Here is a 55,732-nt window from a genome sequence, read left to right on the forward strand (position 1 = left end):
CGTCCACCATATCACAAATATGTCATATCCTGTCCGTACATGCAAGCACTACTCTAAACGCAATCTTTTATCATGACCATTTAGATAATATTTACCTGCAAATATCATTTGATCTAATGACGTTTTCCCCAAACAAAACTCTATTGCCATTTGTCTCAATGACATTCCTCTTACATTCTTTTCTACAAATAAGCCCACTGCTGCCTTAGCTGAATTACAGATTGTATTGCTATCCGAAACTTCTTTAATAAGCTTTCTAACCTGTTCTGCTTCAAAATCTGAAATGACACAGATAACTACATTTTTATTATTAGATTGCCTGTCATCATTAGATCTGATCAACCAATAAATTTGATTTACACCAAGGTCATCTGGTGCATTTCCACTTTTCATACGACAAGTTTGAATATATGCACCATATTGTTTTAGCCAATCTTCTATTGTGAATTTAGACCAGTCCATTACTTTGTTTTTAGCGATAGCATTCATCAATCAAACCTCTCGTACATCAATATTAAAAACCGTTTTCATTAAATGTTTTTTATTGCGATAGCTCGCTAACTTTCTCGTTGCTGCTGACTTCACATCTTCGACAATGTATTCACCTTGGGTGTTGTAGTAAGTGAAATCTGCAAAATAACGTAATGCAGGTTTTGCCCTTTTCTCTCCCTCAAGTTTGGTTTTGGGTGCGAGTTCGAATTTAGTGTGATGTTCTAAACCGAAGATTTCGCCCCTTTGTTGCATTGCTTTAAGCTCGATGTACCGCTTGAGTTCTTTCTTGCTGTCGAATGTCATTCCATCTAGTTCAATCTTCTGAGCGTTGAACTTGTTACGTCCCGCTTTAGCTTTAGCCTCTTGCGGGAATAATGCTCTGTAACGCTCAAGGCTCATTGATGTCATGCATTCACCCGCGCATCAGCCCATTTGCACTCAACAATTGATAAACCATCGTGTTGAAAGCGTGACCATAATCGGTCACCTAGATCAATTTGCAGTTGCTTCAATGTGAAATTTGAAATCAGCATCGTAGGTTTTTTACAGTCGTATCGCTTAGTCAAAACCTTGTGAATGATTTCTAAACGCTTATCACGGTCATGCAATCCATATTCATCAAGAATCAACAAATCGTATTGGCAAATCTCATAAATCACAGACTCTTCAGATTGGTCTTTCGTGTCCTTGTCCCATGCATTCATCACTCGTTGAGCTAATTCCTCACTTGTGATGTAGCGGACAAACAAACCGTTTTTGAGTAGAGTTTTAGCAGTTGCACATGCAAGATGTGTCTTACCTGTACCAGTTGAACCGACCAAAATAAAATTTGATTTTTTCCCTGCCAGTAAAGCTTGTGCATACTCGATGCATTGACTAAGTGTGTTGGCTTGCCCTTGTGTTTTAGTCACGTAATTCGTAAAAGCTGATTCACTATGACGTTCAGGAATCATTGCGCCTTCCAAATGTTTTTGGCGAACCATACGATCAACACGTGCCTGTTCACCCAATTTTGATTTATTTAAATCAGCTACAGCACACTCTGGGCAAATATGATGAGGTCCTGCTTTGACCATGTTGATTTGGTGAATTTCACAAATTTGATCCACGAAGTTAAAACCGTTTTCAAGATTGACTAATGCGTTCATCGTAAGCCCTCTGGAATTACTACAGTTCCGTGGAATGGACGATCATCAGACGATGGCTCACCCTCCCATGCTTGATTGACGTTTAAACCTGTTGGTTTGTTTTTATCAGCAGGCTTCGACCGTGTGCCAGTCTTAGGCTTGTCATTGGTGTTATCACGCTTAATCCAAGCGATGTATTTCGAGAACACCTGGTTTTCAAGTAATCGACCTGATCTGATTTGTGGTGCGTAGTGTGGCAAGAACGTAACCATGGTTTGGTCAAATTCTTCTTGAGTGGTTGTTTGTAAAAATGCTCTTTGACGCCAAGCATTGATTTGATCAAGTGTTGGTTTCCAGAGATTCAAGTCGGCTTCGAGCGAGTTCTCACTCGTGCTTTTTGAGTGTGTATTATTATCTAATCTATTCTTATCTATTCTATTCTTATCTATTGCGATCCCCTGACGATTCGTGTCGCTATCGCCCCCCGATTCGCTAGGCGATCCCGACTCTACAATTTTGGCGATCTTCTTGGTTAACGCTTTGGATTGCGGTGCGATACTTTTTAATCGGTAAACTGCATCGCGTAGCTGACTTTCTAACTCAGAAGTATCTATCTGAATACTCCATCGTTTTGCATTACCTTGTGCGCCTGATATAGCATTTGCAAGCTTTTCAATCCAAGCTTCTAATGCTTTCTCAGCTACAACATGATGGTACAAACGGCCATCACCACCATCAACCCATCCACGTAAAGCGTGCTCTTTTACTTTTTTCCACTTGCTACCCATACCTGATAAATGTGCAAGCATCTTGTCGTTGTTTGGAATGCTTGCAGCAGGTATTTGCGACCAGCTTTTCAACCAGAGTGTCAAGCTTGCAACTTTTTCTGAATCGTCACCAAGAATCCATGTTTCAGAATTCAAAAGACGATCAATATCGAGTGGCATAAATGGAAAATTTGAAACATCACATTCGATTGGTGTCAGTGAAATTTTTTGATTGCTCATGCCACCCCCTGATATATTTTTTCATGGGCGAAGTTCGCACGAACCAATGCTTCTGAAAGCTGTGGGCAAACAGAATTACCCACCATACGTGTTTGTTCTGTCTTAGTGAGCTTTACTGTATTGCCACGCTCATCTATGCCATAACTAAAGATGTAGTTATCAGGAAAGCCTTGTGCTTTGAACAATTCATGTGGTTGCAACATACGAAAGCCAATATCTGCAATTTCATACTGTTGTCCTTCAATCGTGACAAGACCAAAACGATCACGTGTAGGAATAGTACGCAACGGATTATCAATGCTGTTGCCGTCTCGCTCATTACCATAGAAAGCTGTAAGAAATGCATGAACATCAGCAGAGTGACTTTTACCTTGGTTGCCTGATTTAACTAGTTGGCTAGCTACTACGCTATGATGATCTTTTGAAGTAATTGTATGAATAGGATTAGATAATTCACTACCAACAACTCCTGTATAATTTTTGGCTAAAAAGGCTGATACAAGTGCATGATGACCACCTTTGACAGTTGTTATAGTGCGTAGTGGCTCATTGGCTGGCATGCAACGTGGACTTGATGCATTTGCACATTCAGTCAATACAGGTGCAACCAAAGAAAATCTATTTTCAGTAGATACAGGAATTAGAAAAGGATCTTGATTATTAACCACATAACGCATTGTCCCTGTTGCAATACGACGCAAGGTAGTGTCAGCAAGTGGTTTTGATCGAGTAAAAATGCTAGGACAAGATAGAGTCCAATCAATACATTCCGCTGCGGTGCGCCAAGCTTTTAATTTACCTTTTAAAACAGCATCTGATTTTGGATCAGCATGCGTTTGTTTTGGCCATACGATTGGCAAACCATCTCTACGTGCTATTAAAAAGAAACGTTTTCTAGTTGTTGGAGAACCGTAATCACATGCACGCAATTCACGCCATTCAACTTGATAACCTTGATAACGAAGTGCTTTAACAAAACTACGAAACGTTTCACCTCGATGTTTAGGGCATGGTTTCCCATCCTCACCAAGTCTTCCCCAAGTTTTAAACTCTTCCACATTCTCAAGCATGATAACTCTTGGGCGTGTTAAATCAGCCCAACGAAGTGCAATCCAAGCAAGCCCTCGTATTCTTTTTTCAACAGGCTTAGAGCCTTTGGCTTTTGAAAAATGTTTACAGTCAGGTGACAACCAAACCAATCCGACAGGCTGATTTTGAGTTACTTCTATTGGATCTACATCCCAAACAGATTCACAATAATGCTTAGTATCAGGATGGTTTGCCCGATGCATAGCCAATGCTTTAGGATCATGATTAATAGCTACATCCACAGGACGACCAAAAGCAGCTTCAAGCCCTGTACTGGTACCACCACCTGCAAAGTTATCAATGATCAATTCATTAGGTAATAGTACTAAATTCACGACACTTCCCCTTGTGCTTTCAATGCACGTGAAAGATGCACAGCTTCATCGCTTTCAATCACTTTGCAGTGACCTGAAATACGATTTTCAAGATAAGTGTCATCGCCCATATCAATACCTACTAAACAGTGATTACACTGTTCTTCTTTAAACTCAGGGCATTTGCCCTTGCACTTATGTTCTGTTAAATTATTCATGTGATTTAATCTTCCTGGTTAATGAACAACTAAGCCTGATCTTCTACATCAGGCTTTTTCTTTGCTTAAATTCCCTTGAATCCCTTCAAATCCCTCTTGAAAGCTCACTTCTGTAGACAAGTCCCGCATCAAAGCGCCTAATCCCAAGCGCTCGAACGATTTTGCTTGTAAATTAAGGACATGCCACTCACCTGCTATTTCTTTTTCAAGAAGATATGCAAGATATTGAGCAAGGTCTTTTCCCTTAATTTCAGCGAGAACTTTTGCACGTTCATGGTTCTCAGGAGACAAACGCACATGCGTAGATTTTTTTTCAAGGCTCATACTTTTGTCCCTTTAGGCACTAATTGCTTGTAAATCGGCTTTTAATTTGCCTTTGGTTTTAACCTGTAAAACGGCTTGAGTTGTCAATGGGATTCCTTGGTGCTCCCATTTCCAAAGAGTCACAGTCGAATATCCAATTTTTTTAGATAACTCTTTCCGATTTTTACAGTCGTGATAATTCATCAAATCACTAATCTTCATGGTTACACCGAATTAACTATAGTTAATAAAGCAAATTTATCACCTGTTAACCATAGTTTCAATACCACGTATTAACATTAGTTAATGTTTTTGGAATATTTGTTATGTCTTTACATGCTCGCATTAAGCAAAAACTTGAAGAAAAAAATCTAAGAGCAGCGGATTTAGCTAGGGCTACTAAAAAGTCGCCTGTAGCCGTAAAAAAGTGGGTGGATGGTGTTAGTGTTCCAACCGCAGACAACCTAAAAGTAATAGCTAGATTCTTAGGTGTTAGTGATGATTGGTTATTGTATGGCGGCAAATACGAACAAAAACTTGATAACAATATTGCTCCAGTTAGTTCGAAACTAATCCCAGTATTATCTTGGGTGCAGGCAGGTACAATGACATCAGTTGAGGCTATAGATCCTAAAAATATAAATGAATGGTTGCCACCATTGAGTGCAGATGATCCAGACGGCTGTTTTTATTTAAGAGTCGTTGGTGTTAGCAATGCTCCTACTTATGTTGATGGAGATTACATTCTTGTTAATCCAAGCTTTCAGGTGTGTGATTTAATTTCTGAAGACCTTGTGGTCGTGCGTAGTAATTCGGATGCGACGTTCAAGAAACTTGTGATCGAAAGCGACGATAGAAAATATTTACAAGCGCTTAACCCTAATTTTCAACCAAACATAATTGAATTTGAAGAAGGTATGGAACTCGTGGGTTTGGTGATTGATGCATTTAGACCACTAGGTGGTTCACGCCCTAAAAGAGTTAGAAAAAGTTAATAAAACTGTGAACCCGACACAGTCATGACAACAGATCGGGCGGAGAATAAGATGGCTTTTTATACGGTAACTTACGACTTAAATAAAAAGAAAGATTATGAAAAGTTTGCGGAAGGCATTAGAAAGGTTTCTACTAATCGTTGTATAAAATGCACATTATCCCAATATGTGATTCAGTCAAGCTTAACTGCACCACAGATACGAATTACTTTACAAGGTTATTCAGACAATGATGATTCTATACTTGTTTTGAAGTTAGATATTAGGGATTGGTCGTGTATAAATTTGCCTGATATTGTTCCTGATTGGCTGCAAAAAGCTACTAATGTTGGGAACTAGGCATCTCCCCAATAACACCTATTCCATTATCAAATTTAGATTGTTCATTTAAAATGTGATCTAAATTAGCTTGATTTGACTCAACCTTAGTGTCTTCAGCTAATGTTACTCGACAGCCCATTATACTGACATGAGTACCTTTTGGGATTATCGCAATTTCTTTTATGGTGTCCATAAAAAACTCCTCTTAGCCCATCCTTGTGATGGGTTTTCTTATGGCTATTAAAACATAAATCATAGTTAACGAAAAGATTAACATTAGTTAACTTTCCTCTTGACTAGTTAATTAACCATAGTTAATATTTTATTCACCAACAACAAAACTGAAAATGTTAGGTGAATGCTATGCCAGCTAAAAACACTTCATTCAGTCAAACGCTTTCAAATCTTCAACGTGGTAGCACAATTGAAGAACTGGACGAACTTTTGACTGAAGCGCTTCAAGCAACACAAGACACAGGTAAACAAAGCACAATCACCGTGAAGCTAACCATTAAACCAAACGGTAATGGTGTCTATAAAATCATTGATGATGTGAAGTCTACGCTTCCTAAATTCGATAAAGAACCTACTGTTCTGTTCACTGACCGTGATCAACAACTTGTACGTGAAGATCCACGCCAACAAAAATTGCAGTTAGAACATATTGATTCAGCTCCAACTGAACTAAAACAGATTCCGACTGATAACTCAAAACCAGTAATTAAACAATTAAGTTAATTCATTAGCTTAGAGAGTTTTTGTTTTTAAAAATTTATCATTCTTAAATAGGTTATTAAAAAATGAGCGAAGCTAATAATTCAAGTGAATGCCAAAATGCTTACACACTTGGTCAAACTTCATTGCAGCACACTAAGGAATTACCATTCATTGTGATTCCTGAAAATGGTCGTGTTCATACATTTGAAGAAGTGCTGGAACGTCCTTTACAGCTTGAGCAATCTGTAAAACTAGATACAGCAAAAGACTTCATTAAATACGTTGACCGTTTTGCAGATCGCGACTCAATCATCTTTGTTAATGTGCTTGGTGGTCGTTTAAAAGCCGTACTTGATTACCATGAAGTTGAAGATAAATCTGATGATGGTGTTGTAGCAACTCCACGCCACGGAAAGCATGTAGCAAATTTTGTTGTAGAAAAAACTTCTGAGTTTAAAAAGATTGAAGCCAATTCAGGTGAAAAATTCACTCAGACTCAGTTCGCGTTGTTCCTTGAAGATGTAATGCCTTACATCAATCAACCAGCTGCTGCTGAACTATATGAAATAGTTCAAACCCTCAATGCCAAAACCAACGTTGATTTTAAATCAGGAATTCGTACTGACAACGGTCAGGTTCAACTTCAATACAACGAAACTATCGAAGCACGTGCAGGCACAGCAGGCAATCTGACTATCCCTGAACAAATCGTTTTCGGTATTCAAGTACATCGTGGTGGTGAGCACTATGCCCTTCCTGCCCGTTTCCGATATCGCATCAAAGATGGTGCTATCACGTTCTGGTATGACTTAGATCAGCTTGAAAAAGCGATTGAGAAATCAATGGAAGATACTGTTGATTACATCCGTAACGGTAAAACCATCTTAAAAGATGACCTAAAAGTTGAGTTACCAGGTGTGCCTGAATACGTAACGATCTTGGAAGGTTCAGTCTAATTTTTCTAAATTTTAAGCATAAGAAAGCCCCGAAATTTTGGTCAAGGACGGGGCTAACTAAGGTTATTAACTTAAAAGCTAACGGGGTCATTATGGAACAAGAGATTGTAGTTAGTCAATTCACTGACAGTAAAAGGATTAAGAAAATCAACATTAGTAATTTTAACTGGATTAAGAACCATCCAGCCTTGGATGTTGGTGTCTTGATTATCGGTGGATTTTTTGTACTTGCAGTAAGCATGGGAATTGCGCTTGCTTCTGTGCGTTTTGCTGAAACAAATTTTGAACCCGAACCAGTTTCTATCGTCTCACCAACTTACAAAGTTACTGATTTGGATTTGGGTCGTTATAACGATTGCACACTAGATTGCACAGCAATTATTTGGACTGACGATGAACAGTTTTCAATTGAAGTGGTGTTTGATTACAACAGTATAAAAAATGGAAATGGTTATGTTTCATGGCGTGAAATCGACATCATGCGCTTGGAACCTAAAACGATCCATGACAAGGATGGCTTCGTAATTAACGCCTACATTGACCGCTATGAGATAGCAAATATCAACAATGCTCTCATAAAAGCAATTGATGAAAAGTTGGGAGGATGAACAGTGAGTAATATCAATCTTCATGACCAATTTGCAATGGCTGCCATGCAAGGATTTATTGCGGATGGCGCAAAAGATAGAGAGCTGATTGCAGAAATGTCTTACAAACAGGCTGATGCAATGGTTACAGAGCGTGAAAAAGGATCAGTTGAGAGCGTTGATTTAGCTAAAAAGAGTTTAGTTGAAGCTATTAATCGCAAGCATCCAGGATTAGATCCAAATGTTAATACTTCTTTGAACCATCTGATTTTTCAGCTTGAAACTGGCTTACTATTTTAAGGGATCAATTATCATGAATACACAAGTTAAACATGAACAATTCCTAGAAAACCGCAAAAAAGGTATCGGTGGTTCAGATGTCGCAGCGATTTTAGGTTTCAGCCCTTATAAGTCTCCGTACCAGTTATGGTTGGATAAAACTGGTCGCAGCGAGAAGAAAGCACAAAATGAATCTGCTCACTTTGGTCATCTTCTTGAAGATGTGGTTGCAAAAGAGTTTTCTCGACGTGCAGGGCTAAAAGTACAGCGAGTTACTCAGCAATTATTTCTTGAAGATCATCCTTGGGCCATAGGCAATATTGACAGAGCTGTCATTAATCCTGAAATCTCTGGAAATGTACGTTTTAAAGATGGTGCTCTAACTACCGATCAACTGCTTGAATGTAAAACTGCAAGTGAGTACATGAGCAAATTGTTCGGTGAAGAAGGATCAGATCAAGTTCCAGATTATTACCTTACACAGTGTCTTTGGTATTTGATGATTACTGGATGTCAAATCATTCACTTAGCTGTGCTAATTGGTGGAAATAAGTTTCGCATGTATCGCATTGAGCGTGATGAAGATTTAATTCAATCCATTTTCGAGCAAGTTAAATCGTTTTGGTTTAACCATGTGATTGCAGATGTACCGCCTGACCCGACTTGTTTTGATGATGTTTTGCATCGCTGGTCGAAGCATGTAGTGGGTAAACAGGTTGAAGCAAACTTCGAACAAATCAAATTAGGTGAAGAGCTTGTCACTGTTCAAAATCGCCAAAAGGCTGATAAAGCACGTGAAGATGAAATCAAATTAAAAATTGTATCTACGATGCAAGACGCTGAAATGATGATTAGCCAAGGCAAAACCTTATTCACCTACAAAGAACAATCTTCTACACGTATTGATAGCACGTTGTTGAAAAAAGAAGAACCCAAATTATTCGAGAAATACTGCAAAACATCTAGCACACGTGTTTTTCGTATTTCGACCAAATTTAAAGAAACTATTTAAGGAATTTTATCATGAATACAGTAGCTCAAATCCATCAAAATCTCGAAAGCCAACAATCCGTAATGTCAGCACTAGACATTATGATGAATGAAACAGTTATGGTTCGTATTGAGAACATGGCTGCTCGAATGGCTACAAGTAAGATTACAACACCTAAACATTTACAAGGAAATGAAGGTGATTGTATGGCAATTATCATGCAAGCAATGCAATGGGGAATGAACCCATACGCAGTAGCTCAAAAAACTCACTTAGTGAATGGCACACTTGGCTACGAAGCTCAGTTAGTAAATGCTGTAATTACTGCCCGCGCTCCTGTTAAAGAGAGACTGCATTTTGAATGGTATGGTGATTGGTCTAAGGTAAACGGTAAGGAAGATAAATCACCTAATCTAGGTGTACGAGTATCAGCAACCTTGCGCGGTGAGACAGATGCACGTGTTATTGACATTAGCATGGCTCAAGTCGGCCCTGTAAGAAATTCTCCACTTTGGGCTGCTGACCCACGCCAGCAAATTGCCTATTTAGCAACAAAACGTTGGGCACGCTTATATTGTCCAGATGTGATTCTAGGTGTTTATACACCCGATGAAGTTATTGAACGTGAAGAACTTGATGTTACCCCTATTCAATCAACAGTAAAAAAACATCAAGGTGCAAAAGGTTTGAAGGAACAAATGGCTGAACGTACACAAACCAAAGAAACAGTTATTGATATGGCACCCGATTTTGATGTGAATGGTTTGATTAATCAAATTAATGAAGCTGCGAATCTAGATGACCTAAAAGCCCTAGCTCAGACTTTCCCTACAAATTTAGGTGAACCAGCAGAAACTGATATTAAAACTGCATACAAGAATAAGAAATTCTTTCTGCAGTTAATTGATGATTTAGAAATGGCAACTTCAATTGAAGCTATCAACTCGATCATGGAAAAGCAATTTGAGCCAAATACATCATTCTTGACTGATACGCAGATCGATGCTGTCAGCAATCTTTTTGAGCGTAAAACGGCTGAATTAACCGAATAACCTCCCTACTTTCTTCTATTAATTTTTATACAAGCGCCTTTCTTTTTAAGGGTGCTTAGGGAAATTCATTCATGAATCCTACTATTGAACAAAAAGAAGCCATTCAAATGGCTACAAATGGTACATCTTGCAAGGTTACTGCATACGCTGGTGCTGGTAAAACTTCTACGCTCAAATTGATTGGAAATGCTAAAAGCTATCAGTCAGGTATGTACCTGGCATTTAATAAAGCTATCGCAACAGAAGCTCAATCAAAATTCAATCGTAACGTTCAATGTAAGACGTTTCACAGCTTGGCTTACAACTCTGTACCTCGTTGGTTTACTGCTAAATTAAAAAATCGTCGTTTGATTTCTAACCAAATTGCATCAAGACATGACCTCGAATCATACCAAGTGCCAGTGGCTTTGATTAAACAGCGCGGTGAAGATGATACAAAACGTCTTTTCAGCTCAAAACGAATGGCGACAGCATTAATCAATTCAATTGGATATTTCTGCCGTTCAAATTACAACGAGATTCAATTGTCTCAAGTTTATGCAGCCCTGCCTGATTGGATGGATGACACTTATCGCGCTGAACTAGCAAATATATTACTGCCTAAGGCTCATGATTACTGGATGGATATTTTAAATCCCCATGGTGTGAACCGTTTAGAACATGACCATTATTTGAAGTATTGGGCATTAAGCAAACCAGTTATCAACACAGATTTTATTCTGTTTGATGAAGCGCAAGATGCTGATCCAATCATGTTGAATGTTCTGAATAATCAGCGTGCTCAGGTCATTTATGTAGGAGACCGTCACCAACAAATCTATGCGTTTCGTGGTGCTGTAAATGCGATGCAGTCATTAGATATTGCTGAAACTCGTTTGAGTCAATCATTCCGTTTTGGTCAAGAAATTGCGGATCTTGCAAACAACATTTTATTTAACGTGCTTGATGAGAATATCCCTTTACGTGGATTTGATCAGATCGACTCAAGCGTGTGTGAAATTCACGACAACATTGCAGATGCTTTTATCTTCCGCACTAATTCAGCTGCTCTTTCTCATATGGTTGAGTTAATAAAGTTAGGGCGTGAGCCAAGACTCGAAGTGGATACAGGAACTTTGATCAAAAACATCGAAGATGCTAAGAAAATTAAAGAAGGTATTCGAGTCAATGATGGTAGTGCTTTTGAGGGATTTAGTTCTTGGGAAGAAGTACTCGAATACACACATGAAGTTTCTAATAGTGATCTGAAACCACTTGTTAGTTTAATTGAGAAAGTTGGAGAAAATGCTCTGATTGAAGCATTGTTCAAAAGTAACTCAAATGACTATGACTGTGTCATCACAACGGCCCACAAATCAAAAGGACTTGAATTCAATAAAGTCAAATTGGGTGGTGATTTCTTTTACAAAGAATCCATGTCTGAAGGTGAAAAACCTTTAACAGATGATGAAGCTCGTCTTCTTTATGTAGCTGCAACTCGTGCAAAAAAGCAATTGGATATCACTGCATTAAACCCTCTTTTCAAAATTATCAATTCAGGAGCTAAAGCAAATGCATAAATCGACAATCGTTTCCATAGAGCAGATCAAAGATGTACTAGAGTCAGAAACTTCAAATGTTCATTCTAAAGTAATGGCCCTGTTAGAAAAGCCTTTACTGGAACAAACATTGATTAAAACACGTGGTAATCAAACCAAGGCTGCGGAATTGTTGGGCATCAATCGCGGCACCTTGCGCCAACGATTGAAAGCACACAATTTATTTAATGCTTAAGAAAATTTAATTAGCAATGTCCTACTGAAGCAATCGTATTGTTGACCCATGTGATTGCTTCAAGAGGACATTGCGACAAAAGGTGGAATATGGGCATTATGCAAAAATATATTATTGTAGTTGAATCAGAAAAACCGCCTAAGGTTCATTTACAAGACATCATCCCTCAAGTAGGTAAAGTGTTAGAACTTAAATCAGAAGAATTACCACATCGAGTTGATACTAAATGGGTAATGGAACGCTATGAGATGGCGCGAACCACGGTGATTGAATTTTTGAAACCCTTCAATAAAGGTTCAGGTGGTAAATACTCTTATGATCCACATGAGATTATCCCGCTACTGGATAATCGCCATAAATCAAAACGTGGGGCTAGACGCAAAAATTAAAAGGGCTTAATGCCCTTTTTTATCAGTTATCATATCAATAATTACAAGGTGTAAATCACGACAAAGATCAATCTTATAATCAACGATCTTGTTTGAAGCATGTCTAGTTTCAATATATTCATGCAACTTTTCTAAATATTCTAAATTATCACCATTGTGATTATTACTTAAACTTATCCCAAGAAGTATTTCACGTAAACCATCCAGCATCACTCTAGGTGATTCTATTTCCTTATAGTTGTTTAAGTCGAATTCAATATAAATTCTAAGATAAAAATCCAATTCGTCTTGGAAATTCTCAATTAAAAGACGAAAATTACTGACTTTATCTAATACTTCATAAAAAACACTGGGATCATTAAATTTATGTTTTTTGTCATAAACAATATCTTCTAATTCAGTATACTTATCTTCTAATTGGATCAACAGACTGTTAAATCTATCTTTTAATCTTTCAAGTAATTCCGTTCTATATTGTGCTCGCCAATCATTGAACAGTTTAATTGCCACAACTCCAGCGAAAAAAGTTGCTGCAGCTGACAAAAAGTCAGCATCAATTTTAAACATTTCTTTCGCGGCAAAAGAAAAAATAAAACACCCAATTAAAATAATCATTCCAATTGACAATAACTCAAATATATTTATTTTTTTCATTAAAAATGCCCCAATTGATGGGGCATATATTAAGCAGCATTTAGCATCTTTGCAATCTCAGAAGCACTAGGATTATAGTAAGTATTGACGAGCATATTAATAGTTCTATGACCCGTTACTTTTGCAAGTATTTCTACAGGTAACTTTTGTATATTAACAAGTCTAGTGATTGCTTCGTGTCTTGTGTCATGGAACGTAAGGACGCCATTTAAGCCCACCTTAATTAAATTTCGTTGCCACGCTAAACGGAATGAATTGCTATTGTGGGGAATTAATTTCCCTTCTCTATCGTTCAACAGATCCAGTAATTTTCTAGCTTTAGTAGTTAATGGAACATCACGTGAATAACCGTTTTTCGTTTCAGGTAAATGAACATAATCACCATGATCATGTGATGATTCCATACCAAGAATTTCACCCTTCCTCATAGCTGTTTCTAAAGCAAATAAGAAACACCAGGCAACATGTTGAGCGGGTGTGTGTGGAACCATTGTTTCTTTATAATTGTCTAATCCTTTAATAATTTTTTGAATTTGTTCTTCTGAAATGCGTTGATTACGTGAAGGTGGTGCAGTCGGTTTCTTAATAACTCTTACTGGATTTTCTTTCAAAATAAACAATTCATTAATAGCATATGTGAAAACTGAAGAACATAAACTCAATTCTCTGCTAACAGTGCTAGGCTTGGCTACTTTTAATCTTCTTTCACGTACAGCGACCATATCTTGTGGTGTGATATCGAATATTGATTTCTCAACAAGATCGCCATAGTAATGATTTAAAGATTTAATGTGGCTTTTTATGTATGAACCACCTTTTTTAAATGCACCAACATTTTCATAGTATTTATTGAATAGATCTTTAAGTGTGATATCAGGACGCTCGAGCTTTCTTAAATGAACTTGATACTCTAATTCTAATTCAATTAATCTTTTGACAGCCCATGCAGTACACTCTTCAGGTGTATCACGAGTTGCTGCATCACGGAAGGTTTTATATTTGACTTGGATACGCCATGCGTTTCCACGTTTGACAGGCTTTTGCATAATGACCTCTGAATATTGGTGCCATACATGGGCGCCACTAGTCAGAATCATAAAAAACTCTTCATAATGGCGCCCAATTTCGAGAGCCACACTAGTTTGCACACGTGCAAAATGGCGCCCGAAGAGCGAATATAAAGGAGTTTTTATGCCTTTTTTGAACTTTTTAAACGTTCAAATTTGACCCGAAGAGCAATAAAAACAAGGTGTAAATCTTAAAAATTTAACCTTAAAATATTGATTTAACTCAATATTAATCTTGGTAGGTATATCCAGACTCGAACTGGAGACCTCTACGATGTCAACGTAGCGCTCTAACCAACTGAGCTATACACCTAGAATGAACAGCATAATATTCATTTTTTATAAGCTTCACAAGTTTTTTTGAACCTGTTTTAGTGTAATCGCACAGTCTTTAAGCAAACGCTTAAAGAGCATGAGATTATTTTCATCCTTTTGCTCCTTAAAAATAATTTTTTGATATAACACAATAAGTTGTTCAAATGATTGATGACCATTAGCCTGTTCAGATAAACGATGCATCCACATCTGAAATGTCTCAGAATGTCTTTTTCGCAAGTGAATGGGCAACTTTTTCTGAAACTTTTGTATTTCACGGTCGTAAGACGTTTGTTTGGATCTTTGCACCCACCAATAATAAGCCGCATACAAAATTAGAATTGATCCAAATCCTCCGATTAAAATAATCACATAGGCATAACTTGAATTTAATCCTAAACGTGATAACCAATTTTTTTGCTTTTCTACGTCATATCCAACGACTTTACTCTGCCATTGATAACTTAAATAATCACTCCAAATTCGCATGTTTTTTAGCATTTTAAACTGCTGTAAACGCCAAGCTTCTGATTGCTGATCACCCCAAACTGTTTCGTCTTGGGCTAAATAATTTTGCATGCCTGTGTCAATTCTTTGCGGCGCAATCATCGCTGTTGGATCAATTCTTTGCCATTTACCATTTAGATAAACTTCACTCCATGCATGTGCATCTAATTGTCTTACTTCCCAACTCTGATTATCAGGTGCTAGTTGCCCCCCTTGATAACCTGTTACCACACGGGCAGGAATACCTGCATAACGCATTAACATTACAAAACTAGATGCATAGTGCTCACAAAACCCTTTACGACTTGAAAATAAAAACTGGTCTATGCGGTTTCCACCCAAAGTTCCAGGAGTTAATGTGTATACAAAACCATTTTTGCGATACCAAGCTAAGACACTTCGGATATATTGGTTCGGTTGATGTTGGCTCTGATTCAATAATGTTTCTGCGAGTTTCTGTGCTTTTGGATCTAATCCTTCAATATACCGAGTGTTTATTTCTATTTGTATTGGATTCAAAACTTCTGATTGGGCAGATATTCTGCCTAACCACAACATTTGTATTGGTTGATTTCGCTTTATCAATTTTGATGGGCGAATACTATCATCCTGATAAACCTGTAAATATCGTTCTTGAGGAACTGAATATTCAAGTCCCATGATCCAATTGGATTGTTCATCAGCTGATAAATATTGGTATTTAACTTGTTTTTGAGTAGCGTAATTCACTCGCTTCAAACTTTGATTTGAATAATGACTGGTCCACGTTGAACCATCATACATATCCAATACCAATGCTCTCCAATATAAATCATTTCGACTCGGCAACTGATTCATATTTGCCACAATACGAAATGCTAGAGCTGATGATTGCGACAGCTCCGCAATATCACCTGGTGACATACGATCACTAATCCCTGTCGTCGCGCGATCTTGTTGAATTGGAATTGCCCACAATGGGGGTAACCGCGGGAAGAAAATAAATAATAAAATAAAAAATGGGGTCGCTACTGCTACAAATTTAAATATCTGCTTTAAATCACGTCTGAACTGGTTTGATGCTGATTTTTGCTGAAAAAGTGCGGTTTGAATGCGATATAACCCAACCATACACATGATAAATACAGAAAATACGATTAGCGCCATCCAGAATGCTTGACTATGCAATAACAGACTAGCACTGACAAATAATGCGAAGTTAAATACAACCAATAGATCTCGAGTATTTTTAACTTCCATTGTCTTTGCAATTAAACAGGTACAAAGAAATGCAACTCCTGCTTCCACACCAAATAAGCTTCGGTATTGTAAAAAGATCAAGGCAATAGAAACTATCGTAAATGGAACAAGGATCCAATTCGAAAACGCCGTGATTTGGTTCTTTAAGTATCGCCAAACCAAAACCAACAATACGACAGCCCATAGACCACTCAAAGTAAATGGAATAAACGGGATTTGTCCAATTAGTATTAAGACTAGCGCAACTAAAATACAGAAATAAATTTTTTTATTCATCATCAAGCCTGCGCCAGCAAAAGTTTAGCCTTGATTAACTGTGATTGACCTTGTCCACTTTCTAATCGTGCATGAGGCAATATCACAGCATAGTCATCTCCCAATAGTTCGCATTGCTCAATTAAACCCATCATAAAACTCAGTTTTTGTTCATGCCCTTGTGCAGGTATTTGTTGATAATCTATTTCTAAATATTGATGATTGGCTTGAGTTTCGAACATTTTAATAAAAAATCCTTGTCCTCTTGCAACCTGTTTCCAAGCTACATTTTGATAGGAATCACCATGTTGAAATGCTCTTAGCTCTTTAAACTCATCTAAGCTGTCTTGAGCATTGGTAGGCTGGCTTTTATGTTCTTTTTGCCAATCGTGAGCTTTGGGAGCAATCCACACCTTATACTTAGGATATAAATAAGTCCATGCACGCACTAAACCGAATGGGTAAGTAGAATAAATTTTTATGGGTGAAAAATCGTATTGTCCTCGAGCATTTGGGTAAAATGGCAACTCAAAAATTTGTTGAGTATGCTCAAAGCAGAAAAAATGTTCTTTGTCTTCACTAATAATTCTGAGATATCGAGTAAAAATACTTTTTTGTTTAAACATTATTTTTAGTGTAAATGAGTTATCCACTTGCCCTATCTCAGGAAAGACAAGCTCTATATCCAGCCGATGTAACTGCTTAAAAGTAAGATAAAAACTAATCCATAAAATTGCACTAATTAAAAAACAAAAACCTAGAATTAGGTTATTTGCGTAGTTAATACCTGCAATAAACGTAATTAAAATTAGCACAAGATATAGAAAACCTTGCCTATATAAAAAGATCAAAATATCTTTTTGTGTAAGTCGCTTCTTTTCATCAATTTGGAATCGTTTTGCAATCCAGTTTTGTAGTGGATGCTTGAATATTTTTTGCATATCCCACTCTCAACTAGAATGCCTCTACCGATTCTAAAATTTTTCTTACTTCATTTTCACCCAAACTGAGACGATGTGAAACTACAGATATAAACACCATCTGCACATCATCTGTAGTTACAAAAGCTCGTCCTTCTACTAATGCATAAGCTTGGGATGCAGCTTTTAATGCCAATACTCCACGTGTTGATAAACCATGACGCTGCTTACGTGTTTCAGCGGCTAAATCTAAAATATAGTTAAGTACAGCATCACTTAAAAAAACTTGTTTAGCGAGTTCACGTAAATGCAAAATATCAGCTTGATTAAATACAGAATCCAATTGATGAATAAGAAGCTGACGTGAACTTTGTTGAAGTAAAAGTTTTTCAGCTTGGCGAGATGGATAGCCCAAAGACAAACGCATTAAAAAACGATCTAGTTGAGACTCAGGCAAAGCATAGGTTCCACTTTGAAAAAGTGGGTTTTGCGTAGCAAGCACCCAAAAAGGCTGAGGTAATTCATAGTGAATACCATCAACTGTAACCGCCCCTTCTTCCATTGCTTCGAGCAACGCGCTTTGCGTTTTAGGGCTACAACGATTAATTTCATCCGCAAGTAAAATTTGAGTAAAGACAGGGCCTTTTTTAAATTCAAAAATATGTTCTTTTTGATTAAAAATATTGATACCAATCACATCACTCGCCAGCATATCATTGGTAAATTGGATTCGTTGAAAATGCAGTCCCGCCAAACGAGCTAAAGCACTGGCTAATGTTGTTTTACCCAAGCCAGGTAAATCTTCAAATAGCACATGACCACCAGCCAGCAAACAAGTCAGTGCAAGTTTAGTTTGTTGCGGCTTATCTAAGATCAGCTCATTAACTTGAATAAGGAAACTTTCTATTTTATGGCTAAAGCTTTTAATATCTTGTTCTAGTTGCTGATTTTGTATTTTTTTTTCTTGAACAGAAGCTTTTTCCATGCCCCACATAATTCTATCCCCAAAATAAAACAGTGTATGCCTCAACATACACTGTTTTGATTTTTTTTCAAAGAAATCAAATAACTTCTAGCAAGGACATTTTTTCATATTCCCGCCTGACGATGGGTAACGCGCATCGACACAGTGACGATAAAAAGTCTTCGCATCCATCGGTGTCAAATCTGGATGATGCTGTTGCATATGTCTGAGATAGTTTTCGTAATCTGGTACTCCAACCATTAGACGGAAACTTTTTTGCAAGTTTTGCCATAGAAGTGCGATACGAGACCAATTTCTTGGTGAGAAAATCAGGTGTTTTTGCGACATAATCGTGAATTTAATAATCTTCACGATTACGGAACCACCTTCTTTCGCAATTTTGAAATCCATGCTTATTCTCCCTTCACGCTATTCGCAGTCATCGGTACATCTGAATAAACAGCAGGTGCCTCATTCACAGTAGGCGTTGAACTTGCTAATGCTTTGCGAATTGCTCCAATAGATGCAATTACCATTACGATAGCAACAATCATAAAGAATCCACACAACACCGCGTTGATTTGATTGGACATCACAATTGTTTGCATCTCTGCTACTGTTTTCGCCGGAGCGAGTAGCTCCCCACGTGCAATCGCATCAGAAAAACGGTTCGCTTGAGCAAGGAAACCAATCTTCGGATTCTCATGGAAGATTTTTTGCCAACCTGCAGTCATAGAAGTGATAAATAAGAAAACTGTTGGGACGATTGTGACCCATACATATTTCTCTTTCTTCATCTTGAATAAAATCACCGTACCCAAGATTAATGCCATTGATGCAAGAATTTGGTTACCAATACCAAAGAGTGGCCATAACGAATTAATACCACCTAGAGGATCAACGACACCTTGATAAACGAAGAAGCCCCAGCCAGCAACCGCAACAAAAGTTCCAACTAAGTTCCCAAAAAAAGAGCTAGATTGTTTAACCGCAGGTACAACTATCCCAACCGTATCTTGCACCATAAAACGACAAGCACGTGTTCCTGCATCCACCGCGGTTAAAATAAATAATGCTTCAAACAGGATCGCGAAGTGATACCAAAAAGCCATCATTGAACGACTATTGAAAATTTCAGAAATGATATGTGCCATACCAATCGCAAAAGTCGGTGCACCGCCTGTGCGAGATAAAATAGAGCTCTCACCTACTTCTTGTGCGAGTACAGTTAACATTTCTGGTGTAACGATAAAACCTAAATTACGAACAGCTTCAGCAGCTGTATCAACCGTTGTACCCAGCACTGCTGCAGGAGCATTGATCGCAAAATAGATTCCTGGATCAAGTACAGTCGCACAAATCATTGCCATAATGCCGACAAAAGATTCCATCAACATTCCACCGTAACCGATCATACGAATATTTACTTCGTTATCGACGAGCTTAGGCGTTGTACCAGAAGAAACTAGCGCATGGAAACCAGAAATAGCACCACAAGCAATCGTAATAAATAGAAATGGAAATAATGTCCCTGCGAAAACAGGTCCTGTACCATCCACAAAATGCGTTACCGCAGGCATTTTCAAATCAGGCATTGCAAATACAATACCGATCGCCAAGCCAGCAATTACACCAATTTTAAGAAATGTTGATAAATAATCACGTGGTGCTAACAGTAACCAAACGGGTAAGACTGATGCAATAAAACCATAAATGATTAATGCCCATGTCAATTGCGTTCCACTTAAGGTAAATAACTGTCCCCAATACGGATCTTTTGCGACATCACCACCAAAAACAATCGCGGCCATCATCAAGACGAAACCAATGATAGAGACTTCTGCAATTTTACCTGGGCGAAGATAACGCATGTACACGCCCATAAATAATGCAATAGGAATCGTTGCAGCAATACTAAATACACCCCAAGGGCTATGAGCTAATGCTTTAACCACAACCAGAGCAAGTACTGCTAGAATAATCACCATCACACCCAATGTACCGAGCATGACGATAACACCAGCAAAAGTACCCAATTCCTGCTTTGCCATTTCACCTAATGAACGACCATCACGACGTGTGGAGATAAACAGCACAAGAAAATCTTGAACTGCACCTGCAATCACAACACCGACGAGCAACCAAATTGTTCCTGGTAAATAACCCATCTGAGCCGCTAGAATTGGTCCCACTAAAGGACCAGCACCAGCAATCGCCGCAAAATGATGCCCAAATAATACGTATTTATTGGTAGGAACATAATCCAAACCATCGTTTAAACGATGAGCTGGGGTTAATCGCCTTGGGTTTAATTCAAAAACCTTGTTTGCGATAAATAAACTGTAGAACCGATATGCAATGCTATATACACAGACAGCAGCGAGAACCAACCAAACTGCATTTACATGCTCACCACGACTCACCGCCAATATCCCAAAAGAAATTGCCCCGATAATGGCAACTAAACTCCATAGAATCTTAGAGGAAAGCGATGTTTTTGCTTGTGTTATCTCCATTCAAAACCTCTCAAATATTTCACTTTTGGTGATTTGGATTTCCATTCCTATATTTTCTTTAGAAAATATCTTCGTGAGTTTATCGTTTATTAAAATAGATTTATCTAATACTTTGGCATAAAAAAAGGGATGATTCTTTATCATCCCTTCGATAATCGTATACTTTATGTTTAACGATTACGCACGCTCTAGGTAGTCACCAGTACGAGTATCTACACGAACGCTTTCTTCTTGCTGAACAAATAATGGAACACGTACCACAGCACCTGTTTCAAGTTTCGCTGGCTTACCGCCACCGCCAGAAGTATCACCACGTACACCTGGATCAGTCTCAACGATTTTGAGCACAACAAAGTTAGGTGGGCTTACAGTTAAAGGTACACCATTAAATAACATGATTGTACATTTTTCATTTGAATCATCTTTTAACCATTTTGCAGCGTCGCCCATTGCTGTTTTATCAGCAGCGATTTGCTCAAAAGTTACAGGATCCATAAAGTTCCACATTTCGCCATCGTTGTAGAGGTATTCCATTTCTACTTCTACAATATCAGCAGCTTCTAAAGAATCACCTGATTTAAATGTTTTTTCTAATACTTTACCAGAGCGAAGGTTACGTAATTTTACGCGGTTAAACGCCTGACCTTTACCTGGTTTTACATATTCATTTTCCATGATTGAACATGGGTTACCATCCAGCATGACCTTAAGGCCAGCTTTAAAATCATTTGTAGAATAATAGGCCATGAAAGGCGCACTCCAACTTAAAACTCAAATCTATTAATGCTAGACTAGGCCAATAGCCTTTAGGCTAACACTATTTTAACGTATGGCATGATAAACTATTTACATCAAGAGAAAAACTGGCAATCACAACTCAGTGATCTAATTACTGATCCTTTAGAGTTGTTAAATCTGCTTGAGTTATCCACTGAACAGTTATTATCAGGGGCAATCCTTGCCTCTGAACAGTTCAAATTACGTGTTCCACGCGCATTCGTCGGAAAAATGAGCATTGGAGATCCTTTTGATCCCTTATTGCTACAAGTTTTACCCCATCATTTAGAACTTGAAGACCATCCAGAATTTGTTACTGACCCACTTGGTGAAGAAGCAGCTAATCAAATGGCTGGAGTTCTACATAAATATCAATCACGTTTTTTACTGACTTTAACGGGTGCATGTGCGATTCATTGTCGTTATTGTTTCCGTCGCCATTTCCCCTATCAAGAAAACCTACCCAAAAATGATGATTGGATTAATATCAAACAGTATATTGAGCAAAATCCTCAAATTAATGAAGTAATTTTGAGTGGCGGAGATCCTCTAACTTTATCAAATCGAAAATTAGCACTTTGGTTGGAACGTCTAGCATCTCTCCCTCAGATTAAGATTCTGAGAATTCATTCACGTGTTCCCGTCGTTATTCCAAATCGAATCGATGAAGAGCTGATTTCTATATTAAAAAACAGTAGGCTACGCATTGTAGTAGTGATACACTCAAATCACGCAGCTGAACTTGACGACTTTACTTGCTCAAAGTTATTACAGTTATCAGAACACCATATTACAGTGCTAAATCAAGCAGTTTTACTCAAAGGTGTGAATGATTCTGCAGAAATTTTGAATAATTTAAGTTTGCGTTTATTTGACGCGCGTGTAATGCCTTATTATCTTCATGTATTAGATAAAGTAAAAGGCGCTCAACATTTTGATTTAAGATCTTCAGAGATAGATCATATATATACTGATGTTTTAGCGAGTTTACCTGGATATCTTGTCCCTAAACTCGTAAGGGAAATTGCGGGCGAAAAAAATAAAACACCGCTTTTTGGGGTTCAAACGTTCTGAGATTGATTACAATGATGGATAATGCATTTTCGGATATTTTTCAAATTCCCACTGTTTTAAGAAGGGATAAACTCAGTTTTTGTGATTCAAACACTAAAAGCTTGAACGAATGGATTTCAACACTTGCCATAATGCAATTGGGTGATACCTCTAAAGCATTATTCTCAGCTTTACTTGAGCTAAGTGAATTAGAATGCTCAGAAACTTTACGTTTTGATTTAACACAGACACTACACCCTACCATCGAAAATGTTTTAGGTAGTCTAGAAAAGAATTTTTTTAATCAAGGTGTCATCACCTCTGATCGTAATGAACACATTATAGAACTAGCAATGCTTTTGCGTTGTTACTTCGCAGCGATTTATATCAATATTGTTCGCCGAAGTAGCGATCAACTTGAGCATCAAAAATTCTCTTTTTTTGCATTAAATCAAAAGAAAAATCTTCAGACTGCAAGAACCTTAGCGACTTTCCAAGCATTGCAACAACTCACTCAACTCCTGTATCAGCAACATATGCTTTATAGTGAACCTGTTGCAGGACAATGGCTGATTGCTCACCAACTGTATGATGCGGCTGTAACTCATAAATATCATCACACCACTTTGGAACAACCAGCAGGTAAACCAAGCCTCAATAATGTTGCTCAAGCTTATGCACAACTTATTTTGCTAGATATCTTTAACACCAATCAAATTCGCCAATCTGAAATTCAAGCTTTATTCCAATGTAGCTTTGACTGGGCGAAAATGCTGCAACTATTACCAAAGGAAACTGAGTTAACCAAATATGTAGTTGATACCAGTAAAGATCACCCACCTATTTATAATAAGAAACAGAGTTCAGGATTTAATCCAAATATTTTCATCAGCACCAATAGTCTTTTAGATCATGTCACTGCAACACTTCACAAAAATGCAGAATATATTTCTAAAAATGAAAAAATCTATTTAACACCTGCGCTGAAGTTCCATGTTCAAACTATTCTTGGCACTACTGCTGAACGACGTCACGAGCGTTATGAGTACTCTGCGCAGTTGCATATTTGTTTTGGATTACTCACCGCTCATTTCTATCTATCTAAAGCAAAGAATTTCGCTGAAACTCTTCAACTTGAACATGGTTATGGATTACAAAGCGAATCTCGCTTTTTGTCATCGTGGGATAAAAAAGAATCTTCTGACAATCAAGAATCTTCCATCCAACGTTTAAGTCGTGAAAGTAAAGCAGTTTATCAAGCAGATATTCTTGATATTAGCGTAAATGGATATCGTATTAAATGGACGACTGAAGCACCTAAAAACCTTCGGACTGGCGAATATATCTTGGTTAAAGAAACCTCACATGGTCATTGGCGAGGAGGTGTTATTCGTTGGCTTAAACAATCCAGTGAAAAAAGCCTTGAACTCGGTTTAGAGGTTTTAGCACAAGATATTTTCCCATGTGCAGTACGTATTCAATCTGACCGCCATTTGAGTAATTACCACCCTGCACTTATTTTAAGAAATCAGAATCTGGATGAAACAAAAACAACAATCATATTACCAGGTTCACAAATTTTCAGAGAACAGCAAGCTGTTCATTTACGATTGGGGAAAGAGGAAGTAAAAGTGTACTTATTAACAGCACAGTTAATTACCCAAAGTTTTGTCCAGTTTGATTTCGAATTGCTCAATGAAGAAGATGAACCTTGTCTTCAAAAATTTATGGCACAAAAGAATATGGATACAAATGATCAAGATTTATGGGAAGCATTGAAGTGAGAAATTCTTTACTCTCTAAAAAGTTAAAACGTACTGAAACACGCTTATTAATTATTGATGATAACCAACTTCGTTATAATCAAATTTTGCAATTATTTTCTGCACAAGAACACCAAGTCCAAGCCTGTCTATTGGATGATTTTAAAACATTTGAAAAGCAACTGAATCTACCTTGGGATATGGTGATTTTTGGTCGGGCTTACGATTTAAAAATCGAACAAACTCTCTCTTTGATTCAAGCATCATCACAGCCTAATTTGCCCGTTTTATTGCTTGAACCAGAAGACTTCGATGCGCAACAATATCAAAACTATATTCACAAAGGCATCTATGATGTTCTTAGTTTAAAATCCCCTGATCATTTTTATATCAGCATCATTCGTGCTTTATCATATAGTCGATTGGTACAAGCTGAACATCGTCTATTGAATGAATTGGAAGCCGCACAAACACAAGCACAATCTTTAGTTGCAGAAACTCATAAAGCGGTCGCAGTATTACAAGAAGGAATTCATTTCAGTGCCAACAAAGAGTATGCGACTCTTTTTGGTTTCGAGAATGAAGATGATTTGATTGGTTTACCATTACTAGATGTTTTACAACCTGAAGATTTGGCTCAATTTAAACTACGCTTCAAGAAGATTTCTCAAGGTCAATTTGAACATGCTCGCTTTGAGATCAAAACACTCAATTCAAATGTAAAAAACAATCCATTACATGTAGAGTTTTTACCATCTGGAAATGATGATGAAATTCAACTCAATATCGAATGTCCTTCTCAAGCCACACAAAAATCCGAACCAACTACAGTCGCGCCTACTGTAACGATTGCTCCAGCAGAAAAACTTTCAAGTTTAAATTCATCTTTACAACAAATTAATCGCCATCTTAACAATCATCCTGCAAATGTAAATGCCTTAGTTTTATTTGGCTTAAATCATTGTCCAAATGAAGTTTTTCAATCTGATTGGCGTGGAACAAAGTCTTATTTTTCAAATATTCAAAATTTCATTAAAGAACAAGTCAACGTCCCAATTCATCAAATTGAAACAGCACTCTATGCTGGCTTAATCCAAGCTGAATCCAAAGAAGTATTAAACTCATTATTGATTGGTTTAAATGGTCTACAAAAACCTCAACTTCTTGTAACAGATAATCACACCTTTCCACTCCAATTAAAATTAGGATATTGTGAGTTAAATCAACCAATTTCAAATGAAACTGCTTTTGAACAATTACTCTCAAAAGCTTTTGCTACACCACTTCCTGTTTTCAATAGTCAAAAGATAGATGCCGATATCGGTCTTACAACCGAACATATTCAAACCTCTCTTAAATTAACCTTATTACAAGAGTTAAAACAGAAACTAGATGCAGGATCGATCCAATTAAAATATCAACAACTATATGATAAGCAGGATCAACATACCCATACCTATGAGGTTACAGCAGGATTTATTCATGATAATCAATGGATTGATTTAAGTGATCTAGCCGATTTAAAAGATGATCCTGAGTTATCTGTACAACTTGACCGCTGGATTCTTGTAGAAGCGTGTAAACAACTACACAACTTTATTACCCAATATCCAAAAGCTAAACTAATCGTTAATTTGAACCATCACATTCTAATTAATGATAAAAAATTACCTGAATTGGTCGCAAAACTTCTTACGATTATTGGAAGCAAACAAGCTCATCCGCTTATTGTTCAATTCTCAGAGTATAGTCTGCAACAAAATCTGTCTCAAGCTCAGCAGCGAGTCGCTCTACTCCGTCAATACGGCGCTGAAGTTTCAATACGCAATTTTGGTGATTCACTTTATAGCGAATCTATTCTTACGCAAATTGATACACAATATTTATGCCTACATAGCAAACTTTCCAAGATGTTAGCTAGCGAGAAAGACATGGCAAAATTACAGGAAAAAATTCTGAATTTCATCGGTATGAAATCTGTAGAAATTTTACTAACTGATTTAAATGACATGAATTTATTCGCAAATGCTTGGAATGTTGAAGCGCGCTTCTTACAAGGCAACTACTTCCAAAAGAAACTTGATCGTTTAACTGACGTACAAGATCAATAGAAATCTAGTAGCCTCTACTTTTACAAAGGAGAGGCTTTAGAGACAACAAAAAACGGGCATATTGCCCGTTTTTTGTTTTTCTTGATATTAACGTTTGATAGAACGCGACATACCAGAGAAACGTTGTTTGAACTTGTCGATACGACCACCAGTATCTACATTCTTTTGTTTACCAGTATAGAATGGGTGGCAAGCTGAACATACGTCAAGATAAAGAGTTTCTTTACCAAGTGCAGAACGAGTTTCGATTACGTTACCGCATGAGCAAGTAGCAACTAATTTTTCGTATTTAGGGTGAATATCGGCGCGCATGGTCGATGCTCCTATTTAGTAAGAAAGGCTTAAGCTGTTATCGCAATTGATCACTCTCAAGATGAGGAAAGCAGAGTTTTAATACTCGCAGATCAATACCACAACAGACCATTTCTTTTGACTCACCGAGACATCTTAGGTCAGAGCAAAGCCAACAAGTGGTGCAGATTATACGCGAATAAATTATATTTTGCGAACTATTCCTGCATTGATTTTGACCAATGATTCGCAATTACCCCACAAACCATCAACTGAATTTGGTGGAAAATCATGATGGGTAATACAATCATCCCCAAAGGCTGCCCAATAAAAAGAATTTGAGCCATTGGAACACCACTCGCTAAAGTTTTTTTAGAACTACAAAAGAAAATCGTAATTTGATCCGCCTGATTGAATCCCAACCATTTAGGCAAATACAATGCAAGTAACATTACTATGGTAAGTAAAACTGAACATGCCAGTGTTAAATAAATCAATGTAATTCCACTTACTTGTTGCCATAGACCAGCGACAACTGCGCTACTAAATGCGCCATAAACAACCATGAGGATTGAACCCTGATCAAAAACCTTTACAACGCTCGGAAATTTACGCATTTGTGGGAAAATAAATGGTCTTAATAATTGACCTAAAATAAATGGCACAAGCAGCAATAATGTAATTTGTACAATTGATTTTGTCGGGTCAAAATCATGTTGACTTTGCCCTAAGATAAAATAGCTGACCAAAATCGGTGTGATAAACATGCCTATAATATTAGAAAAGGAAGCACTGCACACTGCACCCGCTACATTCCCTTTAGCCATAGACGTAAATGCAATCGAAGACTGAACCGTGGAAGGTAAGAAACACATAAACAAGAAGCCCCAATATAACTGTTGCCCAAATACTGGTTCTAAAACAGGTCTCGACAAAAGTCCAATCAATGGGAAAATCAAAAAAGTAAAAATAAAGACTAAAGCATGCATTCTCCAATGCAACATTCCCTCTATGACAGCTTCTCGTGATAATTTTGCACCATGTAAAAAGAAAAGAACGGCTATTGCGACTGTCGTTAAAATATTAAAATAATAAGCAAGCTGACCTGATATGGGTAACAATGTGGCTAATAAGACCATGAGTACCAATAAAATCGTAAAGCGATCTAGTGCTAATAACTTCAACATAATTCTTTCCCTGACCTACCCTCAAAATAATAAAAAAGCCCAATATGATATTGTTGACCATTTGATCAAACCATCATACTGAGCTCTATAAATAAAGCTAGTTTTTAAATAATTAGACCTCAGTCTAACGCATTAAAACTAATTATTTCTTGCATTCTGATCTTGTTGAATAAGTTCAACTTTGTAGCCATCGGGATCTTCAACAAAAGCAATGACCGTCACACCACCTTTCATTGGCCCAGCTTCACGGACGATCTTACCGCCACGAGCTTTAATCTCTTCACATGCTTTATAAGCGTCATCAACACCAATTGCGATATGACCATAAGCATTGCCTAAATCATAACTAGATGTATCCCAATTATGAGTTAATTCAAGAACCGTATTGTTCTGCTCATCACCGTAACCCACAAATGCGAGTGTAAAACGTCCTTCTTCGTAATCACGTTTGCGAAGTAATTGCATACCAAGCACTTCAGTATAGAACTTGAGAGATTGTTCTAAATTACCGACTCGTAGCATTGTATGTAACATGCGCATAGTTATTCACCTGTCTGTTGTGTTGTTTGGTTTCGTTCATGATCACGTAATAATTTCGCAACCCAAACTACTAAAATTAGAATCGGAATACCGATTAAAGTCGTCATTAAAAAGAAATTTGGATAACCAATATTACTCACTATTGTTCCTGAATAACCACCCAATAGTTTTGGCGTTAATGTCATTAAAGAACTAAAAATTGCGTATTGAACCGCTGTAAATGAAACACTGGTTAAACTTGATAAAAAAGCAATGAATGCTGCACCAGCCAATCCAGATGCTAAATTATCCATAATAATCGCCAAATATAACCATAAGGTACTGTAACTTTTAATGACTTTACCAGAAAGTTCAACTGAGCTTTTTTGATCTGGTTGGATTACTTGCACTGGCTGAACATCCATATCTAAAGCGGAATCTGGATGTGTTGCTGTATCAATAAAATAAGGTCTACTTGTAACTAATTCAGTTTGGTTGTTGTTTTTAAAATTAACTGAAGCTTTAACTAACTTTGTTGGAGAGCTTAATAAAACCTTCCCATCAACTGCTCCAGTGAATATTCCATGAGGATCAACTTTAGCAACAATTTCTTTATCGTCAACCATAATGACAACTGGACGCTCTGTGTCTAATGTATCAACATTTACGCCAGCAAGCTGACCTTTAATAACTAAACTTTGCTTTAAGTCATTTGAGCTAAGTTGATCATTACCACTCATTGGTAATAATTGAATCTGAGGCTTTTGTGATGCAATCAAATATGGAACTGTTAATTGAAACTTTGAGTCCGCTTCTTGCTGATATTGACTAGTGACTTGGATATCTTTTGCTTTTAATAACTGTTCACTTGGTACAGATAATTTCCAATACCCCACCTCATCCGTATCTACTTGATAATGCTTATCTGCGATTTGTACCTCAACCTGAGCTAAAGGTTTGCCTGAGTTTACCAAGCCGATAAAAATCAAATTGGTAGAACTGGCTAAAACAGCACCAACAAACATTAACTTCATAATGTTCATTCGCTGTGCCAACAAGCCCCCAAGAAAGCCACCGACAAGGCTAAATAAAACACCATATATTTTTACTGCTTCAGCAATTTGCTCTTTAGTAAAATTCAAGTCCTGATAAAAAACATTTGAAATGACGCCAGCTATAATGTCTGAAATTCTAAAAAAACCAATAAGCAGTAATAATACTAAAGCGAGTTTTAGACCGTAGCGTTTGAAGAAATCAAGAATCGGCGCAACCCATGTTTCTTTCGCCATCTGCTGATTTACGACACCAGCTTTTACTAACCCAGAACCAACCAATAAAGCGACTGCTGTTGCGGTCAAAAAGCGAAGCGCTTCTAAACCAAATAAAGCTGCGGTATCCTTAATCTCAGCCGAAGTGGTGATGTAATTTGTGAGATTACCTGAATAGATATAGCTCACGACAAAACTTGCAACAGCAACAAAAAATACCAATACCAAACGATAATAATCTGTCTTTTTATATTCTTTATAAATTCGATTTACTTGTGGTTCACGAATACTTAGAGTAGTGATGATACCAACACTCATGACTGCTGCCATGGCTAAGTAAGTATACTTCCAAGCTTCGTAGATATAATTTCCCTTGGCAGTTCCCAAGTAAGCCGCAAGAAATAATGCTCCAGCACCAGCAACAATCATTCCGATGCGATAACCTGCATTGTATGTCGATGCTAAGACAGTTTGCATTTCTGTTTCAGCTAACTCGATACGATAGGCATCAATCACAATATCTTGCGTAGCTGCGGAAAAGCCAAGTAATACTGCCCCAACCGCCATTTGAATAATATAACTTTGACCAAGAGCTGGGTCTGAAAATGCCATAATACAAATTGCACATATAATTAAACACTGTGCGATTAACAGCCATGCTCGACGTCGCCCTAATGTGCGTGTTAGAAATGGGACAGGCAACTCATCAATTAATGGTGCCCAAACAAATTTAAAAGAATAGCCTAATGCAGCCCAACTAAAAAAAGTTACTGCACTTTTTTCAATTCCTGCCTCACCTAGCCATAAAGATAAGCTAGAAAAAATGAGTAAAATCGGTATCCCCGCTGAGAAACCTAAAAATAACATAATCAAAGCACGGCGATCTAAAAATGCTTTAAATGCAGATGCCCAACCTGTGGTTTGTGTTGTCATTGGTTATTATTTTCCATGAACATGCCTGAATGTGCCTATTCAATCGTTTCTTGTGTTCGCTTGCAAGTTGCTTTGTGCAACCATTGTTTTGTTTTGTCGATAAAAAACACAAGTTCGCTTGATCTTTAGACCTAAAACTGTATACCTTTAACAGAAGTTATAAATACTTCTAAACATCTGCGAAATCTAACCAAATTGACAACAAATGTTAAATGATGAATCACACCATTTATGTTTGTTCGCAAGTCATGAGATATGTTTAGATGCATCTATAGCTCTAATTTCAATTATCGTTTATTTGTTGGATATCAATAGTGACCCAAAAACTTGATCAAATGACTGCAACCGCACTTTCTTTAACACCAACAAACACAACTACAGCAAATTTAAATACCTTTCCAAGCGCTTTTGACCAGACGGATATACAAGAAACATTAAAAAGAACCTCGCTAGCTTCGGAACAACTCACTCATGTTCCAGACCTAGTCAAAATTCCGAATTCGACGAAACGAATCAAACCGCTCAACAATTTTTTAGGGCAAGATCGAGCACGTGCCTCTGTTGAAGCTGGAATCTCTCTGCCTTATTCAGGTTACAATATTTTTGCTGTCGGAACTGCTGGACTTGGTAAACGGACGATGATCAAACGTTTACTGCAACAGCATGCCAAAACGATGCCAACACCTGATGACTGGGTATATGTTAATAATTTTAAAAATCCTAGACAACCTATCGCACTTCGCTTCCCTGCTGGACAAGGCGTAAAGTTCCAAGCTGCACTTCAACAAACTTGGCAAACCATTCTTAAACAATTAGAACGTCGCTTTAGTGCAGAGACCTATCACAATCGAATTGAACGTATTCGTCAAGACACGGGTGATGTACAACAACAAGCACTGTCCGAATTAACCAAAGAAGGCGCAGAACTCGACTTAAAACTCATTTCAAGAAATGACAAGCATGTTTTCGTGCCGATGCAATTGATCGACAATGAATATCAAGAATTAACACAGCATGATATTGATGCTTTAAGCCAAAAAGAACGTTCTGAACTAAGCTCTAATATCCGCTATATGGAGAAAAAATTAGAGCGTTTAGGCTTACATCTAGGCGATCTTGAAGATGATGCTCGAGATAAAGTTTCACTTTTAAATAGAGATATCGCAGCACAAGTTGTTCTACCTCGCATGGAACAAATTTTAAATAAAAATAAAGACATTAAAGGTTTAGAAGAATATTTAAAGCATTACGCTGAAGATGTTATTGAAAACGTTGAACTGATCTTAGAACAAGAGGAAGATGATTTCACGCCTGCTTTGTTCAATCGCGTTCCTTCAAGATATCAAGCCAATGTCATCATTGCCAATAAACCGAACAGTGGTGCTCCTGTTATTTTTGAAGACTTCCCGACGCATTACAACTTACTTGGGCATGTCGAGCAGCTCACTCACAACGGCACAATTACGACAGATTTTACATTAATTCGTCCAGGCTCATTGCACCATGCAAATGGTGGTTTCCTTATGCTTGAGGCTGAGCAATTGCTGGAACAACCCTACGCTTGGCAAGGTTTAAAACGCGCATTAAAGTCAGGGCAACTCAAACTATCGTCTTTGGAACATATGCTGACATTGACAGGTAGTATTTCGATTGAACCTGCCGCTGTTCCACTAGATATTAAAGTCGTATTACTGGCTGAACCTGAAATTTATTATGAAATTTTAGAAGTAGAACCAGAACTTGGCAGTGTATTTAAAATTCGTGCTGATTTTACAGATACATTACAACGTAATGACAGCAACGAACAAGCATATATGCAGCTTATTGCTGATTATGTTCAAGCAGATAAACTTTTACCTTTTGATCGCTCTGCTCTCGCTGCACTGTTAACTGACTCTAGTCGTCAAGCTGAAGATCAAAGCTCCTTATCGCTTCATGCTTCGACACTGGGTGATTTGATTCGTGAAGCACATCATCACGCTTTTAAGAGTGGTGATAAAATCGTAACAGATCAACATGTCAATCAAGCATTACATCATCGCCAATACCGTTTGGGTTATTTACGAGAGCTTTATTGGCAAGACTTATCACGAGGTACTCAATTAATTGAGACTTCGGGGCATCGCTTAGGTCAAATTAATGCCCTATCTGTTATTCATTATGCTGATGTTGAGTTTGGTCTCCCATCACGTTTAACTGCTTCTGTCTATCAAGGTGGTGGAGATATTCTTGATATTGAGCGAAGTGTAGAACTTGGTGGTTCTCTACACGCAAAAGGCGTACTCCTCATGGCTAGTTTCCTTAAAGCTCATTTTGGTCGTGAACAGATCCTACACTTCTCTGCTGCTCTTGCATTCGAACAAAGTTATGGACAAGTTGATGGTGACAGCGCAACAGTTGCCGAACTTTCTGCTTTAATTTCGGCTATTTGTCAAATCCCAATTGATCAGTCTTGGGCTATCACAGGCTCTATGAACCAACTAGGACAAGTACAACCTATCGGCGGCGTAAATGCCAAAATTGAAGGTTTTTATGATGCTTGTAAATTGCAAGGACTAACAGGTAAGCAAGGCGTAATTATCCCTCGTCAAAACATGCAACATCTAATGCTACGCCAAGAAGTTATTGATGCTGTTAATAGTGGTCAATTCCATGTTCATGCAATTGACACGATTGACCAAGCTTTAGAAATCCTGATGGCCCGTCCTGTTGGAACACTAGACAAAAAAGGTCGATATAGCAAAAACTCAATCTATGCTGCTGTGATGGAACAACTTGAGTATTGGCAAGCGATTGAAGATGGTGAAGCTGTAGAAGATGATGAACCAAAGAAAAAGAAAAAGCGTAAAAAAACCAAAAAAGATGAAGTAGATTCAAAAGCAGCTGAAGAGTCAACCGCACAAGCGAAAAACTTAAAATCGCTGCGTAAACACAAGAAAAAATAAGATGGAAAAAAGCCATGTTCTGATGAGAACATGGCTTTTTTATTTAGGCTACGCCCTGCAAGGAACGCCCACCAGGAAGCTGAGAAAAATATTGTTTTAAGGCGTCTATACAGCGATGGACTTTCATTGGGTATTGTTCACGTTTCGAGGTCAATGCATGTAAGGTATATGCTGGCATATTCCAATCAGGTAATACCTCAACTAAAGACCCATTCACTAACTCTTTTTGGATATCCATATATAGAATACGCGCGATCCCATGCCCTTGCTGGCACAATGATTTTGCAACAAACACGTTATTTGTACTTAAGCGTGTTTTCATATCAATATTTACCACTTCCCCACTTAAACCATGACGAAATGAGAAATGCTGATAATTTTGCATTAAAGTCACAGGCAACAATTCATGATGACGTAAATCTTCTGGTCTCGAAATCGGAGGGGCTTGGTTTAGATAACTTGGTGAAGCAACAAGCACCTGATCAACTCGTGCTAATGGCACTGCTGTTAACTGATGATCATCGATTTTGAGGCTCATGCGTATTGCAATATCAATTCGCTCTTCAATTAAATCAATATAACGGTGATCGGCTTCAAAATGGATTGCAAGTGCTTTGTGTGCAGACATCCAGTGAGAAAGCGCTGGAATAACATGAAGCGCACCGAGTTCTGGTGTCGTTGCAATACGCAAGTCACCGACTAAATCATCGCGCAATTCATTGATGCGAATTTTGCCACGCTCTGCTGCTGCAAGCATTTCTTGACAGCTTAAAAAGAATGCTTGACCCGCTTCTGTAAGGCTTAATTTTCGTGTAGAACGATGAAGCAAAGTCACATCCATATCTTGTTCTAAAGAACGGATTTGTTGACTGACTGCGCTTGTTGTAATTCCCAGCTCTCTAGCAGCACCGCTAAATGAACTTTTTTCAACAACGCACGCAAAAACCCCCATTGCACGCAACTGATCTAGCATAGACTTCCCTCTCAAATTATTAATATGCTTATTGTTCTAATTAAAGCAATCAATATGAGTATACAGAGAAGTCTACTCCTAGACTAGAGATTCTTAACAATTTGTTGAAAGTTTGTTAAACAAATAATGATGTATATTTAGTTAGGTAAAACAGTGGTTGGATTAACAGGTTTACCATCTAATCTAACTTGGAATTCCAGCATGACTCTAGTCGCTCCTGTAGAACCCATTTCAGCAATCTTTTGACCAGCCGTCACATTCTCACCGCTTTTCACCAACATTTTACTGTTATGTGCATAAGCAGTAATGTAACCATCAATATGCTTGATCAGAACCAAGTTACCGTATTCTTTTAGACCATCCGCTGCATATACAACTTGACCATTTGCTGCTGCATATACTGGATCACCCTCATTTCCACCATAACGAGTCCCTTTGACATTACCTGCCAAATTAAAACCTTGAATCACAGGACCGTTGCTAGGTTTTACCCAGCGTAGACCCGATGCCAAAGTTGAAGCAGTTGGTGGATTGACAGGTGTTGGCGTAATAACAGGTGTTTTTGGTACAACTGGCTGTTGAGTCGGTAAATTAATCGTTTGACGTTGGATAGGAGTTGCTTGAGTAATCGCCTGCGTCGAGGTAGTACGCTGACTGACTGAGCCTTTAAGTCTTAGTGACTGATTCACATAAATTCGATACGGAGCTGCAATATCATTCAGTGCAGCAATATCTAAGTAGTTCAAACCATAGCGGTTTGCGATCCCACTCAGTGTATCCCCTGAACGCACTGTATAGTAATTAGGTGCATTCACGTAGCGTGCACCACCTTTGTATTGTGGTTTAGATGCACACCCCGTCACAATTACTGTCGTTGCTACTGATAAAGACAATAGGATTGTTTTAATCATTTTCTTTGTTAGAAAAATCGAGACTTGGTTTGAATGCATCTTCACCCTCATCGAAACCTGAATTATATTTGCGCCTAAGAGTATCAAAAAAGTGAAAAAAAACGAGTTCTCACTTTCTATATTCACAAAGTTATAACATAGCAACCGCTAACCATTAACAAGAACATGTAAATTATCTAAAATCGCGTAGTTCGTTGCATCCATTTGAATTGGAGTAACACTGACATAACCATTCGACACTGCAAAAAAATCTGATTGAATATTGCTAGAAACAGCCTGAGGATCAGTTACTGCCTCTCCAGCTAATCCAATCCAATAAACTTGTCTTCCTCGAGGGTCAACATGACTACTTACAGGTTTAGATTGCGCTCTTCGCCCTTGATACGTCACTTTTGTACCTTGGATTTGAGCCACATCTGGAATATTAATATTAAAAATATGACGAGGTGGTAAAATAGGCAATCCATTTGCAATAAAGTCATGGACCCATTGTGCTGCTTGCGCATAATGCAGAGGGTGTTCATATGATCGAACATTTGAACCTGCCAAAGAAACAGCAATCGCAGGATGTTTCATTAACCGTCCTTCAAATGCAGCTCCTACCGTACCTGAGTACAATACATCATCACCAAGATTTGCACCGCTATTGATACCACTCACAACCAGATCAAATTCAAAATCAAATAGACCATTCATTGACAAATAAACACAGTCCGCAGGCGTTCCATTCACTGCCCAGACGTCTTCAGAGATTTGAACTGGTCGCAAAGGACGATCTAATGTCAAAGCACTAGAATAACCACTCCGCTCACTTTCAGGTGCAACCACAACCACTCGACCTAATGGCTTTAAGGCCTGCGCTAAAGCTTGTAGCCCTGGGGCAAAAACACCATCATCATTTGCAATTAAAATATTCACTAAATTCCAGTCTCTTCAAATATTACTAGGGAGTTTTTTCAATTGAATTATTCATAGAATTATATATATTTATAACTTCTTAGTATTAGAAATTTACATTGCCATGAGACATTTATCTAATTTTATTCGATTTTTTGGGGTGAGTTTCACACTTGTAGCAGCATCTGTAGCATTTGCTGACGAAGCGGTTTCAGTCAAAGAAGCAGATGCATTAATCAAAGATGATATTGCAAATGCACAAGTACTTATCGAAATGTGTCCAAACCTCATCGGTAAGAATGCAAAATTTGACCAAAATATCAAAAAGATGGTCGGTTCTTATTTAAGTAACTACTCGGACAAGACTGCATCTATAGACAGCTTACAAAAAGATGTTGAATTTCAAAGTCTGCTCAAAGATGCACGTTCTGCTGCAACAGAAGTTGAGAAATCAGAACAAAAATCAGTATGTGAAGATGTCCTTAATTTCGAAGAATAAGTTTTGATATAGGTAAATGTGGTTTTATTTCTCAGATTTAAGATCACATTTTCTCCATTGTTTCTACAGCAAAGATACAAATTTCAATCTCAGTTATGCTATAAGTTATTCAAATTCTTTAAGTCTTGTTTTTGAGTTTGATTTCTTATGACTAAAAATGTTTTAAAAACACTGGGTTTATCATTTCTCTTAGCGTCTACTGCATTTTCTGCAACCACTTATGCAGCAGAAAAAAAATCAGAAACCGAAAAAATTGAAGTTACTCCGACCTCAGAAAATGTCACTCAACAAGAGTTAGCTGCAATTTATGTGCTTTCTGAAATTTGCCCTCCATTAATCGGCAAAGATCTTAAATTTAATAAAGCCTACGACAATCTTGTTAAAGCCTATTTAGATAATGATCCAAAAGCTGTTGATGTACTCAATAAGCGCGCAAAAAGTAAAGATTTTCAGGCTGCTTTGACAGAAGCACGTAATGATGCAAAAGCCGCATCTGATGAAGATAATCGCCAAATTTGCGACGATGTTCGAAATTATTATTCTAAGTAACCGATTCGTTACAATACTGTGTTAAAAAGCCGACTTCCCCCATAGAAGTCGGCTTTGCTTTGTCCTAAAATGCTAGGCTCTTCTGCTTCACACAAGATATTGGAACGATCTAGAATGAATCAAAAAAGCGCTCTTGCTGCATTATTACTTTTGCCAAGCTTTTCATATGCAGCAACTGTCCTATCTGCTCCACCAGAACTAAATAATAAATCCTATGTATTAATGGATTATGAGACAGGACAGATTCTCGCTGCAAAAAATGAAAATGAAAAACTTGCACCTGCTTCAATGACTAAAATGATGACAAGCTACATCATTGAGCAGAAACTTTTGAAGGGGGAATTGACTGAAAACGAACAAGTACGCATGAATGAATCTGCGTGGTGTCGTGGAAGTAGTACAGAATCATGTATGTATGTACCGCTTAATGGAACAGCAACTGTTCTAGAAATGCTTCGCGGTATTATCATCCAATCAGGTAATGATGCTTCTAAAGCAATGGCTGAACATATTGCGGGCAATGAAGGTACATTCGCCCACATGATGAACCAAGAAGCTAAACGCGTTGGAATGGTAAATACACACTTTATCAACTCAACAGGTATGCCTGCTGATGGTCATTACTCAACTGCAAAAGATATGGCAGTTCTTGCTCAGCATATTATTAAAGATAGCTCAAAGTATTACCCAATTTACTCTGAAAAAGAATTTACATTTAACGGTATCAAACAAGGTAACCGTAATGCCCTTCTCTATACAGACCCAAGTGTAGATGGTTTAAAAACAGGTCATACTGAAGAAGCTGGTTACTGCTTAACCACCTCGAGCAAACGTGGCCCTATGCGTTTGATTTCTGTGATTTTTGGTACACCAAGCATGAATGAACGTGCGAGCCAAACTCGTACATTATTAGCTTGGGGTTTTGCAAACTTTGAAACTGCTAATGTTCAACCAGCAAATCAAGTTTTAGCAAAAGCAAAAGTATGGTTTGGTAAAGAAGATGAAGTTCAAATCGGTTTGGCTGAAAACTTCAACGTAACTATGCCTAAAGGTCAAGCTGACAAAATCAAAACTCAAATCGTCGTTCAACCAAAACTGAATGCACCTTTGGCTAAAGGTCAAGTTGTAGGTAAATTAGTTGCGAGTCTTGATGGAAAAGTGATTGCTGAAAAACCACTAGTTGCATTAAAACCTGTTGAAGAAGCAGGCTTCTTTGCTCGTATGATCGACCATATCAAACAGTTCCTTAGCAACTTATTCTAATTCTTAGAGTAAACAAGCTAATCAAGCATTCATGCTATTTAGTATGAATGCTTTTTTATTTTATAATTCATGCAAATTATTTATTGTATTTTCTCATGGCTAAAAACATTCGCCCTTATTTAGATCATTACCCTGATATTGATACGAGTTGTTATATTGATGAAATGTCAGTAGTCATCGGGGATGTCAAGTTAGCTGAGAATGTTTCAGTTTGGCCTTTTGCCGTTATTCGCGGTGATGTCAATTCGATTCAGATTGGTAGAAATAGTAATGTACAAGATCATTGTATGTTACATGTCAGTCATAAAAATCAATCCAAACCAAATGGTTCACCTTTAGTAATTGGTGATGATGTGACTGTAGGTCATCATGTGACCTTACATGGTTGTACTATTGGCAATCGTGTCTTGATCGGTATTAATACCGTTGTTTTAGATGACGTGATTATTGAAGATGATGTCATGATTGGTGCTGGTAGTTTAGTGCCGCCACGTAAAGTCTTAAAAAGTGGTTATTTGTATGTGGGGAGCCCAGTCCAGCAAGTCCGCCCTCTCACAGATAAAGAAAAAGCATTTTTACCTTATTCAGCGCAAAACTATGTGAAAGTGAAGGATAATTATAAGAATAATTAAATTTATATCCATTTAATCAATTCACACTAACGAACTCAAAGAACAATGAAACAACTAAATGAACTAATAGATACTAAGGAATCAGGTTGGATTCTCATTAAAAGCTGGTTGGAAACAGCTAAGAATCAATTTGAAGTGCTACCTAATAATATAAACAGAGCAGAAAGTGAATTACATTCAATCCAAGTGACGACTCGCTCCTCAATGGGAGCTATGATTTATGAAACTGGTGGTTTACTCATTGATCATGGATGGTTGAGAGTTTTAGGTTCTGGCAGCAAAAAGTTAGATCGTGGAATTCATGAATGGAATATTGGTAAAACAATCACTCAACAACATAAGCAACCTGATTATTTACTTATAGCCGACGATATTCTGGGTGGTTATTTTTCGATAAATGGTGGTGGTTTGGGAGAAAACTTAGGTGATATTTATTATCTTGCTCCCGACAGTTTAAGATGGGAGAATTTAGAGATTGGTTATTCAGATTTCTTAAATTGGTGTATAAATGGCGATCTCGATCAATTTTATGGCTCTTTAAGGTGGAATAATTGGAAAACTGATATTCAAGAACTTACCGGGAATCAGGTCTTTTCATTTTATCCTTTTCTATGGACACTAGAAGGAAAGAATATAGATGAATTAAGTAAAAAGGCTATTTCAATTGAGGAAAATTTCTGGTTGCTGGATACAATTATTAATGAAATTAAAAATTTAGATTAATTCAATGAATCCCCATCAGCACTACCATAGCCAAAAACTCTCAAATTTTGTAGAATACGTTTTTTAAAATCATGGTGCTTTCTATGACCGCTTGGACACCTCATGTCACAGTCGCCACTGTAGTCGAAAAAGACGGACGTTTTCTGTTTGTTGAAGAACACAGCGAAGGCTTTGTACATACCGTGTTTAATCAACCTGCTGGTCATGTCGAATGCGGTGAAACGATTATTGAAGCAGCGATCCGTGAAACCTTAGAAGAAACAGGTCATCATGTAGAAATAGATCATTTGCTTGGTATCTATACCTATACCCCTCCCATGTTTCCTGATCGCACATATTATCGTTTTTGCTTCTTGGCACATGTCACCTCGGTTGAGGAAAATGCACAATTAGATACCGATATTGTCGGTGCAGTTTGGATGAGTTTAGAAGAGCTGCAAGAATCCGCTCGTGCGCGAAGCCCATTAGTTTTAAAAGTAATTGAAGATGCCCTCGCTGGTAAGAAATATCCTTTATCGCTTATTTATGAGCACCCTTTCTCTCCCTCATTAACTTCTCATTTGGATGCTTAATTAGATGCAACAACGTGTCATCGTCGGTATGTCTGGTGGTGTAGACTCCTCTGTTTCTGCCGCGCTTTTACTTCAACAAGGATATCAAGTTGAAGGTCTTTTCATGAAAAACTGGGAAGAAGATGATGGTACGGAATACTGCACAGCCCTTGAAGATTTAGCAGATGCGCAAGCCGTTGCAGACAAGATTGGAATTAAACTGCACACCGCGAACTTTGCCATGGAATATTGGGATCGTGTGTTTGAGCATTTCTTAGCTGAATATGCTGCAGGTCGTACTCCAAACCCAGATATTCTATGTAATAAAGAGATTAAGTTCCGTGCGTTCCTCGACCATGCTATGACTTTAGGTGCAGATTTTATTGCAACAGGTCATTATGCGCGTCGTGGTGTAAGCATACAAAACTCTCGTGGTGAAACCTATGCACCATTACTACGTGGTGTAGATAATAATAAAGATCAAACTTATTTTTTACACGCTGTTCATGGTCGTGAAATCAATAAGACGCTGTTCCCTGTCGGTGAAATTGAAAAGCCTGAAGTTCGTCGCATTGCTGAACAACTTGATTTAGCAACAGCGAAGAAAAAGGACTCAACTGGTATTTGCTTTATTGGTGAACGTCGATTTACCGACTTCCTCAAACAATATCTTCCTGCTCAAGCTGGAAAAATTGTCTTAGACAACGGCAAAGAAGTTGGTGAACATCACGGCTTAATGTACTATACGCTCGGTCAACGCGGTGGCATCGGTATCGGTGGTATGAAAGGTGCGCAAGAAGGTGCATGGTTCGTACTTCACAAAGACATTGCCAACAATCGTCTCGTCATTGGACAAGGTCATGAGCATCCACTTATGCAAAGTAAACAACTTTGGAGTGAAGCGATTGATTGGGTTGCGGGTGAACAAGAAATCCCAACTACGGGTTTCCGATGCACAGCAAAAACTCGTTATCGTCAGCCTGACCAAGCGTGTACAATTTATCGTGACGAACATACAGAAAATGGTATTCGAGTTGAGTTTGATGAACCACAACGTGCTGTAACTCCAGGGCAAAGTGTGGTGTTTTACTCAGGAGAGGTGTGCTTAGGCGGTGGTGTCATTCACCATACTGATGCACCTCAACCAGATTTTATTTAAGGATATTGGAATCGAAGCATGGCGGAGTTACCCTTTCAGCACACCCAAGCGTTGAATGTAAGACAAAACCGTGCTTTAGCATTGGCTGCTGTCTTCCAAGCAACTCAGCTGACCCATATGACTGCGATGGCGGGACAGCAGAGTATTGGAGATAGTGGTAATTTTTATTTTGAACTACTGATCAAAGCAAGTTTAAATATTCGTCCAGCGACCAACAATGCGACTCAAACTTTAGATTTCTTTAATCAACTGGCTGATATTTCGCTAGGTTTAAAAACATTAGAAGGTTGTATTACTCAACCATTTAATACTGCACCAAAATCCAGAGTCCCTAAACTTTCGACAGCTAAACTTCCCATGTCCTATGCTATGGCATTATTGCGGTTGGAAAAGAAAGTTTATAGCAATCCTGAATACGTAAAAATTATCGAAACGGCTCAACAAAAGATCCTAAAACAGTTGTCTTTTTTCGATAATAACTATTTGCACCCAAGTATTATTGCCAATTTAGCTCAGACCTATGTTGAAACTGCTGGGCAAATTAATCCGCGTATCCTTGTCCGTGGTAATGCTGAAGCTTTCAAAGATATGAATCATACAAATCGAATCCGTGCTTGCCTCTTTACAGGTCTACAACTTGCGCATTTATGGCGACAACTAGGCGGTAGTTCATGGAGTATGATCTTTAGTAAACGTAAGCTTTTACAAGATATTCAAGCTCTTGCTCGTTTGCAGTATCAGGTCGTTTAAACCGATGCTAGAGCAAATTTTTTATACCGTTTTACAACCTCTATAAATCTCTCTTGAGGAATAAATAAAGTTCTGCAAGAGAGACAAACTTTAAGGAATCTGTATGAATGCTTTAACCGCACTCTCACCACTTGATGGACGTTATGCGAGCAAATGCGATGCGCTACGCCCTTTTTTGTCTGAGTTTGGTTTAATCCACGCTCGTGTCACTGTTGAAGTGCGTTGGTTACAAGCACTTGCAAATCGTGCAGAAATCATCGAAGTACCTGCATTCTCTGCTGAAACGAATGCTGCTTTAGATGCGATTGTGACGAATTTTTCTGAAGAAGATGCAAACCGCATTAAAGAAATTGAACGTACAACTAACCATGATGTAAAAGCAGTTGAATATTTCCTTAAAGAAAAAATTGCCAATATTGATGAATTAAAAAATGCGGGCGAATTTATTCACTTTGCATGTACGTCTGAAGACATCAACAACTTGTCTCACGCATTAATGCTTAAAAATGGTCGTGAAGTTCTTGTTGCAAGCATGAAGCAAATTCTGAACGCAATTTCTGCTTTGGCAACAACACATGCTGAACAGCCAATGTTATCTCGTACTCATGGTCAAACTGCTAGCCCAACAACTTTGGGTAAAGAAATGGCGAACGTTGCTTATCGTTTAGCGCGCCAAATCAAGCAATTTGAAAATGTTGAATTATTGGGCAAAATCAATGGTGCAGTAGGTAACTACAATGCTCACCTTTCTGCTTATCCAGAAATTGATTGGGCTGCACATGCACAAGCATTTGTTGAATCTTTAGGTCTAAGTTTCAACCCATACACCACTCAAATCGAGCCACATGATTACATGGCTGAATTGTTTGATGCATTACGTCGTTATAACACGATCTTGATCGACTTTAACCGTGATGTTTGGGGCTATATCTCTCTTGGTTACTTCAAGCAAAAATTAAAAGACGGTGAAGTTGGTTCTTCAACAATGCCTCATAAAGTAAACCCTATCGACTTCGAAAACTCAGAAGGTAACCTAGGTATCGCAAATGCGGTATTAGGTCACTTAGGTGAAAAACTTCCAGTTTCTCGTTGGCAGCGTGACTTAACTGACTCAACTGTTCTTCGTAACATGGGTGTTGGTTTTGCACAAAGCTTGATTGCTTTTGATGCTTGCTTAAAAGGTATTGGTAAACTTGAACTCAATGCTAACCGTTTAAATGAAGATTTAGACCAAGCACAAGAAGTTCTTGCTGAACCGATCCAAACAGTAATGCGCCGTTATAATGTTGAAAAACCTTACGAAAAACTCAAAGCACTTACTCGTGGTCAAGCAATGACACGTGAAATGATGGTGAACTTCGTTAATGGTGATGAACTTCTTCAAGTTCCAGCTGATGAACGTGCTCGTTTAGCAGAGCTTACACCTGCTACATATACAGGTAATGCTGCTGAACAAGCAAAACAAATCAATGATTTGATTAGCAAAATCTAAGCTGATATTTCAGCAATAAAAAAGCAAAGCCTCGGCTTTGCTTTTTTATTTAAATCAATAAATTAAAAATTATCGAGCCATTTTGAAATATTTGCAAAGCCTAATATTTGTGCACCAAATTTTTGGCTAGTTCTAGCAATTTCTAGAAGTTGAGATGCAACTGCTATATCAGCAATCGTCTGCTGATCTCCAACCAACCAACCTGTCTGATTTAAAACCAACTCAATACGTTTTAAGTGTCTAGTAAATTCAGCTTGAATATCGGCTTGAGCCATACGACCTGTACCTTGCATCTTTACTTGAAAACCCAATGCCGATTTCAGTAATGGCTTCATTAAATGCTTTTCAAATGCAGGACGACCTTCTGAGCTGATTTCAACAACTTGATTGAACGCTTTTTTATCACTTACACGAAAATGCACTTCATAAAAATACAAGACTTCATCCGCCCAATCTTCCCAAAGCTCTGCGTAAGCGCATTGCATAGGATCTTCAGGATAAAGTCGAGGAAGCTCGGGAAAGTGTTGATCTAAATAACGTGCAATTCGAGTGCTATCTTGAACTCGCTCGCCATTAATATCCACGACAGGTAACTTGCCGACTTTACTAAGCAAAGGGACTTTGCTACCCAGTAAGCCGTTGTAATCTATTGTTTCAAAAGGAATACCTTTGAACTTCAACATCCGTGAAACTTTTTGGCAAAAAGGTGAAATTTCCCACTGATGTAGAACAATAGAGTTTGACATTTTTATATCTCATTTGAATGAACTGAACATATTTTTATGATGTTTCACATGGCTATCATAACAAGTTCAAGTCCATTCAAAACAATAATCTTAAAATCACACTGAACGGCGAATAATCATATTTGTTGCAGTTGCATGTGCATACAATTTTCCATCCTCATCGCGAATATAACCCTCTGAAATCACAAGATTACGCCCAACATTAATGACTTTTCCTTCTGCAATCAACGGAGTATTAAATGGAATCGGACGACACATTTTGATATTAAGGTCTGTTGTGCCATATGACTCACCAGCAGCCAATACTGTATGTGTTGCACAACCTGTGACTGAATCCAAAATTGTTGCTGCAAAACCACCATGCACACCGCCTAATGGATTGGTATGTCGTTCATCAGCAATCGCACTAAATACGATTCGTCCCTGTTCAACTTCTACAGGTTTCATCGGCATTGTCTTTGCAATTCCTGGCTCAGGAAAATGACCTTGAGCAAATGCTTGCATGATTTCCAAACCTGTCATTTTTAATGGATTCATTGAAGTTTCCCTTTTAAGAGTAAATCGTACATTTACGACTGCAACAACATTGGTTCTAATTTAGAACTTATTAACAATACCTTATCTATGCTAAGATAATTTGTCAACGTTATGATTATCTACGTTCAATTACAGTCATAGCGATCTGCTTATCTCAAAGCGAATCAATAGAGGTTAAACATGAAATGGCATGAATTGGGTGAAATGAGTTGCCCTATTGCGCGTAGCTTATCGATTTTCGGTGATCGATGGACACTCTTGATTATCCGCAATGCTTTTCTTCGCACACGTCGTTTTGATGATTTTCAAAAGCAGCTCGGTATCACACGGCACTTACTCACTGAGCGTTTGAATCGCTTAGTTGAAAATAAAATTTTTGAAAAAGTGTTATATCAAGAAGCACCTAAACGTTACGAGTACAAACTTACAGACAAAGGTTTAGCCCTCTATCCAATTATTATGGCAGTCACGACATGGGGCAATTATTGGCATAATGAAGATAATAAATATCCAATTTTGGAATATTTGCATAAAGACTGCGGTCATAAGACTAAAGCAACCATGACATGTCAGCACTGTCATGGTGAGTTAACTGCGAAAAACACCCTAGCCTATTATGATGCAATGGAAATGGATCAGGTCGTAGAGAAGGTTGTAAATAAATAGGTATTCAACTGTTCTGCTTATTAAAGAATGAAGAGTAATGATGATTACTCTTCATTTGGACCTAAAATTAGAAACTAAAACCAATATTCAAATTGATGCGATAAAGCCATTTATCACTGTTTGGCGAAACCGTAGAGGTAAAACCTGTAGCATTGGTAGCTCCACCGATAATATTCGAGTTTTTCCCCCAAGTGTAATCCGCCCATACCATGAAAGGTGAAGCAATAAACATCATCCCTGTAGTATTCATCTGCGAGTCAGACCAATCCTCACGTTTTTTATCTAAATAACTATAATCATTGTAAAAACGGATTGCTTTGAGTTTGCCCATATCTTGCACAGGTAATGTGTATGCGAGGTTTAAACTCGCAATAGTTCCTTCGGAAGCAATGAAATATGCTGGCGTTAAACCATTTGCACCCATCAAGTTCATATCATCATTTACACCATCTGGATTTTTTGCATCATATTGATAATGAATCACTGAGCTTTGAACATTGAAACGTTTGTAATTATTATCAGTATGCAAACCCACTGCATAATATTTGCCGTTGTCATCCGTGATTTTATTATGTAATTGAGCAATTGCACCTGATACACCAACTTCTTGCTTACCAAATTCAGTTTCTAACTTACGAACAATCCGTGTATTCACTTGATGACGCTTTTCATTTTGATAGGCTTTTTGTGTTGGAAATGCATTTTCAGCCAAATCATCATAAGTCGCACTTTCAGGTAAATATCGAAGATTAGTTGCGAGCATCTCAGGATAATAGCCTAGCTTCACATCCCAATCTTTGTTGTTGAAATTCCAGTTCAAACCTGGAGCGATGTTATTCCCATAACCCAAAAAGAATGGAATATGATAAGTCCATCCATTTTGCGGATAGGGATAAATTGCAAAGGGTTTATAAACAAAACCTGCTTCTATGCTGTTATGTTCATCCAAATGATATCCCACATAGGCTTTTTCAATTGAACGCTTCTCTTGATCTTGGAAAAGGTAGCTGGCATTGAAATAGGCATCATCAAACTTGCCTTTCAGATCAACTCGAAAAATATCAAAATAGAGTTTTCCAAAACCTCCATTTGGCCCCTCCCAATTTTCATAACGTTGATTCAAACGCACCACTCCACCAAGCCTGACAGAATCCGCCCCATCCTCACTTTTCCATTCCAGTGCTGAACTTTGTGCATATACATTTGATACCGCGCTCATCGACAGTGCTGCAAGCATCATGACTAATGTCTTTTTCATATCATATTCCTTCGCTTCGATACCAACCGTCCTGTTGGCTTGGATTATTGTTTTACCTGTAAAACATAGTTTTTTATTGTTTTGTAGGCAAAAAAATTTGCCTACAAATTTTCTAACATCAGTCATCTCAACCAATGTTTAAATTACTCAATACAATTTCTTTTGTGGTGGACCTGCAAAGTTCAGTGGTCCAATTGAATTCATATCTAGCTCAATCACACTTGGTCCTTGGAAATCAACTGCCTGCTTAATGACTGTTTTAAACTCATATGCACTGCCGACTTTCCAGCTTTTCACGCCCATCGCCTCACCCAAGGCCTGGTAATCAGGTGTGTGTAATTCGTTGAAATACTGACGTCCACCGAAGTAATTATTTTGAATACCACGCATGACCCCATAACCACCATCATTCATGATCATCAGTACCATATTGGTATTTTCTTACGGCATCGTCGCAATCTCACCAATACCCAGCATCAAACCACCATCACCAACTAAACCGATCACTTTTTTGTCTGGATTGGCAATTGAAGCACCAATTGCTGTTGCTGAACCGAGACCAATCGCCCCTGCTAAAGAGTGAATATTTTGGTTTGGTGCTTATACTGGGAATAAACGACTGCCCCACGTACTGCCTGACATCGTAATATCACGAACAAAAATGCCATCTTGTGGTAGTGCTACACGAAGGTGATCACAGATCAACGCATATTGATCAAGCTGTGTACGTAAAGCATTGATTGCTGCCTGTTTCGCATCAACAACTGCTGCATCATATTCAGTATCTATTTTAGATACGCCTGCTAAACCTGTGAGAACACGTTGCAACACATCTTTGGCATCACCACAAATGAAATTACGAATTTTGTAACTACGTTGTTGTGCAACAGGATTAGCATCGACCTGAATAATATTTTCAGGGAACTGCACTGAGTAGGTTTTAGTTTCATTACTACGCAAACGCGACCCGACTACAACCAATAAATCGGCATCTTTTAAAAGTTGTTAACGCCTGCAGAGTTATGGAATGCACCTAAGCTACGTGGATGGTCATCTGCTAGCACACCACGCGCATGGGTTGAAGATACTACTGGAATACCCAAGTCAGCTATTGCTTTAACTTCATCTACACTATTAAGCGTACCACCGCCGATCCAAAAAATTGGACGTTTGGCTTTTTTGATTTCATTAACAATCAAATCGACTTCAACTTGATCTGCTTGAGGTAATTCCAGTGCTTTGACAGGACCTAGATTCAGTGGTAAATCAATTTCTGCTGCTTGCACATCAATCGGTAGCTCAACACTGACTGGCCCCATAGGCACAGTCGTTGCGACACGAATCGCTTCACGAATCACGCCAACTGCATTATCAGGGCTGGTAATACGAAAAGCAGCTTTGCTCGATGCACGTAAGAAAGTCAGTTGATCTTTGGTTTCATGAATAAAACTTGCATCACGATCTAAATATTCACGTTCAACTTGACCTGTTAAATGCAACACTGGACTACCTGCGTTCATCGCTTCAATCAATTAACCCACCGCATTTCCTGCACCTGCACCAGTACTGGTTAAGGCAACACCCAAACCTTTAAAGCGTGAATGACCATCTGCCATCGTCACTGCACCTGCTTCACCACGCGCCGCCACAAAGCGAATTTTTTCACGACGACCTAAGGCATCAGCAATTGGTAAATTATGAATTGAAATGACGCCGTAGATACTATCTACTTGGTGCGCCTCTAAAACTCGAGCGATTGCTTCGCCTACATTTACACGTTCTGTCATTACTATATTCCTCAAAAACTTGTTCTATCCATGAATTTATTAATCGCACCAAGGATTTGGCTGTTCGCTTAATCCCATATAAATGCTTTTTTGTTGCATATACGCCAAGATGCCTAAACGACCTTTTTCACGTCCAATTCCACTTTCTTTGAAACCACCAAAAGGTGCAGAAATTGAGAATTTTTTGTAGGTATTGATCCAGACTGTTCCCACTTCTAGAGCACGTGCAAGTTGCCAAGCTTTACGATAGTTTTCAGTCCAAATCCCAGCGGCTAAACCAAAAAAACTGTCATTGGCTTGTGCAATCAAATCTGCTTCATCGTCATATTTCATCACTACCAATACAGGACCAAAGATTTCTTCCTGACAGGTTTGAGCTGAGTTATCGAGGCCTGTGATAATGGTCGGTAAATAGAAACTACCTTTTGCCAATTCACCATCCGTCAATGCCTGACCACCAACTAGAACTTGACCACCTTCTTTTTTGGCCAATTGAACATAAGCATCCACAGAAGCTAAATGCTTAGGATTGATCAAAGAACCCAAATGGACGCCTGCGGTTTCAGGATGTCCAACACGCAAGCCTTTAGTAATTTCAACCAGACGCGTTAAGAATTGATCATAAATATTGCGATGTACAAATAAACGTGATCCTGCAATACATGCCTGTCCTGCAGAACTGAAAATGCCATAAGCCACACCTTTCACTGCTAGCTCAATATCGGCATCTTGCATGACGATAGTTGGTGATTTTCCACCAAGTTCTAAAGACGTTGTAATCAACTTGTCAGCGGCAATATGTGCTAAATGACGCCCCGTACTTGTTCCACCTGTAAATGAAATTTTGCGTACTAATGGATGCTTTACGATCGCATCACCAATCACCGAACCACGTCCAACGAGCACGCTCAATAAACCTTTAGGTAAACCAGCTTCTTCAAAGATTTTTGCTAATTCCAGTGCGATCAAAGAAGTCACTTCCGCTGGTTTTAAAATGACTGCATTACCACCTGCTAATGCAGGTGCTAATTTCTGCACTTCACTGGCTATCGGTGAATTCCATGGTGTAATCGCTGCCACAACCCCAACAGGTTCATGCACACTCATGGTCATAAAATCTGGCGCACGTTGTGTGGTTAACTCATCATTTAAGGTTTCACACGCCGCTGCGACATAACGTGCAGTTGCAGCCGCACTCATTGTTAAGGCACGCGTCTCAGCCAGTGGTTTACCGTTGTCTCTGGTTTGTAGCTTTGAAAGTTCATCAACACGCGCTTCAATAATGTCAGCCACTTTATACAAAATCCGAGCACGTTCATGCGGCATACTGTTGCGCCACTCCGCCTTACGCCATGCCAGATCAGCTTTTTCAATCGCTTCATTGACATCATCCAAACTCGCCGTTGAAATCTCAGCATTCACAGATTGATCTGCTGGAAACAAACTTTGTATCGTGTCACCTCGACCTAATCGCCATTCTCCAGCGATATAAATTTCCTTTACCATGATCAAATCCTTTAAATCTGAATTGCTTGAACACTATTGCGACAGGCACGAATCACACTGAGTGCAGCGAATGTCGATGTTTTCGGGTTACTCGCCAGAGGTACCCCCACCAACTCAATTGTCATTTCACCGAACACACCTTCTGCCACTATGGTGTGCTTGTTTTTATTGATGTTTGGATCAACTGTGAGTTCCACCATAGTTTCATCCATACCCAAACCTGCAAGCGCAATCGTCGCTGCAACATTGGCATTGGCTGGAAACTTCAATGCAGCTTCACGAACCGTACCACGGAAAAAAACCGTTGCTTCGCTCACCTGATCTAAATCAACCAATTGCTCTGCATAGCTACCACGCCAACTTTTTGGACTTTTGCAGCCCTTATAAGTGACCTTTTCCAAACCACCTTCTTTCGCCGCTGAGATTCCATCAATTCCAGCAATCGCACCTGCCAAAAGATGTAAGTGGGCATCATGTTGTTCAGCTGTATTTTTTAGCTGAATCAGAAACTCGTTATCCGCTAAAGTTCCAACTGAGATCAACCCGATAGTCCAACCCTTTTCCAAAACCTTTTGCGCATGCTCTTTCACCGCAGCTTGACTCGCAACTTCAATCACATAATCAGGTGTACCCTGACACTCATCAATCGAGCTAATCACTTGTACTTCAGATGAAACTTGCGCCTGAACTTTTTAAACACTCCGTACCGGTACCACAATCCATTTAAGTTGTAAGTCTTGCGGCATATGGGCATAGACTTCTGCTGCCATCGCGCCAAAACCAATCATCATCAACTGTTTCATGTGCACACCTTATAAATGCTTATTGAATCCGCCAGAGACATCAAGAGTTGAACCTGTGGTATAGGATGCTAAAGGCGATGCGAGAAAGACCAAGGCACGTGCAGGTTCTTCGGGCTTACCTAAACGTTGCATCGGAATACCACGATTTTTAGCAATATTGCCTGTCCATTGTTCCCATGACAGATTTGGGTCTGAACGTGTTTCAAAACGGCGTTTCCACTGTGCTGACTCCACCATACCCAAAAGAATTGAGTTCACACGCACACCATATTGAGTAAATTCATGTGCCAGTGAATGCGTTAAATTTAGTAGCGCAGCACGTGCAGATGAGGTTGCAATAATGTGGGGTTCAGGTTGCAACGCTAACAATGAGTTCACATTGGTGATTGAGCCATATGCTGAATCTTTTAAATCATTTAAAAATGCGCGAACGGGATGTAATACACTGAAATATTTCAGTTCAATTTCTTTCATCCAATCTTCGTCTTGGGTATTTTCAAAATTCGACACACGACCTTGACCCGCGTTATTGATCAACATGTCGACATTGCCTAAGTTTTGCTTTACATCTTTTGCAAATCGTTTAACGTCTTCTTTGTCCAAAACATTGCAGATACTGGTGTAAATATTGGCGTGTGGGTATTTCTCTAAAATATAAAGTTTCGATGCGGCTAAACGCGCTTCATCTCGACCACACCACGCGACCTTTGCACCTTCTGCAACTAAAATTTCCACAGCAGCCAAACCAATGCCTGACGAGCCACCTGTGACAACTGCTACTTTTCCTTCAACTTGGAAGCTCATATCCATATCTCTCTAATTAATTTGCCGATAAAACAATGTCGTTAAACTGATCAGGTTGATCGACATAACTCAGATGACCTGCATCTGTAATGAGATGACATAGGCTCAATTGCATTTCTATCGCCAATTCCATGATGGCTTGAGCAGGCGTGATTTCATCTTTATCACCCGCAATCACCACACAAGGAACTTTGAGATCTGTTAAATAATTTCTAATCTCGTCATACGCCAACAAATATGATGCTCGCGTAAAACCGTCTAAAGTAAGCTGCCCCATCACCTCACTGACCAATGCCAGTGCTTGAGGGTCTTGTTTATAAATTAAATGTGGACCACGGCTTGCCGCCATCCCCGCATTGCCCAAGCTTTTCAACATATTTGGGCGTTTCAGATAAACCTGTGCTTTGGTATCCTCATCCGAGCGTTGATAACCCTGCGCCGCATTGGCAATAATTAGGGTTTCAACTCGTTCAGGGTAAAGATGGGCAAAAGCACTTGCCTGTAATGCACCTAATGAATGACCTATAATGATGAATTTAGAAATCGCGAATGCATCCATAATCGCTAGTACTCGCTGAGCATAATTGGTTGCATTTGGCTGCTCCGTATCTAAGTTCTCAGATAAGCCATAACCTGGCGCATCCCAAGCAATCACATGAAAATGATGACTGAGTACAGCAAGCTGATTGACCCATGAAGCAGAACCTGAGCTGATACCATGTAAAAGAATCAGTGCTTGTCCGTGTCCAGCTTCGCGATAGGCTTGTACCTGACCATCAACCTCAATGGTTTTCACTGGGTATTGGGCTAAAGTGTCAATCAAAGTCATCATTTCATTCCTTTGTTATATTTAATCGCTTTGATTAACGTTTGATTTGAGACAATGGATGCTCAGGTGGATAGTTTGGAATAGTTGGTTTTCCAGCACCTAACATCACACACATCAAGGCATCTTCCTGACCTGGATTAAACAAACCACGATAAATACCCGGTGGAATTGAAATCAGATCACGCTCTTTCAATTTGGTTTGAAATTTCTCACCGTTATGCTCAATGAACAGATCAATCTCACCACGTAACATGAAAAACACTTCTTCCACATCGTGGTGGATATGCAATGGACCTTCGCATTGCGCAGGTAACACCATGGTTGAAAAGGTAAAGTTTTCGGCTGGAACTGTATTGCCATCATTGACTACACCTGTTGCTCCAGTTCCCATATAACGCATTTGCGCACGACGATATTTCGGGTCGTAATCTGCTTGGAACTTCAACGCATCGAAGTCATATTTACGTGTTTCAAAACGCGCAATACGTGTGTTTAGCCAACCCAGTTTCGCCTTATCTTCAGCAATTCCCATTGCACCCTGAAAGTGTGGGTCTGCAAATAGAACCGCAATACTAATCTTGTCGAAAAATGCGAGAACAACACATACCATCAGGACAAAAGCAGGAACCCAATGCTTAAATCCACTTTTCTCTTCATTACTCATACTTCATTCCTTCGATTGAGTTATGAACCGGAATTAAATGTTTATGGTTTTAATTTCATGACATTAAATTTAGGGTCTGCTAATAATTTTGGGTCTAATACGGTATTGGACTGCATCCAACGTTTAGCCAGTTTGATTAATTTTGAATCATTGATTGCAATCATATTGATTAAGCAATTTTGATGATCTAAATACAGATAGCTACATTGATCATCTGCACTTTTTCTCACCACAATCTGTTCTGTTCTTTCAGGTTGGTAACTACCTAGTATTTGAATATTGAAGTGGTACTGATCTGACCATAACCAAGGAATATCGGTATATTCTGTTTCCATGCCCAACATCGATTTTGCAGCTGCAATTGCTTGGTTCTGCGCATTTGCCCATGACTGAATGCAATAACCTTAACTTGGATGGATTGCGACATCAATCCAGAACTCGCCACCTGGACCAAAATCTTTGCGATAAGGAATCGAGAGACGTAACCAGCTTGCACCAGTATTGGCATACGTCGTCTTGCTGACAAACTGAGATCCAACTCATCCTTGCATCCTCATTTGTTTTATATATAAAACATTATTTGATATAACAAACTTTAATAAAAATACTCCTATGATGTTTTTTATGTAAAACTATATATATTGTTTAAAATCATAAGCTTGATATTTATTACACATTCATTTACGTTTTACTTAGAAAATTTTGTTTTATATATAAAACTATCTTTTAACTCTACTTTGCAGTTAGAATAGATTCTTAAGAAAATTAAATTTTTAATGCTTTGCGTTTTTCTAGGAAAATTAAGCTGATGAACCAAACGATAGAAACAGACTCTCAAGAATCTGAACTCACAAAAAATGATGATCGCTATTTAGTACCCGGTTTGGTACGAGGCTTAGCAATTTTGCAGGCATTTGATCAACAAACTCAAGAAATGACGATCACTGAGATCGCTGAAATTTTGGATGTAAATCGTTCTAGTGCTTTCCGTCTGATTTACACGTTAGAATCATGTGGCTTTCTTAGAAAAGCATCTCAAAAAACCTATGCACTTGATTCAAAGGTGATGGAACTCGGCTTTAACAGTTTGTCTAAACAGTCTCTTTTAGATTTAGCAACACCGTTGATGAAGGAACTACGCGATCAAACTAAACTTGCAGTACATTTGTCCATTTTAGAAGGTACACATATTGTCTTTATCAACAATGTGCAATCGAATGGAACATTTACTAGCAATATAGGTCTAGGCACTCGCTGGCCTGCTCATGCGACTGTGATTGGACAAATGCTATTAGCAGACTTATCTGAAACTGAAATCCGTGATCGCTATAAAAATTTCAACCAATGGGAAACTTTTTCTGAACTCACCCCAAAGAATCTTAAAGAGCTACTTCAACGCCTCAGTTTTGTTAAAACACAGCGATCTATGGTCAGTTGGGGACATTACAATCATGATATGGCAGCTTGTGGCGCTCCAATTTTCAAACAATCTACAGGAAAAATGACTGCTGTATTGTCTGTAAGCTGCCCTTTAGCAACCTATGAAGAACACTATTTTAAAAATGAAATTGCAGAGATGGTTATCCAAACAGCGGATAAAATTTCTAAATTTATTTATTAGACTAAGATTAAGATCATTTTTCTAAAACATTTAGACATTGAGTGTATTCATTAAAATTTTTAGTGAATACTCATCAAAGTAAATTAATTTCAAAATACTGCGAAATAAAAAAGCCCTTGTATCAAACAAGGGCTTTTTTATTAATTTGGCAGAGGATCAAGGACTCGAACCTTGACGAACGGTTTTGGAGACCGTCATGCTACCATTACACCAATCCT

General features: G+C 38.4%; 57 protein-coding genes, 1 tRNA gene and 4 pseudogenes. 26 read left to right on the forward strand and 36 right to left on the reverse strand.

Going from position 1 to position 55,732, the window contains the following annotated elements; translation table 11 throughout:
* Positions 1-48: 48 nt before the first annotated feature.
* The 8 genes from MKL32_RS03840 to MKL32_RS03875 are packed head-to-tail and all read right to left on the reverse strand — an operon-like array spanning position 49 to position 4,772.
* Positions 49-489, reverse strand: a complete 441-nt coding sequence (locus MKL32_RS03840) for a hypothetical protein (protein WP_270900226.1) — start codon at positions 487-489, stop codon at positions 49-51.
* Between the two features lie 3 nt (positions 490-492).
* The gene (locus MKL32_RS03845; RefSeq protein WP_270900227.1) at positions 493-900 is read right to left on the reverse strand and encodes a DUF1064 domain-containing protein; all 408 of its coding nucleotides are present in this window, start codon (positions 898-900) and stop codon (positions 493-495) included.
* Positions 897-1,640, reverse strand: a complete 744-nt coding sequence (locus MKL32_RS03850; RefSeq protein ID WP_270900228.1) for an ATP-binding protein — start codon at positions 1,638-1,640, stop codon at positions 897-899. The genes MKL32_RS03845 and MKL32_RS03850 overlap by 4 nt, the downstream gene beginning before the upstream one ends.
* Entirely contained in the window at positions 1,637-2,626 is a 990-nt protein-coding gene (locus MKL32_RS03855; protein ID WP_270900229.1) for a DUF1376 domain-containing protein, read from the reverse strand. The genes MKL32_RS03850 and MKL32_RS03855 overlap by 4 nt, the downstream gene beginning before the upstream one ends.
* On the reverse strand, positions 2,623-4,050 hold the full coding sequence (locus MKL32_RS03860; protein ID WP_270900230.1) for a DNA cytosine methyltransferase: 1,428 nt from the start codon (positions 4,048-4,050) through the stop codon (positions 2,623-2,625). Before MKL32_RS03860 ends, MKL32_RS03855 begins: the two co-directional genes overlap by 4 nt.
* Positions 4,047-4,247, reverse strand: a complete 201-nt coding sequence (locus MKL32_RS03865; RefSeq protein WP_270900231.1) for a hypothetical protein — start codon at positions 4,245-4,247, stop codon at positions 4,047-4,049. Before MKL32_RS03865 ends, MKL32_RS03860 begins: the two co-directional genes overlap by 4 nt.
* 48 nt (positions 4,248-4,295) lie before the next feature.
* Positions 4,296-4,571, reverse strand: coding sequence for a hypothetical protein (locus tag MKL32_RS03870; protein WP_212386783.1), 276 nt, complete (start codon positions 4,569-4,571; stop codon positions 4,296-4,298).
* Between the two features lie 12 nt (positions 4,572-4,583).
* Entirely contained in the window at positions 4,584-4,772 is a 189-nt protein-coding gene (locus tag MKL32_RS03875; RefSeq protein ID WP_270900232.1) for a hypothetical protein, read from the reverse strand.
* A gap of 104 nt (positions 4,773-4,876) precedes the next feature.
* On the opposite strand from MKL32_RS03875, the gene MKL32_RS03880 reads away from it, so the two are divergent.
* Positions 4,877-5,545, forward strand: coding sequence for a LexA family protein (locus MKL32_RS03880; protein WP_270900233.1), 669 nt, complete (start codon positions 4,877-4,879; stop codon positions 5,543-5,545).
* 51 nt (positions 5,546-5,596) lie between these two features.
* The gene (locus MKL32_RS03885) at positions 5,597-5,884 is read left to right on the forward strand and encodes a hypothetical protein (protein WP_270900234.1); all 288 of its coding nucleotides are present in this window, start codon (positions 5,597-5,599) and stop codon (positions 5,882-5,884) included.
* On the opposite strand, the gene MKL32_RS03890 is transcribed toward MKL32_RS03885, so the two are convergent.
* Positions 5,868-6,059, reverse strand: a complete 192-nt coding sequence (locus MKL32_RS03890) for a hypothetical protein (protein ID WP_270900235.1) — start codon at positions 6,057-6,059, stop codon at positions 5,868-5,870. The two genes, MKL32_RS03885 and MKL32_RS03890, sit on opposite strands and share 17 nt — an antisense overlap.
* A gap of 170 nt (positions 6,060-6,229) precedes the next feature.
* On the opposite strand from MKL32_RS03890, the gene MKL32_RS03895 reads away from it, so the two are divergent.
* From MKL32_RS03895 to MKL32_RS03935, 9 genes are all read left to right on the forward strand, one after another.
* A complete protein-coding gene (locus MKL32_RS03895; protein ID WP_270900236.1) occupies positions 6,230-6,604 on the forward strand; it encodes a hypothetical protein in 375 nt (124 codons plus the stop codon).
* 62 nt (positions 6,605-6,666) lie between these two features.
* Positions 6,667-7,539, forward strand: a complete 873-nt coding sequence (locus MKL32_RS03900; protein WP_270900237.1) for a DUF2303 family protein — start codon at positions 6,667-6,669, stop codon at positions 7,537-7,539.
* 92 nt (positions 7,540-7,631) lie between these two features.
* Positions 7,632-8,147 carry a hypothetical protein gene (locus tag MKL32_RS03905; protein ID WP_125318296.1) on the forward strand — a complete coding sequence of 172 codons (516 nt, stop codon included), beginning with the start codon at positions 7,632-7,634 and terminating at the stop codon, positions 8,145-8,147.
* A gap of 3 nt (positions 8,148-8,150) precedes the next feature.
* Entirely contained in the window at positions 8,151-8,426 is a 276-nt protein-coding gene (locus tag MKL32_RS03910) for a hypothetical protein (protein WP_125318295.1), read from the forward strand.
* Positions 8,427-8,439: 13 nt separating this feature from the next.
* Positions 8,440-9,417 carry a YqaJ viral recombinase family nuclease gene (locus MKL32_RS03915; RefSeq protein WP_125318294.1) on the forward strand — a complete coding sequence of 326 codons (978 nt, stop codon included), beginning with the start codon at positions 8,440-8,442 and terminating at the stop codon, positions 9,415-9,417.
* 11 nt (positions 9,418-9,428) lie between these two features.
* A complete protein-coding gene (locus MKL32_RS03920) occupies positions 9,429-10,448 on the forward strand; it encodes a RecT family recombinase (RefSeq protein WP_270900238.1) in 1,020 nt (339 codons plus the stop codon).
* 71 nt (positions 10,449-10,519) lie between these two features.
* Positions 10,520-12,007 (forward strand): 3'-5' exonuclease, encoded by a 1,488-nt coding sequence (locus MKL32_RS03925; protein ID WP_270900239.1) that lies wholly within the window; start codon positions 10,520-10,522, stop codon positions 12,005-12,007.
* Positions 12,000-12,221: a helix-turn-helix domain-containing protein gene (locus MKL32_RS03930; RefSeq protein WP_270900240.1), complete on the forward strand. Its 222-nt coding sequence runs from the start codon at positions 12,000-12,002 to the stop codon at positions 12,219-12,221. The genes MKL32_RS03925 and MKL32_RS03930 overlap by 8 nt, the downstream gene beginning before the upstream one ends.
* Positions 12,222-12,310: 89 nt before the next feature.
* A complete protein-coding gene (locus tag MKL32_RS03935; RefSeq protein ID WP_270900241.1) occupies positions 12,311-12,610 on the forward strand; it encodes a hypothetical protein in 300 nt (99 codons plus the stop codon).
* A gap of 6 nt (positions 12,611-12,616) precedes the next feature.
* On the opposite strand, the gene MKL32_RS03940 is transcribed toward MKL32_RS03935, so the two are convergent.
* The 9 genes from MKL32_RS03940 to efp form a co-directional block, all read right to left on the reverse strand.
* Positions 12,617-13,264, reverse strand: a complete 648-nt coding sequence (locus MKL32_RS03940) for a hypothetical protein (RefSeq protein WP_270900242.1) — start codon at positions 13,262-13,264, stop codon at positions 12,617-12,619.
* 29 nt (positions 13,265-13,293) lie between these two features.
* A complete protein-coding gene (locus MKL32_RS03945) occupies positions 13,294-14,310 on the reverse strand; it encodes a tyrosine-type recombinase/integrase (RefSeq protein WP_270900249.1) in 1,017 nt (338 codons plus the stop codon).
* 257 nt (positions 14,311-14,567) lie between these two features.
* A tRNA-Val gene (locus tag MKL32_RS03950) sits at positions 14,568-14,644 on the reverse strand.
* A gap of 35 nt (positions 14,645-14,679) precedes the next feature.
* Entirely contained in the window at positions 14,680-16,668 is a 1,989-nt protein-coding gene (locus tag MKL32_RS03955; protein ID WP_270900250.1) for a transglutaminase family protein, read from the reverse strand.
* 2 nt (positions 16,669-16,670) lie between these two features.
* A complete protein-coding gene (locus MKL32_RS03960; RefSeq protein ID WP_270900243.1) occupies positions 16,671-17,588 on the reverse strand; it encodes a DUF58 domain-containing protein in 918 nt (305 codons plus the stop codon).
* A gap of 13 nt (positions 17,589-17,601) precedes the next feature.
* Complete coding sequence (locus MKL32_RS03965; RefSeq protein ID WP_004913090.1) at positions 17,602-18,561, reverse strand: AAA family ATPase; 960 nt, start codon at positions 18,559-18,561, stop codon at positions 17,602-17,604.
* A 78-nt stretch (positions 18,562-18,639) separates the two neighbouring features.
* Positions 18,640-18,942, reverse strand: coding sequence for a YbdD/YjiX family protein (locus MKL32_RS03970; protein WP_126132172.1), 303 nt, complete (start codon positions 18,940-18,942; stop codon positions 18,640-18,642).
* Between the two features lie 2 nt (positions 18,943-18,944).
* The gene (locus MKL32_RS03975) at positions 18,945-21,047 is read right to left on the reverse strand and encodes a carbon starvation CstA family protein (protein WP_004913096.1); all 2,103 of its coding nucleotides are present in this window, start codon (positions 21,045-21,047) and stop codon (positions 18,945-18,947) included.
* Positions 21,048-21,224: 177 nt separating this feature from the next.
* Entirely contained in the window at positions 21,225-21,794 is a 570-nt protein-coding gene (gene efp / locus MKL32_RS03980) for an elongation factor P (RefSeq protein ID WP_004913097.1), read from the reverse strand.
* 87 nt (positions 21,795-21,881) lie between these two features.
* On the opposite strand from efp, the gene epmB reads away from it, so the two are divergent.
* From epmB to MKL32_RS03995, 3 genes are read left to right on the forward strand one after another with little or no spacing between them, the layout of a single operon-like run.
* A complete protein-coding gene (epmB, locus tag MKL32_RS03985) occupies positions 21,882-22,898 on the forward strand; it encodes an EF-P beta-lysylation protein EpmB (RefSeq protein ID WP_004913100.1) in 1,017 nt (338 codons plus the stop codon).
* A gap of 11 nt (positions 22,899-22,909) precedes the next feature.
* Positions 22,910-24,661 (forward strand): GTPase, encoded by a 1,752-nt coding sequence (locus tag MKL32_RS03990; protein WP_204378996.1) that lies wholly within the window; start codon positions 22,910-22,912, stop codon positions 24,659-24,661.
* Positions 24,643-26,751 carry an EAL domain-containing protein gene (locus tag MKL32_RS03995; RefSeq protein WP_075696320.1) on the forward strand — a complete coding sequence of 703 codons (2,109 nt, stop codon included), beginning with the start codon at positions 24,643-24,645 and terminating at the stop codon, positions 26,749-26,751. The genes MKL32_RS03990 and MKL32_RS03995 overlap by 19 nt, the downstream gene beginning before the upstream one ends.
* A gap of 87 nt (positions 26,752-26,838) precedes the next feature.
* On the opposite strand, the gene rpmE is transcribed toward MKL32_RS03995, so the two are convergent.
* The 4 genes from rpmE to MKL32_RS04015 form a co-directional block, all read right to left on the reverse strand.
* The gene (gene rpmE, locus MKL32_RS04000) at positions 26,839-27,063 is read right to left on the reverse strand and encodes a 50S ribosomal protein L31 (RefSeq protein WP_004662919.1); all 225 of its coding nucleotides are present in this window, start codon (positions 27,061-27,063) and stop codon (positions 26,839-26,841) included.
* A gap of 197 nt (positions 27,064-27,260) precedes the next feature.
* Positions 27,261-28,229 carry a bile acid:sodium symporter family protein gene (locus tag MKL32_RS04005; protein ID WP_126132175.1) on the reverse strand — a complete coding sequence of 323 codons (969 nt, stop codon included), beginning with the start codon at positions 28,227-28,229 and terminating at the stop codon, positions 27,261-27,263.
* Positions 28,230-28,367: 138 nt separating this feature from the next.
* The gene (gene gloA, locus MKL32_RS04010) at positions 28,368-28,769 is read right to left on the reverse strand and encodes a lactoylglutathione lyase (RefSeq protein WP_004953337.1); all 402 of its coding nucleotides are present in this window, start codon (positions 28,767-28,769) and stop codon (positions 28,368-28,370) included.
* A 2-nt stretch (positions 28,770-28,771) separates the two neighbouring features.
* Positions 28,772-30,949: an AmpG family muropeptide MFS transporter gene (locus tag MKL32_RS04015; RefSeq protein ID WP_126132176.1), complete on the reverse strand. Its 2,178-nt coding sequence runs from the start codon at positions 30,947-30,949 to the stop codon at positions 28,772-28,774.
* Between the two features lie 314 nt (positions 30,950-31,263).
* Between MKL32_RS04015 and MKL32_RS04020 the strand changes: the two genes are divergently transcribed.
* Positions 31,264-33,894, forward strand: coding sequence for a Lon protease family protein (locus tag MKL32_RS04020; protein WP_270900244.1), 2,631 nt, complete (start codon positions 31,264-31,266; stop codon positions 33,892-33,894).
* 43 nt (positions 33,895-33,937) lie between these two features.
* Here MKL32_RS04020 and MKL32_RS04025 read toward each other — a convergent pair whose 3' ends face one another.
* The 3 genes from MKL32_RS04025 to surE all read right to left on the reverse strand — a co-directional run bounded on the left by MKL32_RS04025 (position 33,938) and on the right by surE (position 36,696).
* Entirely contained in the window at positions 33,938-34,867 is a 930-nt protein-coding gene (locus MKL32_RS04025; RefSeq protein ID WP_126132178.1) for a LysR family transcriptional regulator, read from the reverse strand.
* Between the two features lie 137 nt (positions 34,868-35,004).
* Positions 35,005-35,817 (reverse strand): peptidoglycan DD-metalloendopeptidase family protein, encoded by an 813-nt coding sequence (locus tag MKL32_RS04030; RefSeq protein ID WP_126132179.1) that lies wholly within the window; start codon positions 35,815-35,817, stop codon positions 35,005-35,007.
* A gap of 108 nt (positions 35,818-35,925) precedes the next feature.
* Positions 35,926-36,696, reverse strand: a complete 771-nt coding sequence (surE, locus tag MKL32_RS04035) for a 5'/3'-nucleotidase SurE (protein WP_004959475.1) — start codon at positions 36,694-36,696, stop codon at positions 35,926-35,928.
* A 103-nt stretch (positions 36,697-36,799) separates the two neighbouring features.
* Here surE and MKL32_RS04040 point away from each other — a divergent pair, with 103 nt between their 5' ends.
* The 9 genes from MKL32_RS04040 to purB all read left to right on the forward strand — a co-directional run bounded on the left by MKL32_RS04040 (position 36,800) and on the right by purB (position 44,293).
* Complete coding sequence (locus MKL32_RS04040) at positions 36,800-37,174, forward strand: MCR_0457 family protein (RefSeq protein WP_004959478.1); 375 nt, start codon at positions 36,800-36,802, stop codon at positions 37,172-37,174.
* 147 nt (positions 37,175-37,321) lie between these two features.
* Entirely contained in the window at positions 37,322-37,723 is a 402-nt protein-coding gene (locus MKL32_RS04045; protein ID WP_004959481.1) for an MCR_0457 family protein, read from the forward strand.
* A 114-nt stretch (positions 37,724-37,837) separates the two neighbouring features.
* The gene (gene dacC, locus MKL32_RS04050) at positions 37,838-38,986 is read left to right on the forward strand and encodes a D-alanyl-D-alanine carboxypeptidase PBP5/6 (protein WP_004913142.1); all 1,149 of its coding nucleotides are present in this window, start codon (positions 37,838-37,840) and stop codon (positions 38,984-38,986) included.
* A 95-nt stretch (positions 38,987-39,081) separates the two neighbouring features.
* Positions 39,082-39,618, forward strand: a complete 537-nt coding sequence (locus MKL32_RS04055; RefSeq protein WP_126132181.1) for a gamma carbonic anhydrase family protein — start codon at positions 39,082-39,084, stop codon at positions 39,616-39,618.
* 45 nt (positions 39,619-39,663) lie between these two features.
* Entirely contained in the window at positions 39,664-40,341 is a 678-nt protein-coding gene (locus MKL32_RS04060; protein WP_126132182.1) for a DUF2625 domain-containing protein, read from the forward strand.
* A gap of 83 nt (positions 40,342-40,424) precedes the next feature.
* Complete coding sequence (locus MKL32_RS04065; protein ID WP_270900245.1) at positions 40,425-40,913, forward strand: NUDIX hydrolase; 489 nt, start codon at positions 40,425-40,427, stop codon at positions 40,911-40,913.
* A gap of 4 nt (positions 40,914-40,917) precedes the next feature.
* On the forward strand, positions 40,918-42,051 hold the full coding sequence (gene mnmA / locus MKL32_RS04070; protein WP_199955213.1) for a tRNA 2-thiouridine(34) synthase MnmA: 1,134 nt from the start codon (positions 40,918-40,920) through the stop codon (positions 42,049-42,051).
* A gap of 18 nt (positions 42,052-42,069) precedes the next feature.
* Positions 42,070-42,801 (forward strand): high frequency lysogenization protein HflD, encoded by a 732-nt coding sequence (gene hflD / locus MKL32_RS04075; RefSeq protein ID WP_042891916.1) that lies wholly within the window; start codon positions 42,070-42,072, stop codon positions 42,799-42,801.
* A 103-nt stretch (positions 42,802-42,904) separates the two neighbouring features.
* Entirely contained in the window at positions 42,905-44,293 is a 1,389-nt protein-coding gene (gene purB, locus MKL32_RS04080; protein ID WP_004913155.1) for an adenylosuccinate lyase, read from the forward strand.
* 62 nt (positions 44,294-44,355) lie between these two features.
* Here the strand turns inward: purB and MKL32_RS04085 are convergent, their stop codons facing one another.
* Together MKL32_RS04085 and MKL32_RS04090 are read right to left on the reverse strand one after the other, a co-directional pair.
* Positions 44,356-45,039, reverse strand: a complete 684-nt coding sequence (locus MKL32_RS04085; RefSeq protein ID WP_270900246.1) for a glutathione S-transferase family protein — start codon at positions 45,037-45,039, stop codon at positions 44,356-44,358.
* A gap of 96 nt (positions 45,040-45,135) precedes the next feature.
* Complete coding sequence (locus MKL32_RS04090) at positions 45,136-45,576, reverse strand: PaaI family thioesterase (RefSeq protein WP_204379171.1); 441 nt, start codon at positions 45,574-45,576, stop codon at positions 45,136-45,138.
* A gap of 180 nt (positions 45,577-45,756) precedes the next feature.
* Between MKL32_RS04090 and MKL32_RS04095 the strand changes: the two genes are divergently transcribed.
* Positions 45,757-46,242, forward strand: a complete 486-nt coding sequence (locus tag MKL32_RS04095) for a winged helix-turn-helix transcriptional regulator (protein WP_004913171.1) — start codon at positions 45,757-45,759, stop codon at positions 46,240-46,242.
* 67 nt (positions 46,243-46,309) lie between these two features.
* Here MKL32_RS04095 and MKL32_RS04100 read toward each other — a convergent pair whose 3' ends face one another.
* From MKL32_RS04100 to MKL32_RS04145, 9 genes and pseudogenes are all read right to left on the reverse strand, one after another.
* A complete protein-coding gene (locus tag MKL32_RS04100) occupies positions 46,310-47,500 on the reverse strand; it encodes a hypothetical protein (protein ID WP_126132186.1) in 1,191 nt (396 codons plus the stop codon).
* A gap of 147 nt (positions 47,501-47,647) precedes the next feature.
* Positions 47,648-49,287: pseudogene (locus MKL32_RS04105) on the reverse strand (thiamine pyrophosphate-binding protein).
* Between the two features lie 39 nt (positions 49,288-49,326).
* Positions 49,327-50,793, reverse strand: a complete 1,467-nt coding sequence (locus tag MKL32_RS04110; RefSeq protein WP_270900247.1) for an aldehyde dehydrogenase — start codon at positions 50,791-50,793, stop codon at positions 49,327-49,329.
* An 11-nt stretch (positions 50,794-50,804) separates the two neighbouring features.
* Positions 50,805-51,596 (reverse strand): annotated as a pseudogene (locus MKL32_RS04115) (aspartate dehydrogenase).
* Between the two features lie 9 nt (positions 51,597-51,605).
* Positions 51,606-52,400, reverse strand: coding sequence for an SDR family oxidoreductase (locus MKL32_RS04120; RefSeq protein WP_126132188.1), 795 nt, complete (start codon positions 52,398-52,400; stop codon positions 51,606-51,608).
* A 16-nt stretch (positions 52,401-52,416) separates the two neighbouring features.
* Positions 52,417-53,232 carry an alpha/beta fold hydrolase gene (locus MKL32_RS04125; protein WP_126132189.1) on the reverse strand — a complete coding sequence of 272 codons (816 nt, stop codon included), beginning with the start codon at positions 53,230-53,232 and terminating at the stop codon, positions 52,417-52,419.
* 31 nt (positions 53,233-53,263) lie between these two features.
* Entirely contained in the window at positions 53,264-53,761 is a 498-nt protein-coding gene (locus tag MKL32_RS04130) for a cupin domain-containing protein (RefSeq protein WP_112986169.1), read from the reverse strand.
* 173 nt (positions 53,762-53,934) lie between these two features.
* Positions 53,935-54,321: pseudogene (locus MKL32_RS04140) on the reverse strand (oxidoreductase C-terminal domain-containing protein); the annotation flags it as partial.
* Positions 54,322-54,402 (reverse strand): annotated as a pseudogene (locus MKL32_RS04145) (hypothetical protein); the annotation flags it as partial.
* A 299-nt stretch (positions 54,403-54,701) separates the two neighbouring features.
* Between MKL32_RS04145 and MKL32_RS04150 the strand changes: the two are divergent.
* Positions 54,702-55,514: an IclR family transcriptional regulator gene (locus MKL32_RS04150; protein ID WP_004953262.1), complete on the forward strand. Its 813-nt coding sequence runs from the start codon at positions 54,702-54,704 to the stop codon at positions 55,512-55,514.
* The last annotated feature ends 218 nt before the right edge of the window (positions 55,515-55,732 follow it).

The sequence above is a fragment of the Acinetobacter sp. AOR34_HL genome, from assembly GCF_027854795.1.
GTDB lineage: Bacteria > Pseudomonadota > Gammaproteobacteria > Pseudomonadales > Moraxellaceae > Acinetobacter > Acinetobacter junii.

Bases quoted from the DNA above. Each gene is read 5' to 3' on its own strand.
- MKL32_RS03840 (WP_270900226.1), bottom strand. From the start codon at position 489: ATGAATGCTATCGCTAAAAACAAAGTAATGGACTGGTCTAAATTCACA.
- MKL32_RS03845 (WP_270900227.1), bottom strand. From the start codon at position 900: ATGACATCAATGAGCCTTGAGCGTTACAGAGCATTATTCCCGCAAGAG.
- MKL32_RS03850 (WP_270900228.1), bottom strand. From the start codon at position 1,640: ATGAACGCATTAGTCAATCTTGAAAACGGTTTTAACTTCGTGGATCAA.
- MKL32_RS03855 (WP_270900229.1), bottom strand. From the start codon at position 2,626: ATGAGCAATCAAAAAATTTCACTGACACCAATCGAATGTGATGTTTCA.
- MKL32_RS03865 (WP_270900231.1), bottom strand. From the start codon at position 4,247: ATGAATAATTTAACAGAACATAAGTGCAAGGGCAAATGCCCTGAGTTT.
- MKL32_RS03870 (WP_212386783.1), bottom strand. From the start codon at position 4,571: ATGAGCCTTGAAAAAAAATCTACGCATGTGCGTTTGTCTCCTGAGAAC.
- MKL32_RS03875 (WP_270900232.1), bottom strand. From the start codon at position 4,772: ATGAAGATTAGTGATTTGATGAATTATCACGACTGTAAAAATCGGAAA.
- MKL32_RS03880 (WP_270900233.1), top strand. From the start codon at position 4,877: ATGTCTTTACATGCTCGCATTAAGCAAAAACTTGAAGAAAAAAATCTA.
- MKL32_RS03885 (WP_270900234.1), top strand. From the start codon at position 5,597: ATGGCTTTTTATACGGTAACTTACGACTTAAATAAAAAGAAAGATTAT.
- MKL32_RS03890 (WP_270900235.1), bottom strand. From the start codon at position 6,059: ATGGACACCATAAAAGAAATTGCGATAATCCCAAAAGGTACTCATGTC.
- MKL32_RS03895 (WP_270900236.1), top strand. From the start codon at position 6,230: ATGCCAGCTAAAAACACTTCATTCAGTCAAACGCTTTCAAATCTTCAA.
- MKL32_RS03900 (WP_270900237.1), top strand. From the start codon at position 6,667: ATGAGCGAAGCTAATAATTCAAGTGAATGCCAAAATGCTTACACACTT.
- MKL32_RS03905 (WP_125318296.1), top strand. From the start codon at position 7,632: ATGGAACAAGAGATTGTAGTTAGTCAATTCACTGACAGTAAAAGGATT.
- MKL32_RS03915 (WP_125318294.1), top strand. From the start codon at position 8,440: ATGAATACACAAGTTAAACATGAACAATTCCTAGAAAACCGCAAAAAA.
- MKL32_RS03920 (WP_270900238.1), top strand. From the start codon at position 9,429: ATGAATACAGTAGCTCAAATCCATCAAAATCTCGAAAGCCAACAATCC.
- MKL32_RS03925 (WP_270900239.1), top strand. From the start codon at position 10,520: ATGAATCCTACTATTGAACAAAAAGAAGCCATTCAAATGGCTACAAAT.
- MKL32_RS03930 (WP_270900240.1), top strand. From the start codon at position 12,000: ATGCATAAATCGACAATCGTTTCCATAGAGCAGATCAAAGATGTACTA.
- MKL32_RS03935 (WP_270900241.1), top strand. From the start codon at position 12,311: ATGGGCATTATGCAAAAATATATTATTGTAGTTGAATCAGAAAAACCG.
- MKL32_RS03940 (WP_270900242.1), bottom strand. From the start codon at position 13,264: ATGAAAAAAATAAATATATTTGAGTTATTGTCAATTGGAATGATTATT.
- MKL32_RS03945 (WP_270900249.1), bottom strand. From the start codon at position 14,310: ATGCAAAAGCCTGTCAAACGTGGAAACGCATGGCGTATCCAAGTCAAA.
- MKL32_RS03955 (WP_270900250.1), bottom strand. From the start codon at position 16,668: ATGAATAAAAAAATTTATTTCTGTATTTTAGTTGCGCTAGTCTTAATA.
- MKL32_RS03960 (WP_270900243.1), bottom strand. From the start codon at position 17,588: ATGCAAAAAATATTCAAGCATCCACTACAAAACTGGATTGCAAAACGA.
- MKL32_RS03965 (WP_004913090.1), bottom strand. From the start codon at position 18,561: ATGTGGGGCATGGAAAAAGCTTCTGTTCAAGAAAAAAAAATACAAAAT.
- MKL32_RS03970 (WP_126132172.1), bottom strand. From the start codon at position 18,942: ATGGATTTCAAAATTGCGAAAGAAGGTGGTTCCGTAATCGTGAAGATT.
- MKL32_RS03975 (WP_004913096.1), bottom strand. From the start codon at position 21,047: ATGGAGATAACACAAGCAAAAACATCGCTTTCCTCTAAGATTCTATGG.
- efp (WP_004913097.1), bottom strand. From the start codon at position 21,794: ATGGCCTATTATTCTACAAATGATTTTAAAGCTGGCCTTAAGGTCATG.
- epmB (WP_004913100.1), top strand. From the start codon at position 21,882: ATGATAAACTATTTACATCAAGAGAAAAACTGGCAATCACAACTCAGT.
- MKL32_RS03990 (WP_204378996.1), top strand. From the start codon at position 22,910: ATGATGGATAATGCATTTTCGGATATTTTTCAAATTCCCACTGTTTTA.
- MKL32_RS03995 (WP_075696320.1), top strand. From the start codon at position 24,643: ATGGGAAGCATTGAAGTGAGAAATTCTTTACTCTCTAAAAAGTTAAAA.
- rpmE (WP_004662919.1), bottom strand. From the start codon at position 27,063: ATGCGCGCCGATATTCACCCTAAATACGAAAAATTAGTTGCTACTTGC.
- MKL32_RS04005 (WP_126132175.1), bottom strand. From the start codon at position 28,229: ATGTTGAAGTTATTAGCACTAGATCGCTTTACGATTTTATTGGTACTC.
- gloA (WP_004953337.1), bottom strand. From the start codon at position 28,769: ATGCGCATGTTACATACAATGCTACGAGTCGGTAATTTAGAACAATCT.
- MKL32_RS04015 (WP_126132176.1), bottom strand. From the start codon at position 30,949: ATGACAACACAAACCACAGGTTGGGCATCTGCATTTAAAGCATTTTTA.
- MKL32_RS04025 (WP_126132178.1), bottom strand. From the start codon at position 34,867: ATGCTAGATCAGTTGCGTGCAATGGGGGTTTTTGCGTGCGTTGTTGAA.
- MKL32_RS04030 (WP_126132179.1), bottom strand. From the start codon at position 35,817: ATGCATTCAAACCAAGTCTCGATTTTTCTAACAAAGAAAATGATTAAA.
- MKL32_RS04040 (WP_004959478.1), top strand. From the start codon at position 36,800: ATGAGACATTTATCTAATTTTATTCGATTTTTTGGGGTGAGTTTCACA.
- MKL32_RS04045 (WP_004959481.1), top strand. From the start codon at position 37,322: ATGACTAAAAATGTTTTAAAAACACTGGGTTTATCATTTCTCTTAGCG.
- dacC (WP_004913142.1), top strand. From the start codon at position 37,838: ATGAATCAAAAAAGCGCTCTTGCTGCATTATTACTTTTGCCAAGCTTT.
- MKL32_RS04055 (WP_126132181.1), top strand. From the start codon at position 39,082: ATGGCTAAAAACATTCGCCCTTATTTAGATCATTACCCTGATATTGAT.
- MKL32_RS04060 (WP_126132182.1), top strand. From the start codon at position 39,664: ATGAAACAACTAAATGAACTAATAGATACTAAGGAATCAGGTTGGATT.
- MKL32_RS04065 (WP_270900245.1), top strand. From the start codon at position 40,425: ATGACCGCTTGGACACCTCATGTCACAGTCGCCACTGTAGTCGAAAAA.
- mnmA (WP_199955213.1), top strand. From the start codon at position 40,918: ATGCAACAACGTGTCATCGTCGGTATGTCTGGTGGTGTAGACTCCTCT.
- hflD (WP_042891916.1), top strand. From the start codon at position 42,070: ATGGCGGAGTTACCCTTTCAGCACACCCAAGCGTTGAATGTAAGACAA.
- purB (WP_004913155.1), top strand. From the start codon at position 42,905: ATGAATGCTTTAACCGCACTCTCACCACTTGATGGACGTTATGCGAGC.
- MKL32_RS04085 (WP_270900246.1), bottom strand. From the start codon at position 45,039: ATGTCAAACTCTATTGTTCTACATCAGTGGGAAATTTCACCTTTTTGC.
- MKL32_RS04090 (WP_204379171.1), bottom strand. From the start codon at position 45,576: ATGAATCCATTAAAAATGACAGGTTTGGAAATCATGCAAGCATTTGCT.
- MKL32_RS04095 (WP_004913171.1), top strand. From the start codon at position 45,757: ATGAAATGGCATGAATTGGGTGAAATGAGTTGCCCTATTGCGCGTAGC.
- MKL32_RS04100 (WP_126132186.1), bottom strand. From the start codon at position 47,500: ATGAAAAAGACATTAGTCATGATGCTTGCAGCACTGTCGATGAGCGCG.
- MKL32_RS04110 (WP_270900247.1), bottom strand. From the start codon at position 50,793: ATGGTAAAGGAAATTTATATCGCTGGAGAATGGCGATTAGGTCGAGGT.
- MKL32_RS04120 (WP_126132188.1), bottom strand. From the start codon at position 52,400: ATGAGCTTCCAAGTTGAAGGAAAAGTAGCAGTTGTCACAGGTGGCTCG.
- MKL32_RS04125 (WP_126132189.1), bottom strand. From the start codon at position 53,232: ATGATGACTTTGATTGACACTTTAGCCCAATACCCAGTGAAAACCATT.
- MKL32_RS04130 (WP_112986169.1), bottom strand. From the start codon at position 53,761: ATGGGAATTGCTGAAGATAAGGCGAAACTGGGTTGGCTAAACACACGT.
- MKL32_RS04150 (WP_004953262.1), top strand. From the start codon at position 54,702: ATGAACCAAACGATAGAAACAGACTCTCAAGAATCTGAACTCACAAAA.